Origin of the sequence: Phenylobacterium sp., assembly GCF_030698145.1 — a bacterium.
Taxonomy (GTDB): domain Bacteria; phylum Pseudomonadota; class Alphaproteobacteria; order Caulobacterales; family Caulobacteraceae; genus Phenylobacterium.
This window is the reverse complement of record NZ_JAUYNW010000090.1, coordinates 1-52,732: the sequence shown is the minus strand read 5'-3', so window position 1 is coordinate 52,732 and position 52,732 is coordinate 1. Positions and strand designations below refer to the sequence as shown.

General features: G+C 69.2%; 60 protein-coding genes and 1 pseudogene (1 of these 61 cut by a window edge). 35 read left to right on the top strand and 26 right to left on the bottom strand.

Features of this window, described 5'->3' with window-relative positions; translation table 11 throughout:
* Positions 1-422 carry the 3' portion of an O-methyltransferase gene (locus Q8Q77_RS13745; protein WP_305584175.1) on the top strand. It extends 247 nt beyond the left edge of the window, so only the last 422 of its 669 coding nucleotides appear in the window; its start codon lies beyond the left edge, outside the window; it ends in the stop codon at positions 420-422.
* Here the strand turns inward: Q8Q77_RS13745 and Q8Q77_RS13740 are convergent.
* Entirely contained in the window at positions 419-877 is a 459-nt protein-coding gene (locus Q8Q77_RS13740; protein WP_305584174.1) for a GNAT family N-acetyltransferase, read from the bottom strand. The genes Q8Q77_RS13745 and Q8Q77_RS13740 overlap by 4 nt on opposite strands.
* Positions 877-1,641, bottom strand: a complete 765-nt coding sequence (locus tag Q8Q77_RS13735; protein ID WP_305584173.1) for an SDR family oxidoreductase — start codon at positions 1,639-1,641, stop codon at positions 877-879. Before Q8Q77_RS13735 ends, Q8Q77_RS13740 begins: the two co-directional genes overlap by 1 nt.
* 91 nt (positions 1,642-1,732) lie before the next feature.
* On the opposite strand from Q8Q77_RS13735, the gene Q8Q77_RS13730 reads away from it, so the two are divergent.
* From Q8Q77_RS13730 to Q8Q77_RS13715, 4 genes are all read left to right on the top strand, one after another.
* Positions 1,733-2,698, top strand: coding sequence for an alpha/beta fold hydrolase (locus Q8Q77_RS13730; protein WP_305584172.1), 966 nt, complete (start codon positions 1,733-1,735; stop codon positions 2,696-2,698).
* 90 nt (positions 2,699-2,788) lie between these two features.
* Complete coding sequence (locus Q8Q77_RS13725) at positions 2,789-3,634, top strand: hypothetical protein (RefSeq protein WP_305584171.1); 846 nt, start codon at positions 2,789-2,791, stop codon at positions 3,632-3,634.
* A complete protein-coding gene (locus Q8Q77_RS13720) occupies positions 3,631-4,635 on the top strand; it encodes a hypothetical protein (protein ID WP_305584170.1) in 1,005 nt (334 codons plus the stop codon). Before Q8Q77_RS13725 ends, Q8Q77_RS13720 begins: the two co-directional genes overlap by 4 nt.
* On the top strand, positions 4,632-5,084 hold the full coding sequence (locus Q8Q77_RS13715; protein WP_305584169.1) for a DUF6152 family protein: 453 nt from the start codon (positions 4,632-4,634) through the stop codon (positions 5,082-5,084). Before Q8Q77_RS13720 ends, Q8Q77_RS13715 begins: the two co-directional genes overlap by 4 nt.
* An 8-nt stretch (positions 5,085-5,092) precedes the next feature.
* Here Q8Q77_RS13715 and Q8Q77_RS13710 read toward each other — a convergent pair whose 3' ends face one another.
* The 5 genes from Q8Q77_RS13710 to Q8Q77_RS13690 all read right to left on the bottom strand — a co-directional run bounded on the left by Q8Q77_RS13710 (position 5,093) and on the right by Q8Q77_RS13690 (position 7,806).
* Positions 5,093-5,437 carry a hypothetical protein gene (locus tag Q8Q77_RS13710; protein ID WP_305584168.1) on the bottom strand — a complete coding sequence of 115 codons (345 nt, stop codon included), beginning with the start codon at positions 5,435-5,437 and terminating at the stop codon, positions 5,093-5,095.
* Positions 5,438-5,531: 94 nt separating this feature from the next.
* Complete coding sequence (locus tag Q8Q77_RS13705) at positions 5,532-5,999, bottom strand: DUF6644 family protein (RefSeq protein ID WP_305584167.1); 468 nt, start codon at positions 5,997-5,999, stop codon at positions 5,532-5,534.
* Between the two features lie 3 nt (positions 6,000-6,002).
* Positions 6,003-6,557 (bottom strand): DUF6644 family protein, encoded by a 555-nt coding sequence (locus Q8Q77_RS13700; protein WP_305584166.1) that lies wholly within the window; start codon positions 6,555-6,557, stop codon positions 6,003-6,005.
* A 5-nt stretch (positions 6,558-6,562) separates the two neighbouring features.
* Positions 6,563-7,012, bottom strand: coding sequence for a hypothetical protein (locus Q8Q77_RS13695; protein ID WP_305584165.1), 450 nt, complete (start codon positions 7,010-7,012; stop codon positions 6,563-6,565).
* Between the two features lie 71 nt (positions 7,013-7,083).
* Complete coding sequence (locus Q8Q77_RS13690) at positions 7,084-7,806, bottom strand: extensin family protein (protein ID WP_305584164.1); 723 nt, start codon at positions 7,804-7,806, stop codon at positions 7,084-7,086.
* A 185-nt stretch (positions 7,807-7,991) separates the two neighbouring features.
* Here Q8Q77_RS13690 and Q8Q77_RS13685 point away from each other — a divergent pair, with 185 nt between their 5' ends.
* From Q8Q77_RS13685 to Q8Q77_RS13675, 3 genes are read left to right on the top strand one after another with little or no spacing between them, the layout of a single operon-like run.
* Positions 7,992-8,603, top strand: coding sequence for an ATP-dependent Clp protease proteolytic subunit (locus Q8Q77_RS13685; protein ID WP_305584162.1), 612 nt, complete (start codon positions 7,992-7,994; stop codon positions 8,601-8,603).
* Positions 8,604-8,607: 4 nt separating this feature from the next.
* On the top strand, positions 8,608-10,206 hold the full coding sequence (locus tag Q8Q77_RS13680; RefSeq protein WP_305584161.1) for an alpha-amylase family glycosyl hydrolase: 1,599 nt from the start codon (positions 8,608-8,610) through the stop codon (positions 10,204-10,206).
* 17 nt (positions 10,207-10,223) lie between these two features.
* A complete protein-coding gene (locus tag Q8Q77_RS13675) occupies positions 10,224-11,324 on the top strand; it encodes an aromatic ring-hydroxylating dioxygenase subunit alpha (RefSeq protein ID WP_305584160.1) in 1,101 nt (366 codons plus the stop codon).
* Here Q8Q77_RS13675 and Q8Q77_RS13670 read toward each other — a convergent pair.
* Positions 11,321-12,289, bottom strand: a complete 969-nt coding sequence (locus Q8Q77_RS13670) for a hypothetical protein (protein WP_305584159.1) — start codon at positions 12,287-12,289, stop codon at positions 11,321-11,323. The genes Q8Q77_RS13675 and Q8Q77_RS13670 overlap by 4 nt on opposite strands.
* Positions 12,290-12,404: 115 nt before the next feature.
* Here Q8Q77_RS13670 and Q8Q77_RS13665 point away from each other — a divergent pair, with 115 nt between their 5' ends.
* Complete coding sequence (locus Q8Q77_RS13665; protein ID WP_305584158.1) at positions 12,405-13,187, top strand: alpha/beta fold hydrolase; 783 nt, start codon at positions 12,405-12,407, stop codon at positions 13,185-13,187.
* Positions 13,188-13,226: 39 nt separating this feature from the next.
* On the opposite strand, the gene Q8Q77_RS13660 is transcribed toward Q8Q77_RS13665, so the two are convergent.
* Positions 13,227-13,856 (bottom strand): glutathione S-transferase family protein, encoded by a 630-nt coding sequence (locus Q8Q77_RS13660; RefSeq protein ID WP_305584157.1) that lies wholly within the window; start codon positions 13,854-13,856, stop codon positions 13,227-13,229.
* A 78-nt stretch (positions 13,857-13,934) separates the two neighbouring features.
* On the opposite strand from Q8Q77_RS13660, the gene Q8Q77_RS13655 reads away from it, so the two are divergent.
* The 6 genes from Q8Q77_RS13655 to Q8Q77_RS13630 all read left to right on the top strand — a co-directional run bounded on the left by Q8Q77_RS13655 (position 13,935) and on the right by Q8Q77_RS13630 (position 18,285).
* Positions 13,935-15,575 carry an acyl-CoA dehydrogenase family protein gene (locus Q8Q77_RS13655; RefSeq protein WP_305584156.1) on the top strand — a complete coding sequence of 547 codons (1,641 nt, stop codon included), beginning with the start codon at positions 13,935-13,937 and terminating at the stop codon, positions 15,573-15,575.
* A gap of 256 nt (positions 15,576-15,831) precedes the next feature.
* Positions 15,832-16,047: a hypothetical protein gene (locus Q8Q77_RS13650; protein ID WP_305584155.1), complete on the top strand. Its 216-nt coding sequence runs from the start codon at positions 15,832-15,834 to the stop codon at positions 16,045-16,047.
* Complete coding sequence (locus tag Q8Q77_RS13645) at positions 16,044-16,697, top strand: TetR/AcrR family transcriptional regulator (RefSeq protein WP_305584154.1); 654 nt, start codon at positions 16,044-16,046, stop codon at positions 16,695-16,697. Before Q8Q77_RS13650 ends, Q8Q77_RS13645 begins: the two co-directional genes overlap by 4 nt.
* Positions 16,698-16,824: 127 nt before the next feature.
* Complete coding sequence (locus Q8Q77_RS13640; RefSeq protein WP_305584153.1) at positions 16,825-17,439, top strand: TetR/AcrR family transcriptional regulator; 615 nt, start codon at positions 16,825-16,827, stop codon at positions 17,437-17,439.
* Between the two features lie 49 nt (positions 17,440-17,488).
* Positions 17,489-17,701 carry a twin transmembrane helix small protein gene (locus Q8Q77_RS13635; protein ID WP_305584152.1) on the top strand — a complete coding sequence of 71 codons (213 nt, stop codon included), beginning with the start codon at positions 17,489-17,491 and terminating at the stop codon, positions 17,699-17,701.
* A 14-nt stretch (positions 17,702-17,715) separates the two neighbouring features.
* Positions 17,716-18,285, top strand: coding sequence for a cob(I)yrinic acid a,c-diamide adenosyltransferase (locus Q8Q77_RS13630; RefSeq protein ID WP_305584151.1), 570 nt, complete (start codon positions 17,716-17,718; stop codon positions 18,283-18,285).
* On the opposite strand, the gene Q8Q77_RS13625 is transcribed toward Q8Q77_RS13630, so the two are convergent.
* Positions 18,282-18,578 (bottom strand): hypothetical protein, encoded by a 297-nt coding sequence (locus Q8Q77_RS13625; RefSeq protein ID WP_305584150.1) that lies wholly within the window; start codon positions 18,576-18,578, stop codon positions 18,282-18,284. The two genes, Q8Q77_RS13630 and Q8Q77_RS13625, sit on opposite strands and share 4 nt — an antisense overlap.
* 155 nt (positions 18,579-18,733) lie before the next feature.
* On the opposite strand from Q8Q77_RS13625, the gene Q8Q77_RS13620 reads away from it, so the two are divergent.
* The 11 genes from Q8Q77_RS13620 to Q8Q77_RS13570 all read left to right on the top strand — a co-directional run bounded on the left by Q8Q77_RS13620 (position 18,734) and on the right by Q8Q77_RS13570 (position 29,489).
* Complete coding sequence (locus tag Q8Q77_RS13620) at positions 18,734-19,480, top strand: electron transfer flavoprotein subunit beta/FixA family protein (RefSeq protein WP_305584149.1); 747 nt, start codon at positions 18,734-18,736, stop codon at positions 19,478-19,480.
* Positions 19,480-20,424, top strand: coding sequence for an electron transfer flavoprotein subunit alpha/FixB family protein (locus tag Q8Q77_RS13615; RefSeq protein ID WP_305584148.1), 945 nt, complete (start codon positions 19,480-19,482; stop codon positions 20,422-20,424). The genes Q8Q77_RS13620 and Q8Q77_RS13615 overlap by 1 nt, the downstream gene beginning before the upstream one ends.
* A 247-nt stretch (positions 20,425-20,671) precedes the next feature.
* On the top strand, positions 20,672-21,550 hold the full coding sequence (locus tag Q8Q77_RS13610; RefSeq protein WP_305584147.1) for a 3-hydroxybutyryl-CoA dehydrogenase: 879 nt from the start codon (positions 20,672-20,674) through the stop codon (positions 21,548-21,550).
* Positions 21,551-21,631: 81 nt separating this feature from the next.
* Positions 21,632-22,891: an EAL domain-containing protein gene (locus Q8Q77_RS13605; protein WP_305584146.1), complete on the top strand. Its 1,260-nt coding sequence runs from the start codon at positions 21,632-21,634 to the stop codon at positions 22,889-22,891.
* 51 nt (positions 22,892-22,942) lie between these two features.
* Positions 22,943-23,806, top strand: a complete 864-nt coding sequence (locus Q8Q77_RS13600) for a TIGR01459 family HAD-type hydrolase (protein ID WP_305584145.1) — start codon at positions 22,943-22,945, stop codon at positions 23,804-23,806.
* A gap of 42 nt (positions 23,807-23,848) precedes the next feature.
* A complete protein-coding gene (locus Q8Q77_RS13595) occupies positions 23,849-24,271 on the top strand; it encodes a MaoC family dehydratase (protein ID WP_305584144.1) in 423 nt (140 codons plus the stop codon).
* Between the two features lie 5 nt (positions 24,272-24,276).
* Positions 24,277-25,212 (top strand): bifunctional riboflavin kinase/FAD synthetase, encoded by a 936-nt coding sequence (locus tag Q8Q77_RS13590; RefSeq protein WP_305584143.1) that lies wholly within the window; start codon positions 24,277-24,279, stop codon positions 25,210-25,212.
* A gap of 41 nt (positions 25,213-25,253) precedes the next feature.
* Positions 25,254-25,298 carry a hypothetical protein gene (locus tag Q8Q77_RS13585; RefSeq protein WP_293405785.1) on the top strand — a complete coding sequence of 15 codons (45 nt, stop codon included), beginning with the start codon at positions 25,254-25,256 and terminating at the stop codon, positions 25,296-25,298.
* Between the two features lie 77 nt (positions 25,299-25,375).
* Positions 25,376-28,360, top strand: coding sequence for an isoleucine--tRNA ligase (gene ileS, locus Q8Q77_RS13580; protein WP_305584142.1), 2,985 nt, complete (start codon positions 25,376-25,378; stop codon positions 28,358-28,360).
* 2 nt (positions 28,361-28,362) lie between these two features.
* On the top strand, positions 28,363-28,848 hold the full coding sequence (lspA, locus tag Q8Q77_RS13575; RefSeq protein ID WP_305584141.1) for a signal peptidase II: 486 nt from the start codon (positions 28,363-28,365) through the stop codon (positions 28,846-28,848).
* A 77-nt stretch (positions 28,849-28,925) separates the two neighbouring features.
* Positions 28,926-29,489: a DUF3035 domain-containing protein gene (locus tag Q8Q77_RS13570; protein ID WP_305584140.1), complete on the top strand. Its 564-nt coding sequence runs from the start codon at positions 28,926-28,928 to the stop codon at positions 29,487-29,489.
* Here Q8Q77_RS13570 and Q8Q77_RS13565 read toward each other — a convergent pair.
* Positions 29,486-30,382 carry a LysR family transcriptional regulator gene (locus tag Q8Q77_RS13565; protein ID WP_305584139.1) on the bottom strand — a complete coding sequence of 299 codons (897 nt, stop codon included), beginning with the start codon at positions 30,380-30,382 and terminating at the stop codon, positions 29,486-29,488. The genes Q8Q77_RS13570 and Q8Q77_RS13565 overlap by 4 nt on opposite strands.
* A gap of 97 nt (positions 30,383-30,479) precedes the next feature.
* Between Q8Q77_RS13565 and Q8Q77_RS13560 the strand changes: the two genes are divergently transcribed.
* Positions 30,480-31,340, top strand: coding sequence for an isocitrate lyase/phosphoenolpyruvate mutase family protein (locus Q8Q77_RS13560; protein ID WP_305584138.1), 861 nt, complete (start codon positions 30,480-30,482; stop codon positions 31,338-31,340).
* A 109-nt stretch (positions 31,341-31,449) separates the two neighbouring features.
* On the opposite strand, the gene Q8Q77_RS13555 is transcribed toward Q8Q77_RS13560, so the two are convergent.
* A complete protein-coding gene (locus Q8Q77_RS13555; RefSeq protein ID WP_305584137.1) occupies positions 31,450-32,406 on the bottom strand; it encodes a TraB/GumN family protein in 957 nt (318 codons plus the stop codon).
* An 84-nt stretch (positions 32,407-32,490) separates the two neighbouring features.
* Between Q8Q77_RS13555 and mutL the strand changes: the two genes are divergently transcribed.
* A complete protein-coding gene (mutL, locus tag Q8Q77_RS13550; RefSeq protein ID WP_305584136.1) occupies positions 32,491-34,338 on the top strand; it encodes a DNA mismatch repair endonuclease MutL in 1,848 nt (615 codons plus the stop codon).
* A gap of 3 nt (positions 34,339-34,341) precedes the next feature.
* On the opposite strand, the gene Q8Q77_RS13545 is transcribed toward mutL, so the two are convergent.
* The 3 genes from Q8Q77_RS13545 to Q8Q77_RS13535 are packed head-to-tail and all read right to left on the bottom strand — an operon-like array spanning position 34,342 to position 37,641.
* A complete protein-coding gene (locus Q8Q77_RS13545; RefSeq protein WP_305584135.1) occupies positions 34,342-34,920 on the bottom strand; it encodes a GDYXXLXY domain-containing protein in 579 nt (192 codons plus the stop codon).
* Positions 34,917-35,972, bottom strand: a complete 1,056-nt coding sequence (locus Q8Q77_RS13540; protein ID WP_305584134.1) for a DUF2157 domain-containing protein — start codon at positions 35,970-35,972, stop codon at positions 34,917-34,919. Before Q8Q77_RS13540 ends, Q8Q77_RS13545 begins: the two co-directional genes overlap by 4 nt.
* 55 nt (positions 35,973-36,027) lie before the next feature.
* A complete protein-coding gene (locus Q8Q77_RS13535) occupies positions 36,028-37,641 on the bottom strand; it encodes an ATP-binding protein (RefSeq protein ID WP_305584133.1) in 1,614 nt (537 codons plus the stop codon).
* Positions 37,642-38,022: 381 nt separating this feature from the next.
* Between Q8Q77_RS13535 and Q8Q77_RS13530 the strand changes: the two genes are divergently transcribed.
* A complete protein-coding gene (locus Q8Q77_RS13530) occupies positions 38,023-38,298 on the top strand; it encodes a YjhX family toxin (protein ID WP_305584132.1) in 276 nt (91 codons plus the stop codon).
* Between the two features lie 49 nt (positions 38,299-38,347).
* Here Q8Q77_RS13530 and rsmD read toward each other — a convergent pair whose 3' ends face one another.
* Positions 38,348-38,962: a 16S rRNA (guanine(966)-N(2))-methyltransferase RsmD gene (rsmD, locus tag Q8Q77_RS13525; RefSeq protein WP_305584131.1), complete on the bottom strand. Its 615-nt coding sequence runs from the start codon at positions 38,960-38,962 to the stop codon at positions 38,348-38,350.
* 95 nt (positions 38,963-39,057) lie between these two features.
* Here rsmD and Q8Q77_RS13520 point away from each other — a divergent pair, with 95 nt between their 5' ends.
* Entirely contained in the window at positions 39,058-39,855 is a 798-nt protein-coding gene (locus Q8Q77_RS13520) for an enoyl-CoA hydratase/isomerase family protein (protein ID WP_305584130.1), read from the top strand.
* Positions 39,856-40,993: 1,138 nt separating this feature from the next.
* Here Q8Q77_RS13520 and Q8Q77_RS13515 read toward each other — a convergent pair.
* A pseudogene (locus tag Q8Q77_RS13515) lies at positions 40,994-41,662 on the bottom strand (pseudouridine synthase); the annotation flags it as partial.
* 12 nt (positions 41,663-41,674) lie between these two features.
* On the opposite strand from Q8Q77_RS13515, the gene tadA reads away from it, so the two are divergent.
* Complete coding sequence (gene tadA, locus Q8Q77_RS13510) at positions 41,675-42,124, top strand: tRNA adenosine(34) deaminase TadA (protein WP_305584129.1); 450 nt, start codon at positions 41,675-41,677, stop codon at positions 42,122-42,124.
* A gap of 4 nt (positions 42,125-42,128) precedes the next feature.
* Complete coding sequence (locus Q8Q77_RS13505) at positions 42,129-42,584, top strand: DUF6265 family protein (protein WP_305584128.1); 456 nt, start codon at positions 42,129-42,131, stop codon at positions 42,582-42,584.
* Here Q8Q77_RS13505 and Q8Q77_RS13500 read toward each other — a convergent pair.
* Positions 42,581-44,293: an alkyl sulfatase dimerization domain-containing protein gene (locus Q8Q77_RS13500; RefSeq protein ID WP_305584127.1), complete on the bottom strand. Its 1,713-nt coding sequence runs from the start codon at positions 44,291-44,293 to the stop codon at positions 42,581-42,583. The two genes, Q8Q77_RS13505 and Q8Q77_RS13500, sit on opposite strands and share 4 nt — an antisense overlap.
* Before the next feature lie 116 nt (positions 44,294-44,409).
* Between Q8Q77_RS13500 and Q8Q77_RS13495 the strand changes: the two genes are divergently transcribed.
* Positions 44,410-45,267, top strand: coding sequence for an SDR family NAD(P)-dependent oxidoreductase (locus Q8Q77_RS13495; RefSeq protein ID WP_305584126.1), 858 nt, complete (start codon positions 44,410-44,412; stop codon positions 45,265-45,267).
* On the opposite strand, the gene Q8Q77_RS13490 is transcribed toward Q8Q77_RS13495, so the two are convergent.
* From Q8Q77_RS13490 to Q8Q77_RS13455, 8 genes are all read right to left on the bottom strand, one after another.
* A complete protein-coding gene (locus Q8Q77_RS13490; RefSeq protein WP_305584125.1) occupies positions 45,264-45,800 on the bottom strand; it encodes an NUDIX hydrolase in 537 nt (178 codons plus the stop codon). The genes Q8Q77_RS13495 and Q8Q77_RS13490 overlap by 4 nt on opposite strands.
* Positions 45,801-45,802: 2 nt before the next feature.
* The gene (locus Q8Q77_RS13485; RefSeq protein WP_305584124.1) at positions 45,803-46,393 is read right to left on the bottom strand and encodes a GNAT family N-acetyltransferase; all 591 of its coding nucleotides are present in this window, start codon (positions 46,391-46,393) and stop codon (positions 45,803-45,805) included.
* The gene (locus Q8Q77_RS13480; RefSeq protein WP_305584123.1) at positions 46,390-47,148 is read right to left on the bottom strand and encodes a sulfite exporter TauE/SafE family protein; all 759 of its coding nucleotides are present in this window, start codon (positions 47,146-47,148) and stop codon (positions 46,390-46,392) included. Before Q8Q77_RS13480 ends, Q8Q77_RS13485 begins: the two co-directional genes overlap by 4 nt.
* 247 nt (positions 47,149-47,395) lie before the next feature.
* Complete coding sequence (locus Q8Q77_RS13475; RefSeq protein ID WP_305584122.1) at positions 47,396-47,920, bottom strand: GNAT family N-acetyltransferase; 525 nt, start codon at positions 47,918-47,920, stop codon at positions 47,396-47,398.
* 119 nt (positions 47,921-48,039) lie between these two features.
* Positions 48,040-49,353, bottom strand: coding sequence for an acyl-CoA dehydrogenase family protein (locus Q8Q77_RS13470; RefSeq protein WP_371130458.1), 1,314 nt, complete (start codon positions 49,351-49,353; stop codon positions 48,040-48,042).
* A gap of 193 nt (positions 49,354-49,546) precedes the next feature.
* A complete protein-coding gene (locus tag Q8Q77_RS13465; protein ID WP_305584120.1) occupies positions 49,547-50,086 on the bottom strand; it encodes an AAA family ATPase in 540 nt (179 codons plus the stop codon).
* A gap of 223 nt (positions 50,087-50,309) precedes the next feature.
* The gene (locus Q8Q77_RS13460) at positions 50,310-50,696 is read right to left on the bottom strand and encodes a VOC family protein (RefSeq protein ID WP_305584119.1); all 387 of its coding nucleotides are present in this window, start codon (positions 50,694-50,696) and stop codon (positions 50,310-50,312) included.
* A gap of 68 nt (positions 50,697-50,764) precedes the next feature.
* Positions 50,765-51,187 carry a hypothetical protein gene (locus Q8Q77_RS13455; RefSeq protein WP_305584118.1) on the bottom strand — a complete coding sequence of 141 codons (423 nt, stop codon included), beginning with the start codon at positions 51,185-51,187 and terminating at the stop codon, positions 50,765-50,767.
* A gap of 215 nt (positions 51,188-51,402) precedes the next feature.
* Between Q8Q77_RS13455 and groES the strand changes: the two genes are divergently transcribed.
* The gene (gene groES / locus Q8Q77_RS13450) at positions 51,403-51,693 is read left to right on the top strand and encodes a co-chaperone GroES (RefSeq protein ID WP_305584117.1); all 291 of its coding nucleotides are present in this window, start codon (positions 51,403-51,405) and stop codon (positions 51,691-51,693) included.
* Positions 51,694-51,754: 61 nt separating this feature from the next.
* Positions 51,755-52,732, top strand: a 978-nt coding sequence (groEL, locus tag Q8Q77_RS13445) for a chaperonin GroEL (protein ID WP_305584116.1), incomplete at its 3' end; no start/stop codon positions are given.

Genomic DNA, 52,732 nt, shown 5'->3' with positions numbered 1-52,732 from the left:
TCGGCACCTCGTTCGGGGTCTCGACCCTCTACTTGGCCGACGCTGTCCGGGCCAATGGCGGCGGCGTGGTGATCGGCACCGAATACGAGGCCGCCAAGGCTGCCGCGGCGCGGGCCAGTTTCGCGGCGGCCGGCCTGAGCGGCCTGATCGACCTGCGCGAGGGCGACCTGCGCGAAACGCTGAAGGTGATTGAGGGCCCGGTCGACTTCGTGCTGATGGACATCTGGACCGAGATGGCCCGCCCCGCCCTGGAGCTGGTCGCCCCGCACCTACGTCCGGGCGCGATGGTGGTGGCCGACAACACCAGCCAGTTCCGGCACGCTTACCGACATTTCTTCGAATTCGTCGAGGACCCGAGGAACAGCCTGAGGAGCCTCACCCTGCCCTATTCTGGCGGGCTGGAGCTGGTGGTGAAGGTCTAGGCGGGCGGCCGCTCATAGAAGATGTCCACCTCGTCGCGGCCGGTCTCGGCGAAACCGAACCGGGCGTAGAAGCGGTTGGCCGGGCTTTCCCGAAGAACGGTCAGCTTGACCGCCAGAGCCTGGGCGTCGCTCTCCGCCAGTAGGGCCGCAAGGACATGCGCGCCCAGGCCCGCCCCCTGGTGGTCCGGATGGATGTAGAAGTGCTCAAGCCGGCGCCAACCCGAAGCGTCCGGGCCGAACGCCACGCAGCCCGCGAAGGCCTCCCCGCGCCAGATCAGGCGCGTGTGCTCGGGCCGGAACTGCTCGACCATGCGCCGCCGGGCCCGGACGGGGTCAAACCGGCCGATCCGCTCCAGGCTCTCGCGCATGGTTGCGACCCTGAGCTCGACCAGCCGCTCCACATCGTAGGCTGCGGCGGGCGAGAACCGGAAACCATTCTCCCCGCCCTGCGCCATCAGGCCGTCGAGCCGCCGTCGATGACCACGGTCTGGCCGGTCATCCAGGAGCCGGCCTTGGAGCCCAGGAACACCGCCGCGCCGGCGATGTCGTCCGGCTCGCCCAGGCGGCGCAGCGGCGTGCCGGTGGAGGCGCGGGCCTCGCCGGCCGGGGTGTCCCAGAGCGCCTTGGCGAAGTCGGTCTTCACCAAGCCGGGCGCGATGCAATTGACCCGGATGTTGTGGGGGCTCAGCTCCTGGGCGAGGTTTCGCGCCAGCTGCATGTCGGCCGCCTTGGAGATGGCGTAGGCGCCAATCACCCCGGTGCCGCGCAGGCCGCCGATCGACGAGATGATGATGATCGCGCCGTCCTTGCGCTCCATCATCTCCGGGGCGGTCATGTTGATCAGCCAGTTGTTGGCGATGATGTTGTTCTCGAGGATTTTGCGGAAGGCGTCGTCCGGGATCTCGCTCATCGGGCCGTAGAACGGGTTCGAGGCGGCGTTGCAGACCACGATATCGACCTTGCCGAACGCCTTGCGGGTCTCGTCGACCAGGCGCTGGAGATCATCCTTCGAGGAGATGTTGGCGGGGACCGCGATGGCCGCGCCCGGATGCTTGGCGTTGATCGCCGCAGCGACCTCTTCGCAGGGCCCGGCCTTGCGCGAGGAGATCGTCACCTTGGCGCCATGCTCGGCCATGCGCTCGGCGATGGCCTTGCCGATCCCGCGCGAGGACCCCGTGATGACGGCGACCTTGCCGGTCAGGTCGAACAATTCACCCATGGCGCTTCCTTCCAAACATGTGTTTGATTTTATCGCCGCCATTTGCGGCGCCGGGCGACGCTGGGTCAAGCCCGGGGTGGAGGGGTGATCGATGCCGAATTTCCAAGAGATCGAACTGCCCGACGTCACCCTGCGCGCGGCCGTGGAGGGCGAGGGCCCGCTGGTGGTCATGGTCCATGGCTTTCCCGAGAGCTGGTACAGCTGGCGCCACCAGATGGGGCCGGTCGCGGCGGCGGGCTTCACCGCCTGCGCCATCGACGTGCGCGGCTATGGCGGATCGTCGCGGCCGCAGCCCATCGAAGCCTATGACATGGAGCACCTGGTCGCCGACGTGGCCGGGGTGATCGAGGCGCTCAGCCCCGGCGCACCGGCGGTGCTGATCGGCCATGACTGGGGCGCCCCCATCGTCTGGAACACCGCGCTGGTCCGTCCCGATCGGGTCCGCGCCGTGGCCGGACTGTCGGTGCCCTATTTGGGCGTGCCCAAGCGCTCGTTCATGGACCTGGTCGACACCGTGTTCACCAGCCGCGGCAAGTTCTTCTACCAGGCCTGGTTCCAGAACGTCGGCCCGGCCGAGGCCGAGCTGGAGGCCGACCCCCGCGACGGACTGCGGAAGTTCTACTACGCCATCAGCGGCGACGCCCCGGACGGGACCTGGCCCACCGACAAGGTTCACGGCCAGAGCCTGCTGGAGGGCCTGGTCGATCCCGCCCCGTTCCCGGCCTGGCTGAACGACGCCGACCTCGACTATTACGTGGCGGAGTTCGAGCGCTCGGGCTTCCGCGGCCCCATCAACCGCTACCGCAACCATCAGCGCGACTTCGAATATCTGTCCAAATTCGAGGGCCGCAAGATCGAGCAGCCCTCGCTGTTCGTCGGCGGCGAGCGCGACCTGGTGCTCAGCATGCTGGGGCGCGGCGATCTGGTGGCCATGATGAAGGCCGAGATGACCGACCTGCGCGGCGCCGACGTCCTGCCGGGCTGCGGCCACTGGACCCAGCAGGAACGGCCCGCCGAGGTCAACGCCCGCCTGCTGCCCTGGCTCGCCTCGCTCTGAGGCGGCGATTGTTCTGGCGCCCGGTATGACCTAGCCTTCCCGGTGCGACGCGGCCGCCACGAGCCGCGCGCCCACGCCTGGGGAGGCGACATGGACAAGGCGTTCGCATCGCTGATCCTGGCCGGCGCGATGACGCTCGCCCTGGCGGCGGGCGCATTCGCCCAGAGCCCCTACAAGGCGCCGCGCGGACCTGGCGGCCACCCCGACCTGAACGGCGTCTGGCAGGCGATGAACAGCGCCAACTACGACATCGAACCCCACCCCGCGCGCGCGGCCCTGGCCTTCCGCAAGGGCCCGGTGACGCCGGCGCCGGCCAAGGAAGTGCTGGCCCTGGGCGCCGTGGGCGCCGTGCCGGCCGGCCTGGGCGTCGTCGAGGGCGGCGAGATCCCCTACACCCCCGAGGCCCGGGCCCGGCGCGACGAGAACCGCGCCCGTTGGCTGGATCGCGATCCGGAGATCAAGTGCTACCTGCCGGGCGTGCCGCGGGCCAACTACATGGCCCTGCCGTTCCAGATATTCCATTCCGAGAAGGCGATCCTTTTCGCCTACGAATATGCCGGCGCGGTGCGCAACATCCTGCTGAAGAACCCCGGCCCCGCGCCCATCGACAGCTGGATGGGTCAGTCGGTCGGCAAGTGGCAGGGCGACACCCTGGTGGTCGAGGTCACCGCCCAGAACGACGCCACCTGGTTCGACCGCGCCGGCAACTTCCATTCCGACCGGATGAAGGTGGTGGAGCGCTACACCCCAACCGGCCCCGACACACTGCGCTACGAGGCGCTGATCGACGACCCGGCCACCTTCACGCGACCCTGGAAGATCGCCATGAACCTCTATCGCCGCCAGGGCGAGGACGCCCGGCTGCAGCAGTTCAAGTGCGTCGAGTTCGTCGAGGAGCTGATGTACGGCCATCTGAGGAAGGAGCCTTTGAAATGAGTTTCCGCACCCTCCTGCTCGCCACCGTTCTGGCGTTGACCGCCACGACCGCGAGCGCCCAGACCTACAAGGTTCCGCGAACCGCCCACGGCGACCCCGATCTGCAGGGCATCTGGACCAACGCCTCGATCACCACCCTGGAGCGGGCGCCGGGCCTCAACAAGCTGGTGCTGACGCCGCAGGAGGCCAAGGCCGCCGAGGCCATGACCAAGGCCTGGCTCGCCGAGAACGACAAGCCAACCAGCCCCGAGGCCGGCGCCCCGCCAGTGGCCGACGATCCCGGCGGCTACAACTCGTTCTGGATCGACCTGGGCTCGAAATACGGCGTCGTGAACGGCGAGATTCGCACCTCCTGGGTGGTCGATCCGCCCAACGGCCAGGTGCCCTATTCCGCCGAAGGCCGCCGGGCGATGATGGCCGAGGGTTTCCGCCAGTTCCAGGTGTTCGACGGGCCCGAGACCCGGTCGCTGGGCGAGCGCTGCATCGTCGGCTACGGCTCCACCGGCGGGCCGCCCATGCTGAACGTGCTCTACAACAACAACTACCAGATCGTGCAGTCGCCGGGCTTCGTCACCATCGTGGTGGAGATGAACCACGACGCGCGGGTGATCCGGCTGGGCGGCAAGCATCCGCCCAAGACCATCCGCCCCTGGATGGGCGATTCCATCGGCTGGTGGGAAGGCGACACCCTGGTGGTCGAGACCACCAACCTGCATCCCGGCCAGGCCTTCACCGCCGACATCCGCCACCGCATCTACCTGGCGCCGGAGTCCAAGGTGATCGAGCGATTCAAGCGCGTCTCCGACAAGGAGATCGTCTATGCCTTCAGCGTCGAGGAGCCCCGCGCCTACACCCAAGTCTGGCGCGGCGAGATCCCGATGCGGGCGACCGAGGGGCCGATGTACGAGTACGCCTGCCACGAGGGGAACTACTCCCTGCCCGGCATCCTGGCCGGGGCGCGGGAGGAAGAGAAAAAGAAGAAGGGCGGAGGCGCGCAATGACGACGCGACATCTGGTCATCGGGGTGTTGGCGGCCTGCGCCGTCCTCGCCCTGGGGGCCGGGGCCTACGCCCACCACGCCTTCACCGCCGAATTCGACGCCAAGACGCCGGTCCTGCTGCGCGGCAAGGTGACCAAGATCGAGTGGATCAACCCCCACGCCTGGGTGCACCTGGCGGTCGTCGCCCCAGGCAAGCCGCCCCAGGCCTGGATGGTCGAGGGCGGCACGCCCAACACCCTGCTGCGGGCCGGCATCGACCGCAACACGCTGAAGATCGGCACCGAGATCGTGGTGCGCGGCTACCAGTCCAAGGACAAGCTCTGCAGCCCCGCCTGCAAGGCCAACGGCCGCGACGTGACGCTCGCCAACGGCCAGAAGCTGTTCATGGGCTCCAGCGGCACCGGAGCCCCGCGCGACGGCGCCGATCCCAATGAACGGCCGCGGTCATAGGCCAGAGCCTAGTGAGTCGGCCGCGCCTCGGGCTGGGCGGAGGCCGGCCTGCCGGTCGTGACCTCGGGCCGGCATGAGAAGATCACCTCGCCGGCCGTGATCTGCGGCTCGCCGGTGAATAGATCTGAGAGGTTCTCCTTGACCCAGGTCATGGCCCGATCCTTGACGCGCTCGGCGTCCTCGCGGGTCTCGAACATGGTGACCGACATGCCGACGCCGCCGCCGGCGTCGACGATGTGGTAGCCCTTGAAGCCGACAGCCGACTGCAGAAGCGGCACGAGGCCGGCTTCGGCGCGCTTGGCGGCCTCGGCCGTCGAGCGCAGGTTTTCGATGCGACGCGTGATTATGTACATGGACGCCTCCTAGAGCCGCCCCCTCCCGCGGCGCGAAGATAGCACGACGCCGCGGTGGCCCCATGCGCGTTCGAAACGCTCACGCGAGCGTGAATCAGCTGAAGCCGATCCAACGGCCGGCGGTCGCCACCGTCAGCCACAGCGCCAGCGACAGCGCGCCCACCGCCTTGGCCGACAGGCCCGCCACATCTCGCGCCGCCAGCCGGTTGCGCACCGCGAAGGTGAAGACCAGCGCGCAGGCCAGGGCCGACATCTTCAGCCAGTAGGCCTCCTTGTCGTAGAGCTTGACCGCCTCCGACAGGGCCAGCGGCACGCCAGTCATGACCATCGTGGCGATGGCCGCCAGCAGCCAGGGCCGCGCCGCGCGTTCCACCTGCGAAGGCGGCTGGGCGGTGAGGCCCGCGCCCAGCAGCCGCAGGTCGACGATCAGCACCGCCCCGCCCAGCAGGGCCAGGCCCAGAAGGTGGACGGCCTCCACCGCCGGGAACAGCCAGACGGACTCCCGGATCGCCGCCGCCACAGGGGTCCGTTCCAGGCTCTCGAAGAGGGCGTATAGGTCCACGGGTCAGAACTCCGTGGGGGGGCAGGCGGCGAGCGCCTGGATCAGCGCGCCTTGCGGACGGTCGCAGTCGAACCAGTTGTAGGCGATCATCCGCCCGGTCACGACCACCCCGGCCCAGACCGCCAGCGAGAGTACGGCGCAGACCTTGGCGCCGCGCGGCGCGGGTCCTTCGTCCCACCGCCCCTGGTCGCGCTGAACCCGCAGGTGGAAAATCGCGATATTGACCGCGGCGACCAGCAGCAAGACAAGCTTGGCGCGGAACCAGACGCTGTGGAACGTCCGCTCCGGGATGGCGTAGAACAGCAGCAGCCCCGTCACCGCCATCAGGATGAAGCCGGCCACGGTCCAGGGCAGGATCCTGCCCGTCATCTGCGAGACCGGCGTGGCGGCGAATCCCACGCCCAGGAGCCGCAGGTCGACCATGGCGATAGATCCGACGAACAGGGCGATCGCCAGCACATGGGCCGTCTCGACGAACGAATAGGCGTAGAGGGACTCGTGGAGGGCGATGCTGCCCGGCGTGGCGGCCAACGCCGCGACCGTGCCCTCCAGGTCCATCGCCCCTACTCCGGCTTGGGCATGTAGCGCTGGTGGCAGGCGACGCAGACCTCGTAGATCTTGCCGCCGGTGTCGAAGACCGCCTGCTTGTCCTTGGCCTGCGCCGCCTTCATGGCCGCCAGCCCCGCCTCGCTCAGCTTCCTGGAATAGGCCGCCCACTGCGGCTCGTCGGGACCGCGCCCTGGCAGCATCAGCAGGTTGCCCGCCTCGGCCACCACCGCCGCGCCGTTCTCCACCGCCTGCCAGCCCTCGGGGGTGGTGGGCGACAGGTCCTGCTCGCCGGCCGCGGTGATCACGTAGCCTGACCCGCCCCAGACCGCGTCGGCGGCGGGATCGAGGACGTGCTCCATGATCTCGTGGACGCCGTTCTGCGTGTTGAAGGCCGGCCCCGTCGGCTCGGCCTCGCTGCAGGCGGCCAGCAGGACGGCGCAGAGCGCCAGCGCAAGGCGTGCCATGTCCCTCCCCGACCCGGCCGTTCGTCGTCGCGCCATTGTTGGGCCGCGCGCCGCCTCGGGTCCAGCCCGGATCAGCGACATACCCGGTAGCGGCCCGAATCGAGGTGCAAGTGGTCCCGGTGCGCGGCGTTGTAGTCGGGACTAAGGGTCACATGGAACCAGCGGCAGGCGCCGGTCCGCACCCGGCGCAAGAACACGCCGTTCGCCCCATCGGACTTGAAGTCCTTCAGCACCGACACCCGCCGGCCGTCGGCCAGCCGCACCTCGGCGACGTCCAGGGCGTTGGCGAAGGCGTGCTCGCTCAGGCCGTCGCGGCCACCCACCCTTCGGCAGGCATAGGTTCCGTAGTGGCCCACCTCGACGACCCGGGCCCCAAGTGTCTCCCGCGCCGCCGGCCGCAGGGCGTGGCGGTCCCAGAAGGCGTAGGCCAGGGCCTGGGGACAGGTCATGACTGGGCCGGCGGGCCGCAATGGCGTGACGCCGCCTTGCAGCCGCCCGGCGTTCAGCACCGCGCAGACGCCGTCGACGCGGATCGGAACTTCCCAAAATCCGACCCCGCCTTCGCGCAGCACCGCGCGACAGGCCCGTCGGTCCTGGGCGGCGCGCTCGAACTTCATGTGGGTGGCCAGGCCCGGCGGATCGGCCAGGCGCAGCGGCTTCCAGGGCAGGTCCTGCGGCGGGGCGTAGGCGTCGGCGATCCAGGCCACGGCGATCAGAACGAGCGCCAGGTCGAGCAAGGCGGCCCAGACCGCGGCGAGGGCGAGGCTTTCCGGCGAGGAGCGGGGCGGGCGCACTTGGATTGGAACGAGCTCACTCCGGCGCCGGTTCAGCGCGCTTTTCCTCGCCGAAGGTTACAGCCTGGTTTGGCGACATTCGTTCAGCTTTATGCGCGATTGATCGCCACCGCCGCCGGCTAGCCCCTTGCGGATGGGCGCGGAGCGACGCACGTTCCGTGCAACGAAATTTGGAGACCTGACTGATGCGTAACTGGCGCCTGGACGAAGACGAAGACGGCGACGAAAACGCCCGCAAGCCCGACATGCCGATGACCTCCGGGCCCGTCCAGAACGCGCTGTTCCACGCGCGCACGGTTCTGGTGTTCGGCGAGATCGACATGCGCCTGGCCGAGCGGGTGACCGCCCAGCTCCTGGCCCTGGCCAGCGAGAACAGCAAGCCGATCAAGGTGGTGATCAACTCCCCCGGCGGCCACGTGGAAAGCGGCGACACCATCCACGACATCATCCGCTACTGCGGTCCCCAGGTGAAGGTGATCGGCACCGGGTGGGTGGCCTCGGCCGGCGCCTCGATCTTCCTGGGCGCACAGAAGGAAAACCGCTTCTGCCTGCCCAACACCCGCTTCCTGCTGCACCAGCCCATGGGCGGCGTGCGCGGCCAGGCCAGCGACATCCAGATCGAGGCCGAGGAGATCGTGAAGATGCGCGAGCGCGTCAACCGCATGATCGCCAAGGAAACCGGCCAGACCTACGAGCGGATCGTCAAGGACACCCAGCGCAACTTCTGGATGGGGGCCGAGGCCGCCGTCGAGTACGGCCTGGTCTCCAAGATCATCAACAACGCCACCGAGGCGTAAGAAGGTGGCCGCGCCCTGGTGGAAGGGCGCGGTCGTCTATCACATCTATGTCCGCAGCTTCTTCGACGCCGACGGCGACGGCCATGGCGACCTCAAGGGCGTGCTGGCCAAGCTGGACTACATCGAGAGCCTGGGGGTCGACGCGATCTGGCTCTCCCCGGTCCACCCCTCGCCCAACCGCGACTGGGGCTACGATATCTCCGACTACGAAGGCGTCCATCCGGACTACGGAACGATGGCTGACCTCGAGGCCCTGGTGGACGCGGCCCACGGGCGCGGCCTGAAGTTGATGCTGGACGAGGTGCTGTCCCACACCTCCGACGAACATCCCTGGTTCGCGGAGAGCCGCGACGGCCGGGCCGAGGGCGACAAGGCCTCCTGGTATGTCTGGGCCGATCCGGCCGAGGACGGGACCGCGCCCAACAACTGGCTGTCGGTGTTCGGCGGCCCGGCCTGGGCCTACCAGCCGGCGCGCCGCCAGCACTATCACCACAAGTTCCTGCGCCAGCAGCCGAAGCTCAACTGGCGCAACCCCGACGCCCAGGCCGCGGCGCTGGATGTGCTGGACTTCTGGCTGGCCAAGGGGATCGACGGCTTCCGCCTGGACGTGGCCGGGACCTTCCTCCACGACGACGCCCTGGCCGACAATCCGGCGGTGCGGGCGGCCGAGCGGACCCGCTATCACTGGTCCCACGCCAGCGAGATGCAGCGCCACCTGCACGACTCCAACTTGCCCGAGAACATCCCGCTCCTGGACGTCATCCGCCGACGGGTCGATGCGCACGGCGACAGGTTCGTGTTCGGCGAGTTCTCCGAGGAGGAGGAGCGCTGCGGCGCCTATTGCAGCCCGGAGGAGGGCCTGCACTCAGCCTACACCTTCGTCCTGCTGCACGCCCGCAAACTATCGCCGCAGATCTTCCGCGAACACTACGAGACGCTCAGCCGGTATCCCGACCACTGGCCCTGCATCTCCTTCTGCAACCACGACATCCCACGCACCGCCACCCGGTTCGGCGGCGGAGAAGCCATCGCGCGGCTGATGCTGGCCCTGCTGCTCAGCCTGAAGGGCGCCATCCTGCTCTACCAGGGCGAGGAACTGGGCCTGCCGGAGGCCCAGAGCCTGACCCGCGAGGAGATCCGCGATCCGGTGGGCGACCTCTACTGGCCCATCGCCAAGGGCCGCGACGGCTCGCGCACCCCCATGCCCTGGACCGAGGGGCCGAACTTGGGTTTCTCGCCGGCCAAGCCCTGGCTGCCTCTCGCGGTGGAGCACGCCGGCCTGTCGGCGGCGACCCAGGCCGCGAACGCCACGTCCGTCCTGGCCTTTTCCAAGGCTATGATCGCCCTGCGCAAGGCCACCCCCGCGCTCACCACAGGCGAGATCGAGATGGTCGCCGCGCCTGAACCGGTCCTGGCCTTCATTCGCCAGGAGGGCGCCGAGCGCATCGCCTGCCTGTTCAACATGGGCGCGACTGAGGCTGTGTTCGGCGACGAGCGGCTGGCCGGGGCGACCACCCTGACCCCCACCGTCGGCGCGGCGCGGTTGGATGGAGCGGCGCTGCATCTCGGCCCGCACGCGGTGCGGTTCCTGCGGCTCGCATGACGCGGTAGAAGGGGCTCATGGCCGACGACGCTTCCAAGCCCGCTCCCGCCGCCGACGCAAAGTTCGGCCGCGGGTTCCTGCACGACATCTGGTATTTCGCCGCCCTGGCGAGCGACCTGAAGCTTGGCAAGCTGCAGCGTTACGAACTGCTGGGCGAGCCCGTGCTGCTGGGCCGCGACCGCGCGGGCAAGGTCTATGCGCTGAAGGACATCTGCCCGCACCGGGCTGCGCCGCTCTCGGCCGGCAAGCTGCGGGACGAGGCCGACGGGACGCCCAGCGTGGAATGTCCCTATCACGGCTGGCGGTTCCGCACCGACGGCGCCTGCGCCGCCATCCCCTCGCTGGTCGCCGACCAGGCGATGGACGTCAGCCGCATCCGCGTGCGGCGCTATCCCACCGCCGAGAGCCAGGGCTTGGTCTTCATCTGGATCAGCGCCGATCCGCGCTTCGACGGCGAGCCGCCTGAGCCGCCCCCGGTCTTCCCAGGGGTGGTCGGCGGCGGGCCCAAGCTGGTCGACCGCATGGTGTTCGACGCCCACATCGACCACGCGGTCGTGGGCCTGATGGACCCGGCCCACGGCCCCTATGTGCATCAGCAATGGTGGTGGCGCTCGGCCAAGAGCCAGCACGAGAAGGCCAAGAAGTTCGAGCCCCGCGAGCAGGGCTTCGCCATGGTCCGTCACGAGCCCTCGAAGAACAGCCGCGCCTACGCGATCCTGGGCGGCGAGCCCCTGACCGAGATCGTCTTCCGCATCCCCGGCCTGCGCTGGGAGCACGTTACGGTGGGCGCACGCCAGGTGCTGTCGCTCACCTGCCTGACCCCGGTGTCGGAGACCCAGACGAAAATCACCCAGGTGATCTGGTCCGACCACCCGGCGTTCCTGTTCCTGAAACCGCTCATCGCCGCCGGCGCACGGGCCTTCCTGCGCCAGGACGGGGACATGGTGAACCTGCAGAACGAGGGGCTGCGTTACGACCCGTCGCTGCTGTGGATCGACGACGCCGACCGACAGGCCAAGTGGTACCAGCAGCTCAAGCGGGAATGGTCGCTGAGCCGCAAGCAGGGCCGTGGTTTCGAGAATCCCGTGGAAGCCGCCACCCTGAGGTGGCGTAGCTAGGCCGCCGCCGTCTGCGAGGCTTCGGGCGGCTTGGGCGCGGTGAGCTTCAGGTCGTCGATGCGGATTTCCGCGAAGCCCCGCTCAACCTCCCAGTCGATGCGGCCGCCCAGGGCGGTGATGGAGGACACCGGCTCCAGCCGGCGCAGGTCCATGGCTTTCAGCGCTTGGTGGGTCACCTTGACGTGGACCACCGGCGATTGCTCGGCCTCGCCGCGGCCCTTGACCAGAAAGCAACGCGCGACCACGTCGATCATGTCGAGCGGAACCACGGCCAGCACCTCGACGGCCACCCGCAGGGTGGTGGCGCAGACATTGGCCAGGTGCATCTCCTGGCGGACCTCGGGGGGCAGGGCGACAAAGACCGCCCGGCCGGTGTCGCCGATCTCCACGGCTTCGTCGGGAATGGCGTCGTATTCCAGGCAGTCCACATAGACCACGAGCTTGCCGGGCGCGGGCATGTGGACGCCCAGGCCTTCCAGGATCGGGGTAAATTCGGCGGCCGGAATGTGGGCCTTCAACGCCTGCTCGATCGCCCCGATGTCCAGCGCAAGCACGGCGGCGGCCAGGCCGACGTCGAGATTGTGGACGTCGGCGGCGCGCTTGGCCCTGGCGTAGTTTTCGGCGTCCTTCTTGGCGGCCTCCAGGACCCGCTCGGCCAGGGCGCGGCGGCGGTCCTGGCCCAGGCCGAACAGGCCGTCGATGATTCCCGGCTGATAGTTGGCGAGCGCGCGGCGCGCCTTCTGCTCCAGGGCGTTGGCCCGGACGGCGGGCTCGACCATCCCGGCTCCGGCGATCTCGTGCCAGTCCATCCGCTCGTAAGGGACGCAGTGAGCGCGGGTCAAGGTCTCGAACAGGGCGTCGTATCTGGCGGCCAGTTCAGGGGCGGTGGAACGGCGTCCGTTCGCCCGCTCCTTGCATTCACGATCGCGCAGCGCTTTCTTGGTCGCCCGGTCGATACGATTCATCGTTGCGATGATCGTCTTGGCCGAACCCTGCGCGTCCATTTTTGCCCCGCGTGTCTTTTCGCCGCACTCCTTTCTGAGATACCTGCGTTTTCATCACTGATCTCTTAAGAAAATCATGGACTTCAGCACAACCGACGGTTTCCGACTCGCCTTTGACGATAGAGCGCCCGCCGATTATGACCGGGCGATTCTGCTGATCCACGGCTTCGCTTCGAACCGAAACGAGGGTTGGAAGCGCACCGGCTGGTACGCCGCGCTGGAGCGGCGGCGCTTCCGGGTGATCGCCCTGGACCAGCGCGGCCATGGGGAAAGCGGCAAGTCGCACGACCCGGACGCCTATCTGCGCGCCAACCTGGCCCGGGATATCGTCGAGCTGATCGACCATGTGGGGATCAACCGCGTGGACCTGTTCGGCTATTCGATGGGCGCGCGCACGGCCGCGGCCGCGGCGCTGGCCGCGCCGGAGCGGTTTTCCAACCTGATCCTGGGCGGGGTGGGCCACAAGCTGCTGGAGGAGCGGAGCCCGATGGCGACGAACCTCATGGTCGACGCCATGCTGGCCGAGGACCCCGACACCATCACCGAGCCGTTCCTGAAGAGCTTTCGCCAGTTCGCCGACGAACAGGGCGAGGACCGCCAGGCCCTGGCGGCCTTCACCCAGGCGGCGAACCCACCGCTGGATGTCGCCGGCTTCGCCGCCCTGCCCATGCCGGTCCTGGCGGTGGCCGGCGAGCGGGAGACCAACGGCGATCCCGTGGAGCTAGCCCAGGCGTTCGCCCATGGGCACGGGGTGGTGGTCCCCGGTTGCGACCACTTCTCGGCCATTCCCCACGCCCTGACCAAGGCCGCCGTGTTCGACTTCATCGACGGCGTGCTGGACGACCCCTGGACGCGGTGACGACCTTTTCCCTCCCCACGAGGAGGAGGGAAAAGAGGTCTAGGCCTTCGGACCCATGTTGTAAGGGCCGCCCTTTTCCAGCGCCTTGCGATAGGCCGAACGGTCCTGGAACCGTTTCACCCAGGCGGCGATATTGGGATAGGCGCCGAACCGGCCGAAGGCGCCGGTGACCTCGCCCACGAAGCTCATCTGGATATCGGCGGCGGAGAAGTCGTCCATCAGCCAGTCGCGGCCGGCCAGGGCGCCTTCGACATAGCCCAGGTGATTGGCGATCTCGCTCTCGATCCGCGGATGCAACGGCGCGCCCGCGTCGCCCAGGCGGCCCACATACATGAACAGCATCAGGGGCAGCATGGCCGAGCCCTCGGCGTAGTGCAGCCACTGCTGGTAGGTGTCGTAGCCCTTGGCGCCCGGCGCCGGGCCGAGCTTGCCGCCGCCATGGTGGCGGACGATGTAGTCGATGATCGCGCCGGACTCGATGACGGTCGCATCGCCCTCGGTGAGCACCGGCGACTTGCCGAGCGGATGGATGGCCTTCAGCTCCGGCGGCGCCAGGCGGGTGGTGGCGTCGCGCTTGTATTCCTTGATCTCGTAGGGCGCGCCCAGCTCTTCCAGCAGCCAGAGGATGCGCTGCGAGCGCGAGTCATTGAGGTGATGGACGACGAGCATTGGGTTGCCTCCCGTGGCGTTATGCTGGGAGTACCGGCGCACGTGACCCACGACAAGCTTCGCCTATAGTCGCTCCCGATGATCCTGCCCGACCTCAATTCCCTTTTGTCCGACGCCGCCCGCGCGGCCGACCTGTTCGTCGCCGAAACCAAGGCCGCGGTGAGCGCGCGGGTGAGCCCGGACGGGCGGCTGGATCGCGGCGCCCTCGACGCTGAGCAGCACGCGGCCCACGGTCTGGCCTGGGCGGCCGCCTATGCCGAGACGCTGCGCCAGACCGCCGCCTGGGCCGATCATCTGGCGGGCGAGGGCCGGTTCGGGGAGGCCGAGGCGCTGCCGGCGCAGCTGCTGGCCTTCGAATATCTGAGCCAGCTCGCCGGCGGCGTGCCGATGAACCAGGGCGAGACCTTCCGGCCGCGCGATGTGGGCCTCTCGGGCCAGGCGCTGGAGCCACTGATCGAACGTCTGCGGCCCGGCGCCTCCCAGGTGGTGCGCCACCGGATCGTGGCCCTGCTGGACGAGGCGCGAGGCCGGCCCTCGCTGGAGGCCAGCGGCCTGGACGAGACCCTGGAGCAGGTGCGCGACCAGTTCCACGCCTTCGCCGAGGAGAAGATCGTTCCTTTCGCCCACGGCTGGCACCTACGCGACGAGTTGATCCCGCTCGGCCTGATCGAGGAGCTGGCCGCGCTCGGCGTCTTCGGCCTGACAGCGCCCGAGGTCCATGGCGGCTCGGGGATGGGCAAGGTCGCCATGTGCGTGGTCTCCGAGGCCCTGTCGCGGGGCTGGATCGGGACCGGCTCGCTGGGCACCCGCTCGGAGATCGCCGCCGAGCTGATCCTGGCCCATGGGACCGACGACCAGAAGGCGCGGTTCCTGCCGGCGATCTGCTCGGGCGAGATCATTCCCACCGCTGTCTTCACCGAGCCGGAGGCCGGGTCGGACCTGGGCTCCCTGCGTACCCGGGCCGTCCGCGAGGGCGATGACTGGAAGGTGACGGGCGCCAAGACCTGGATCACCCACGCCGCCCGCGCCGACCTGATGACCCTGCTGGTCCGCACCGATCCCGCGTCGAAGGACCATCGGGGCCTGTCGATGTTCCTGGCGCAGAAGCCGCGCGGCACGGTCGAGGCCCCCTTCCCCGCCCCCGGCATGGACGGCGGCGAGATCGGGGTGATCGGCTATCGTGGCATGAAGGAGTACGAGATCGCCTTCGACGGCTTTTCCGTGCCCCACGCCAACCTGCTGGGCGGCCAGGAGGGGCAGGGCTTCGTCCAGCTCATGGCCACCTTCGAGAGCGCCCGCATCCAGACGGCGGCGCGCGCTATCGGCGTGGCGCAGTCGGCCCTGGACCTGGCGCTGGACTACGCCCTGGCGCGGAGGCAGTTCGGCCAAGCCATCGCCGGGTTCCCGCGCGTGGCCAACAAGCTGGCCATGATGGCCGCCGAGATCCTAGGCGCCCGGCGGCTGGCGTGGTTCGCGGCCCGGGCCAAGGACGAGGGCCGACGCTGCGACCTGGTGGCCGGCATGGCCAAGCTGGTCGCCGCCCGCGTCGCCTGGGCGGCCGCCGACAACGCCGTCCAGATCCACGGCGGCGCCGGGTTCGCCGTCGAGCAGCCCGTCAGCCGCATCCTGGCCGATGCGCGTATCCTCAACATCTTCGAGGGGGCCGGCGAGATCCAGGCCCAGGTCATCGCCCGGCGTCTGCTGGAAGGCGCCAACTAGCGGAACGACGCCAAAACACCCGGGTTTTACGAGCACGCTCAGCGATCCGTGGAGTCCGGAGGTGTCGGCCGGACGACATTGCGCCCCCGCAATGTTCGCAAAACACTGCTCTGCGACGCTGCGCCACACAGCCACGCTGAGCGTTTACCGCTAAATGCCTCTGAAACTCGTATCGCGGAACGAGTTCGATGAACACGCTCGACTGAAGCCACCGCTTGGACGCGCCGCGGCGAGAGGCTAAGAGGACCGAACGGTCATGACGACCAATGACACCGCTGTCCGGATTGATCCGGACTGCACTGACCCAACCGAGGAAGTCCGCCAGTTGATCGTCGATCTGCGCGACGCCTCCCGCGACGGGCGGAAGCTCGCGCAGCGCTACGCCGAGTTGCTGGAGAAGGTAGTGGAAGAGTATTGCGTAGAGTTCGAGATGCGCGCGGAAGCGGCCCTGTCGAGGCTGCAAGCCCGATGAAACACGTTTCCAACACCCTCGAGGCCGCCGGCGAAGCCGAGGTCCGCGTTCCCACCCGTCGCGCCCTCGCCAAGCAGCAGACCCGCGCCAAGGTCCTGGCCGCCGCGCGCCGCCTGTTCTCGGAGGCAGGCTATGAGGGCGCCACAATCCGCGACATCGCCGCCGAGGCAGGCATGTCGACAGGCGCGGTGTTCGCCAACTTCACCGACAAGTCGGACCTGTTCCGCGAGATCATGGTCAGCGACATGCAGGCCCTGACCGAGGCCATGGCCGAGGCCGCCGCCCGCGGTCGCACGGTCGAGGACGCCCTGCTCAAGCTCTTCGTGGCCGGCTACGCCTTCTACAAGAGCCAGCTTCCGCTGGCCCGAGCGGCCTTCAGCATCTCCTGGCTCCCCGACCAGGGACCGGAACTGCGCACCCTGCCGCCGGTCCAGTCGATGCACGACCTGATCTCCGACCAACTCGAGCTGGGGGTCCAGCGCGGGGAGCTGTCGCAGGAGGTCGAGTCCAAGCTGCGCACCCAGATGCTGTTCGACGCCTATCTGGCCAACTACCCGGAGGCCATCTTCCAGGGCTGGAGCCTCGAGGCTCTGCAAGCCAAGTCGAAGGACCAGATCCGCGTGATCCTGGCCGGGGCGCGTCGAGGCTAGAACCGTTCCGGGCGAGCCGCGGGGCCGGTTCGCCCGCGACGAACTGTCGCAGGCAAGTGCCCAGGTTGCGGCTTTCCGTAACCAGGGATCGGGAAGACCGCGCATCGCGTCGCGAGCCGGGGGCAAAATGGCGGGGGCACGCAGATCCCGGAAGGAGGCGACGCGGCAACGTGTCCTCGACGCGGCGCGCGAGCTCTTCGAGACGCGCGGCTACGACGAGACCACGGTCCGCGAAATCGCCCGCCAGGCCGAGGTTTCGGTGGGCAGCGTGTTCACCACATTCTCGTCGAAGGGCGACATCCTCAGCCAGGTGATGGCCGACCGCCTGGATGCGCTCTACGCCGAGCTCGACCGGGTGGCGCCGCACCTGCGCGGCTCGACGCCCGATCGCCTGGGCTCGATCTTCGCCATCCACTACGCCTTCGAGACCCGTCGCACGCGCCTGTTCCTGGCGCATATCGCCGCAGCCTATAACTGGACCCTCAGCCCAGCCTCGCGCCCCTACGGCCGCAACCCGCGCCTGCGCCAGGTGGTGAAGGACTGCCTGGCCGAGGGCGTGGCCCGCGGCGACGTCGATCCGGCCTGCGACCTGGACGTGGTGATCGACGCCCTGATGGCCTCGTACGCCTGGACCTATCGGCTGGCGGCCTGGGACGAGGCCGACGCCGAGGCGATGAGCAGTGTCATGGACCGCCATATCGGCCTGATCTCGGACGGCTTCCGGACCCGGACAGCGCCATAGAGGCTGCAAGCCCGCTCCCAATTGCGCGCCGGCGCGCTACATTGGCGCCATGGACACCTTCTTCCAGTATCTCATCCCCATCAGCCTGATCGCGGTGACGGTGACCCTGTTCATCGGCCTCTTCGCCCTGTTCCGGGGCGGCGACTTCGGGCGGTCCTATTCCAACAAGCTGATGCGGCTGCGCGTGGTGCTTCAGGCGATCGCCGTCGCCGTGCTGGTGGCCGCCGTCTGGTGGCGACACAACGCCGGGCCAGGCGGCTAGGACGGGAGTCTCCGATGGTCGTCCTCAACAAGATCTACACCCGCACCGGCGATGGCGGCGCCACGCGGCTGGCCACCGGCGAGCAAGTGTCCAAGGCCTCCCTGCGGGTCGAGGCCTATGGCGGCGTCGACGAGGCCAACGCCTGCCTGGGGATGGCGCGCCTGCACACTGCCGCCGAGCCCGCCTTCGACGCCATGCTGGCGCGGGTGCAGAACGAGCTGTTCGATCTGGGCGCGGACCTCGCCACCCCGCCTCGCGAGGGCGAGACCAACACCTTGCGGATGATCGACAGCCAGACCGAGCGCCTGGAGCGCGAGATCGACGCCCTGAACGCCGAACTGCCGCCGCTGGCCTCCTTCATCCTGCCGGGCGGCACGGCGGCGGCGGCGGCCCTGCACCTGGCGCGCACGGTGGCGCGCCGCGCCGAGCGGACCGCGGTCTCCCTGGTCGAGGCGGGCGAACCCGTCAGTCCGGCGGCCATGAAGTATCTGAACCGGCTTTCGGACTTCCTCTTCGTCGCCGCCCGCCACGCCAACGACCAGGGCGCGCGGGAGGTGTTCTGGAAGTCCGGCGCGACGCGTTAGTCCTTTGACGCGGGGGCCGTCGCCGACGGGCGGGTCAGCTCGGAGGTCTTTCCGGTGATTCCGTCAGCCTTGGCCGCGTCGTAGGCGGCGCGATCCTTGATCACCCGCCCGGTGATGTCGGAGATCGGGATCGGGTGGGCGCAGGTGCGGCTGCGCCAGTCCCACCAGTCGCCCGCGGCCTCGCATTTCTGCTCGGGCCAGCCCCAGCCGAGATGGTAGACGAAAGAACCTGCGCTCAGGACGAAGAACACGACCAGGAAGATCAGTTTCAGGCGGTCGATCGTGCGGTTCATCGGTTCTTTCTTCTACGTGAGCGGGTGCTGCTAGGGCTTCCGTCGGCCGAAATTGCGGCGGGCTGTGTCCCGGCGCCGACTTGCAATGCGCGGGAGAAGCGTTATGCCGCATCCGACCGATTTTTCCGCAATGCAATTTGAGGCGCTAGCGACCCATGAAGGTGTTGGTCCCGGTTAAACGGGTGATCGATTATAACGTGAAGGCCAGGGTGAAGTCCGACCAGTCGGGCGTCGACCTCGCCAACGTCAAGATGTCCATGAACCCCTTCTGCGAGATCGCGGTCGAAGAGGCCGTTCGCCAGAAGGAAAAGGGCGCCGTCACCGAGGTGGTGGCCGTATCCATCGGCCCGATCCAGGCGCAGGAGACCCTGCGCACGGCCCTGGCCATGGGCGCTGACCGCGCGATCCTGATCCAGACCGACCAGGATCTCGAGCCGCTGGCCGTCGCCAAGCTGCTCAAGGCGGTGATCGCCGAGGAGAGCCCCGACGCGGTGATCATGGGCAAGCAGGCCATCGACGGCGACAACAACGCCACCGGGCAGATGCTGGCGGCAATTCTCGACTGGCCCCAGGCGACCTTCGCCTCGGCGATCGAGCTGTCGGCCGACAAGGCCAAGGTGACCCGCGAGGTCGACGGCGGCCTGCAGACCATCGAGGTCTCCCTGCCTGCGATCATCACCGCCGACCTGCGCCTCAACGAGCCGCGCTACGCCTCGCTGCCGAACATCATGAAGGCCAAGAAGAAGCAGCTCGACATCAAGGACGTCGCCACGCTCGGCGTCGACATCGCGCCGCGCCTGAAGGTCCTCAAGGTCACCGAACCCGCCAAGCGGGCCGGCGGCATCAAGGTCGAGACCGCCGCCGATCTCGTCTCCAACCTGAAGACCGCGGGGGTGCTCTAATGGCCGTTCTCGTCATCGCCGATCACGACAACGCGTCGCTGAAGGACAACACCCACAAGACCGTCACCGCCGCCCTCGCCCTCTCGGGCGACGTGGACGTGCTGGTCGCGGGCGCGGGCGCCAAGGCCGTGGCTGACGCCGCCGCCAAGATCGCCGGCGTGCGCAAGGTGCTGCTGGCCGAAAGCGACGAGTTGGGCCACGGCTTGGCCGAGGCCGTCGAGGCCCTGGTCGTGCCGCTCATGGCCAATTACGACGCGGTCCTGACCCCAGCCACCTCGCAGGGCAAGAACTTCTCGCCCCGCGTGGCGGCCAAGCTGGATGTGGCGCAGATCTCCGAGATCGTCGAAGTCGTCGACGCCTCGACCTTCGTGCACCCGATCTACGCCGGCAACGCGCTCGAGACCGTCCAGTCCTCGGACGCCAAGAAGGTGATCACCGTGCGGGCCACCTCCTTCAAGGCCGCCGGCGAAGGCGGTTCGGCCTCGGTCGAGACGATCTCGGCCGGCTCCGGCGCCGCCAAGACCAAGTTCGTCGATCAGCAACTGGTGAAGTCGGCCCGTCCCGAACTCGCCGGCGCCAAGATCGTCGTCTCCGGCGGCCGCGCCATGGGCTCGGCCGAGGAATTCCAGCGGGTCATCGAGCCGCTGGCCGACAAGCTGGGGGCCGCTGTCGGCGCCTCCCGCGCCGCGGTCGATGCGGGCTACGCCCCCAACGACTACCAGGTCGGCCAGACCGGCAAGGTCGTGGCTCCGGAACTCTATGTCGCCATCGGCATCTCCGGCGCCATCCAGCACCTGGCCGGGATGAAGGACTCCAAGGTCATCGTGGCGATCAACAAGGACGGCGACGCGCCGATCTTCCAGGTCGCCGACTTCGGCCTGGTCGCCGACTACAAGAGCGCCGTGCCGGAACTGATGGAAGCCCTGACCGCCGCCGGGAAATAGCGTCGAGGCTCATCGGAAATGATTGGGGGCGGCTCGGGGACGAGCCGCCCCTTTTTCTTTGCATAGGCGCCGAATGATCTCCAAGGTAGCGCACGACGAATACTCAACCGTCTGACACGACGAGTTCGGCACTACTGTCACGCTGCGGCGCAGCAAAAGCTTGTCGACCGCAGCCTCGACCATGTTAGAAACCCGTCACAAGCGGTCGGACGGGTCGTCGTCCGGGTCATTTCGAGGCTCTTTCTGCATGGTTCAGATCAAGTCCGTCGGCGTCATCGGCGCCGGTCAAATGGGGACGGGCATCGCTCATGTTTGCGCCCTGGCGGGCTATGACGTGTTGCTGCATGACGTCAGCGGCGACAAGATCGCCGCCGGCATCGCCCTGATCGAGAAGAACCTGACCCGACAGGTCTCGCGCAACATCATCGAGCACGACGCCGCCGAGGCCGCGATCGCGCGCATCAAACCCGCCGTCGAGCTGCAGACCATCGCCACCACGGACCTCGCCATCGAGGCGGCCACCGAGAACGAAGAGGTCAAGAAGAACATCTTCAAGGCCCTGGCGCCGCATCTGGGCGAGCACACGCTCCTGGCCTCCAACACCTCGTCGATCTCGATCACGCGGCTGGCCTCTGTCACCGACCGGCCCGAGCGGTTCATTGGCCTGCACTTCATGAACCCCGTGCCGCTGATGAAGCTGGTCGAGGTCATCCGCGGCATCGCCACCGACGCCCCGACCTACGAGACCGCCGTCAACTTCGCCCGTTCGCTGGGCAAGACCACCACCAACGCCGAAGACTTCCCGGCCTTCATCGTCAACCGCATCCTGGTGCCGATGATCAACGAGGCGATCTACACCCTGTATGAGGGCGTCGGCACGGTCGAGGCCATCGACAACGCCCTGAAGCTCGGCGCCAACCACCCGATGGGCCCGCTGGAGCTGGGCGATTTCATCGGCCTCGACACCGTGCTGTCGATCATGAACGTGCTCTATGAGGGCCTGGCGGACTCCAAGTACCGGCCCTGTCCGCTGCTGGTGAAATATGTCGAGGCGGGCTGGCTGGGCCGCAAGGCGGGCCGCGGCTTCTACGACTATCGCGGCGAAACCCCGGTCCCGACCCGCTAGGGCGGGCCTGCGACGGTTAATCCATTCGACTTGCAAGGCTTCGCCGTCCGATAATCCGAATCGATTCGGACCGGCGGGCTTATGCGACAGTTCACGTCGGTGGCGCTTGCGGCCACCTATCTCTGCCTTGCGCTGATCGTCGCCCTCCTCCTGTGGCGGAACGGCGGCGGCTGGGCGGCCGGCGTCGCGGCCCTTGTGGGCGGGCTGGCGCTGTGCGCCGCTATCCACGCCATGGTCTCCCAGAGCCTGAAGATGCGCACCCTGCAGCGGGGCCTCGACATGGTGCGCGAGGCCAACACCATTCTGCTGCTCCAGATGGAGAGGATCGACACCCGCCTGTCGGAGGTGGTCGAGACCATGACCGACGAGGCCGTCCGCCGCTCCGAGGAGTTGCACGACGAGGTCCATATCCTGGAGGACCTGGTCCAGCGCATGGGGCAGCGGCTGGAGGAGCGGGTCGCCAGCACCCCCGTCCCCGACCGCCAGGACGGCCGCCGCAGCCACCAGTCCGCCGCCCTGCTGGAGACCGTCCGCGACGCCCTGGCCGACAACCGAGTCGACCTCTACCTGCAGCCCATCGTCGGCCTGCCCCAGCGCCGCACGGTCTTCTACGAGAGCTATTCGCGTCTGCGCGACGAGACCGGCCGGGTGCTGATGCCCGCCGAGTACCTGACCGTGGCCGAGCCCGAAGGGCTGATGACCTCGATCGACAACCTGCTGCTGTTCCGCTGCGTGCAGATCGTGCGCCGGCTGGCCAAGCAGGACCGCAAGGTCGGGATCTTCTGCAACGTCTCCACCTCCAGCCTCGCCGACGAGACCTTCTTCCCGCAGTTCCTGGAGCTGCTGGCCGCCAACCGCGACCTGGCCGGCGCCCTGATCTTCGAGCTGGGCCAGGCCGCCTTCGACGCCCGCGGTTCGGTGGAGGCCCGCAACATGGGCAAGCTGGCTGAACTCGGCTTCCGCTTCAGCCTGGACAAGGTCGTCGACCTCGACATCGACTTCCAGGATCTGGCCCGCTCGGACGTGAAGTTCCTGAAGATCAGCGCCCAGGTGCTGCTGGACGAGCTGACCGAGACCGACGAGGGCCTGGTGCTGCGCTCGATGCCCGATCTCGCCGCCCAGGATTTCGCCCAGCTGACCCGCCGCTACGGGGTCGACCTGATCGCCGAGAAGGTGGAGAGCGAGCGCCAGATCGTCGACATCCTCGAGCTCGACATCCATTTCGGCCAGGGCCACCTGTTCGGCGAGCCGCGCCCGATCCGCGACGCGGTGCTGGCCGAGACCGATCCCCCGGCCGACCTGCGCCCCAAGCTGCGCGGATCCAGCCGCCGCCGCGCCTGATCGACCAAGCACCGCATTGACCCGCAAGGCCGCGCCCGGTACCGCCCCGGCATGACCGCGCCCAAGCTGATCTCCGGCCTCGCCGAACTCTCCGACCGCTACGACGTCCTGCTCTCCGACGTCTGGGGGGTGATCCACAATGGGCGCGAGAGCTTCCCCGACGCCTGCGCCGCCCTGGTGAAGTGGCGCGCCGAGCGCGGACCGGTGATCCTGATCTCCAACGCCCCACGCCCCTCCAGCGCCGTCCACGACCAGCTCGACCAGCTCGGCGTGCCGCGCGCGGCCTGGTCGGCCTTTGTCTCCTCCGGCGACGCCACCCGGCTGATGCTGGGCGCCCGCGCGCCCGGTCCGGCCTGGGCCATCGGCCCCGACCGCGACGCCCCGCTCTATGAGGGCCTCGACCTCGCCTTCGCGGGCCCCGACGAGGCGACCTTCATCTCCTGCACCGGCCCCTATGACGACGAGATCGAGGGACCGGACGACTATGAGGCGCGCTTCGAGGCGACCATCGCGCGCGGCCTGCCGATGATCTGCGCCAATCCCGACATTGTGGTGCAGCGTGGCGACCGGCTGATCTATTGCGGCGGGGCGCTAGCCCAACGCTACGCCGAGCTGGGCGGCGAGGTGATCATGGCCGGCAAGCCCTTCGCCCCGATCTACGGCCTGTGCCTGGCCGAGGCCGAGGTGATCCTGGGCCGGACCGTCGACCATTCCCGCGTGCTCTGCATCGGCGACGCGGTGGCCACCGACGCCAAGGGCGCCAACGACCAGGGCCTGGACGTGCTGTTCATCGCCAGCGGCATCCATGGCGCGGAGACCATCGGCCCAGACGGCCTGGACGCCCAAGCGGTCGAATCCCTGCTGGCCAAGGACGGCGCGCGAGCCAGTTACGCCATCGCCGATCTGGCGTGGTGAGCAAAAGCCGCTAACTAGAGCATCTAACCGGGAGCGGGCGGCGTGCAGGGACTGTTCTTCGAAGACCTGGCCGAGGGCCAGACCGCCGAGATCACCAAGATCGTCGGCGCCGCCGACGTGGAGGCCTTCGCCGCCGTGTCAGGCGACATCAATCCCGTCCATCTGGACGAGGCCTATGCCCGGACCACCCCGTTCCAGGGCCGCATCGCCCACGGCATGCTGTCGGCGGCCTATATCTCGGCGGTGATCGGCACGCGCCTGCCCGGGCCGGGCGCGATCTATCTCTCCCAGTCCCTGCGCTTCCGCCGACCGGTGAAGCTGGGCGATCCCGTGGTGACCCGGGTCACCATCCAGAGCCTGGACGAACGCCGCGGCCACGTCACCCTCACCACCGTCTGCCAGGTGGACGGCAAGACCGTGGTCGACGGCGAGGCGGTGATCATGGTCCCCCGGAAACCCGCGTGAGGCCTATGCGCATTGTTCACGGCTGGAAGGGACTAGCGCAGGCCGACAGGGGCGCGGCGGTCGCCTATGGCAATTTCGACGGTGTCCATCGCGGCCATCAGAAGGTCATCGCCCAGGCGGCCAAGGCGGCCGGGATGTTGAAGGCGCCGCTGGGCGTCATCAGCTTCGACCCCCATCCGCGTCAGATTTTCCAGCCTGACGCGCCCAGCTTCCGAATCATGAAGCCCGACCAGCAGGCGCGCGCCTTGGCCGCGCTGGGAGTCGAGATCTTCCATGTCCTGCCCTTCGACGGCGAGATGGCCAATCTGACCGACCGGGAATTCGCCGCCGAGGTTCTGGCCAGGGGGCTGGGCGTGCGCCACGTGGCGGTCGGGTTCGACGTGTCGTTCGGCAAGGGCCGCACCGGCAGCCCCGAGCTGATGTCGCGCTACGGAGAGGAGCTGGGCTTCACCGTCTCGATCGCCGAGGCCCTGGGGGTCGGCGAGACCAAGTACTCCTCCACCGGCGTGCGCGAGGCCCTGCGCGACGGACGGCCAGAGGACGCCGCGGCGATCCTCGGCCGGCCCTTCGCCATCGAAGGCGTCGTGGAGCGCGGCCGCCAGCTCGGCCGCACCCTGGGCTTCCCCACCGCCAATGTGGCCCTCACCGACTATGTGATCCCCAGGCTCGGCGCCTATGCCACCCGCACCCGCCTGCCCGATGGCCGCGAGATCGCCGGTGTGGCCAATGTCGGCGTCAATCCCACCATCGAAGGTGAGATCGCCCCACGCCTGGAGGTCTGGCTGTTCGACTTCGACGAAGACATCTACGACCAGGTCATCGAAACCGACCTGATCGCCTTCCTGCATCCGGAGCTGAAGTTCGACGGGCTTGAGGCGCTCACCGCCCAGGTAATGGCCGACGCCGCCGAGGCGCGCGCCCTCCTGTTGCCGGACTTCTAGGACTCTTGGGTTTCGGCCCGGCCTCTGCTACGACCCCGACGATGACTTCGGTTCGGAAAACCTCGCGAATTATCCGCCCGGCGTGACGCCGCCGGACGTTCGATCCAGCGCGCGCCGGGCTCCACCCGCACCCCATTCGTTCCGGACCAAGCTGGAAAGTCCCATGGCCGACGACGCCGACACGCCTTCGCGCGATTACCGCGAAACCGTCTTCCTCCCCGACACCCCGTTCCCGATGCGCGGCGGCCTGCCGCAGAAGGAACCTGAGATCCTCGCCCGGTGGGCGGAGGCCGATCTCTACAACGCCATCCGCGCGGCCCGCCAGGAGGCCGGCGCGCCGCTGTTCGTGCTGCATGACGGCCCGCCCTACGCCAACGGCGCCATCCATATCGGCCACGCCCTGCAGAAGACCCTGAAGGACTTCGTGGTCCGCTCGCGCTTCGCCCTAGGCTACGACGTCGACTACGTGCCCGGCTGGGACTGCCACGGCCTGCCGATCGAATGGAAGATCGAGGAAGAGCTGCGCGGCCAGGGCCGGCGCAAGGACGAGGTCTCCAAGGCCGAGTTCCGCGAGCGCTGCCGCGAGTACGCCGACCATTGGATCGGCGTCCAGATGGAAGGGTTCAAGCGCCTGGGCGTCCTGGGCGACTGGGAAAACCGCTACGCCACCATGGACTATTCCAGCGAGGCGGCCATCGTGGCCGAGTTCCACAAGTTCGTGGCCTCGGGCCAGCTCTATCGCGGTTCCAAGCCGGTGATGTGGAGCCCGGTGGAGCGCACCGCGCTCGCCGACGCCGAGGTCGAGTACCACGACCACGTCTCGCCGACCGTCTGGGTGAAGTTCCCGGTTGTCGACTACACGCCCTATCAGGGCCTGACCGACGGCGACGACGAAGCCCCTTCGCCGGCTGGCTCGGCCGAGGCCCAGGCCCGGGTCGACTCATCTCTGAACGGCGACCAGGCCTGCATCGTCATCTGGACCACCACCCCCTGGACGATCCCCGCCAACCGCGCGATCTCGTACAATCGCGCGATCGCGTATGGGGTCTACGAGGTCGAGGCGATGGAGACGGGGCTGGAGTTCGAGCCCTGGGCCAAGCCGGGTGACCGGCTGATCCTGGCCGACAAGCTGACGGCTGACGTGTTCAGCGCCGCCAAGATCGCCTCGGCGCGGCGGCTGGAGACCTTCGATCCGGCCGGCATGGTCTGCGAGCACCCGCTGGCGGCGCTCGACACCCACTACAGCTTCCCCGTACCGCTGCTGGACGGCGACCATGTGACCGAGGACGCTGGCACCGGCTTCGTCCACACCGCCCCCGGCCACGGCGCCGACGACTACCTGGTCTGGCTGGCCCATGGCCATCGCGAGATCCCCGAAACCGTGGATGCGGACGGCGCCTACTATCCTAACGTGCCGCTGTTCGGCGGCCTGAAGGTGTTGGAGACCGAGGGCAAGAAGGCCGGCAAGTTCGGTCCCGCCAACGGCGCGGTGATGGACAGGCTGATCGAGGCCCATCGCCTGCTGGCGCGCGGCCGGCTGGCCCACTCCTATCCGCACTCCTGGCGCTCCAAGGCGCCGGTGATCTTCCGCAACACCCCGCAGTGGTTCGTCCGCATGGACGAGCCCCTGAAAGACGGCCGCACCCTGCGTGAGACCGCGATCGAGGCGATCGAGGCCACCACCTTCCATCCGGAGGCCGGGCGCAACCGCATCCGCGCCATGGTCGAGAGCCGCCCCGACTGGCTGCTCAGCCGCCAGCGCGCCTGGGGCTCGCCGCTGGCCATGTTCGTCGACAAGGAGACGGGCCACCCGCTGCACGACGAGACGGTCAACGCCAAGATCGTCGACCTGATCGCCAAGGAAGGCGCCGACGCCTGGTTCACCCGGCCGGTCAGCGACTTCCTGGGGATCCACGATCCCGAGCGCTTTGAGAAGGTCGAGGACATCCTCGACGTCTGGTTCGATTCCGGCTCGACCCACGCCTTTACGCTGGAAGGCCGGCGGAACACCCGCTGGCCCGCCGACCTCTATCTCGAAGGCTCCGACCAGCATCGGGGCTGGTTCCAGTCTTCGCTGCTGGAGAGCTCCGGCACGCGGGGCCGGGCGCCCTACGACGCTGTCCTGACCCACGGCTTCACCGTCGACGAGAACGGCGAGAAGATGTCGAAGTCCAAGGGCAACACCATCGAGCCCCAGACCGTGATCAAGGACTCGGGCGCCGAGATCCTACGCCTGTGGGCGGCCATGGCCGACTACACCGACGACCAGCGAATCGGCAAGACGGTGCTGGCCACGACCACCGACGCCTATCGCAAGCTGCGCAACACGGTGCGCTACCTGCTAGGCGCCCTGGCGGGCTTCACCGAGGCCGAGCGCGTCGAGCCGGCCGACATGCCGCCGCTGGAGCGCTTCATCCTGCACCGGCTGTGGGAGCTGGACGGCCAGGTCCGCACCGCCTATCGCGACTACATCTTCCAGGACGCCGCCCGACCGGTGCTGGAGTTCTGCCAGAACGAGCTCTCGTCACTGTTCTTCGACATCCGCCGCGACGCCCTCTATTGCGACCAGCCCGACAGCATGCGCCGCCGCGCCGCGCGCACGGTCATGGACCTGGTCTTCGAGCGGCTGACCATCTGGATGAGCCCGCTGATCCCGTTCACCACCGAGGAAGCCTGGACCACGCGGTTCCCGGACCTGGGCTCCAACTGCCTGCGGACCTTCCCGGAGACCCCCGCCGACTGGGCCAATCCAGCCGAGGCCGATCGCTGGGCCAAGGTGCAAGCGGTGACCTCGGTGGTCACCGGCGCCCTTGAGGTCGAGCGGCGCGAGAAGCGCATGGGCGCGGCCCTCGAGGCGGCTCCCAAGGTCCACGTGACCGACGCCGCCCTGATCGCGGCCTTCGACGGCCTGGACGTCGCCGAGGTGCTGCGGACCAGCCAGGCGACCCTGATCGAGGGCGACGGTCCGGCCGGGGCCTTCCGCCTGGCCGAGACGCCCGGCGTGGCGGTCGAACCCGTTCGCGCAGAGGGCGTGAAGTGCGCCCGCTCCTGGCGGATCCTGCCTGAGGTAGGCTCCGATTCCCGCTATCCCGACCTCAGCCTGCGCGACGCGCAGGCCGTGGCGGCCTGGGACGCGGCCCGGGCGTGAGCATGAGAGCTGTCTCCAAGCTCGGCTGGGCGGCCTACGCCCTGGCCGCCTTCGTGATCGCCGCCGACCAGGCGTCCAAATACTGGATCCTGGCCGTCTACGACCTGCCGTCGCGGTTCTCGGTCCCCATCGCGGGACCCTTCTCGCTGACCATGGTCTGGAACCGGGGGGTGAGCTTCGGCCTGTTCCGCGCCGACCAGGAACTGACGCGCTGGCTGCTGGCCGCCTTCGCGGTGATCGTCTCCTGCGTCCTGGCCTGGTGGGCGCGGCAGGCGCCGCGGGCCACCCTGGCGCTCGGCTTCGGCCTGGTCATCGGCGGGGCTCTGGGCAATGTCATCGACCGCATCCGCTTCGGCGCGGTGGCCGACTTCCTGGATTTCCAGCGGCTGGGCTTCTTTCCCTGGGTGTTCAACGTGGCCGACAGCGCCATCACCGTTGGGGTGGTCTTCTTGTTGCTCGATTCCTTGCGTAAAGAGCCTGCGACCTAATCCACGTTGGCGTGGTTTACGCTTTGCGTTATTCAGACATCCCTTGCGGCCGGGGCGGCCTTCGGAGCTTCAAGTTCATGAGTTTGAACCGTGTGATCGTGGCGACGGCCCTGATGGCGGCGACGGGTCTTTCGGCCTGCGGCTCCACCCGTGCGGCGCTCGGCATGAACAAGGTCACCCCTGACGAGTTCCGCGTGGTTTCCAAGGCCCCGCTGGTGGTGCCGCCCGACTACGCCCTGCGTCCGCCCGCCCCCGGTGAGCCGCGTCCGCAGGAGCTGCAGCCCGAAAGCGCCGCGCGCAACGCCCTGCTGGGCGCCCGCGAAGGTCAGGCCCGCTCCGACGGCGAGAAGCTGCTGGTGGCCAAGGCCGGCGCCGACAAGGCCGACCCGCTGATCCGCTACGTGGTCGACGATGAGACCGGCGATCTGGCCCACAAGGAAAAGAGCTTCGCCGACCGGGTGATGTTCTGGAAGAGCGACAAGGCGCCCGAGACGCCGGCCACCACCGCCGCGGCGGGCGACAACGTCCCGGCCCCGGTCGATGCGGCCGCCGAAGAGGCTCGCGTCAAGGCCCTGACCGGCGGCGGCGCCGTAGTCATCGCCCGCGAGAAGTCGACCCGCATCAAGCTGCCGGGCCTCTAGGCTCCGGTCCGGCATAGGTCGGCCAGCAAGGTAACCGCCGCGCGGCTGAGGAAGCCGTTGCGCCGCACGACGGCCACCACGGGCTGGGCCGCGTCGAAGTCGGCCACCGCGATGGCGCCGAGCGCGCCCGAGGCCAGATCCTCCCCCACTGCGTCATGCGGCATCAGAGCCAGGCCGAAGCCCGCGCCGGCCAGCCGCTTCTGGGCGGTGAGGCTGTCGACGGCCGTCCAGGCGATCTCGCCCATGCCCCGCGTCAGGAAGATCGCGAAGATATGCGAGGCGGCGATCTCCTTGCGCCCACCAGAGTCCGGGAAGGCCAGCCATCGCTCCGCCCGCAGATCGGCCAGGCTCGCCGCCCCGCGTCCCGCCAGCGGGTGATCGGGCGCGCAGACCACCACCAGCGGCTCCATGGCCACCAGCCGCGCGTCCAGGTCGGGCGAGGGATCGTGATGGTAGCGCAGGCCCAGATGCGCCTGCCCGCCCCGGACCAGGTCGCTGACTTCCGCGCTGGTCGCGGTGCTGAGGGTCAGGTCGACGCGGGTGTGATCGCGTCGGAACCGCGCCAGGGCCGCGGCGAGATCGGCGCCGGCCAGGGTCCCCACCACCACCAGCGACACAGGCCCGATGTCATCGGTCGCCAGGGCGCGGACGGCGCCGCGCGCATCCTCGATGGCGGCCAGGGCGCGTTCGGCGAAGGGCAGCAGCAGGCGCCCGGCCTGGCTCAGCACCGCGCCGCCCGCCACCCGGTCGAAAAGCGGCGCGCCCAGGTCCTGCTCCAGCAGGGCGATCCGCCGGCTGATGGCCGGCTGCGACCGCAGCAGGCTATCCGCGGCCTGGGAGAATCCCCCAGCCCGGTGGACCGCCAGGAACGTCCGCAGGCCTTCCCCGTCCATTCGCCCCTCCATGCACCAAGCTGATGGATACCAGCTATCGTATGCATTCGACGGATAGTCCTCGAACAGGCAGGGTCGCCCGCGAACGGAGCCCCTCATGACCGACGAACGTCAACGCAACGCCGCCGCCGCCTTCAGGGCCCTCCACTCAGCACCCCGCGGCTTCGTCATGCCCAACGCCTGGGACGCCGGCAGCGCCATCGTCCTGGCGCAGGCGGGCTTCGCGGCCATCGCCACGACCAGCGCCGGGGTCGCCTTCTCCCTGGGCAAGCCGGACTACAGCGTGTCCGATGACCGGTTGGCGGTCAGCCGAAGCGAGATGCTGGACCGTATCGCCCAGATCACTCAGGTCGCGGCGGGGCCGGTGAACGGCGATCTGGAGGCCGGCTACGGCGACACCCCCGAGCGGGTCGCCGAAACCGTCAGGCTCGGTATCGGGGCCGGCCTGGCGGGCGGCAATATCGAGGACGCGGACCCCGTGTCGGGCGGGCTCTATGACGAGGCCCGGGCGGTCGAGCGTATCACCGCGGCGCGCGAGGCGATCGACGCCCTGGACAACCCCTTCGTCCTGACGGCGCGGACCGACGTGTTCCAGACCCCCGGCGGCGACCTGGCGGCCTGTGTCCGGCGCGCCAACCGCTTCCTGGAGGCCGGGGCCGACTGCGTCTTCACCCCCGGGGCGCCCGACATGGCGACCGTCGCGGCCCTGGTGCGCGAGATCGACGGCCCGCTGAACCTGGTCATGGGCCTGGGCGCCGTGCCGAGCGACGCCACCGCCTTGCTCGACGCCGGGGTCCAGCGGATCAGCCTGGGCGGGACCTTCGCGCGGGCGGCGCTGGCCTTCCTGCGCCGGGGCGCCGAGGAGCTGCGCGACCATGGGACCATCGGCTTCGCCGCCGGCCAGACGCCGCAGGGCGAGCTGAACGCCCTGTTCGCCGGGGTTCGCCTCGGCCTCTAGAGCGTGACAGCCTGAAGTGGATGCCGGTTCAGGCGGCCGTCACGCTCTAAACTTTTGAAGATAGACCCTTTTCATCCGGTCAGATGATTCCATCTGACCCGGAAAGGGTCTAGGCGTCGCCCGGCGTCTTCACGGTGAAGCCCTTGGCGCGCAGGCGGTCCAGTACGCCGCCCTGGCTCAGCAGGGGGCGTAGCTGCACCACCGCCACGGCGTGGCCGGGCTTGGCCAGGGCGCGCTCGATGGCGGCGGTCTGCTCGGCCTTGAAGCGGGCGTCGAGGTTGAGCGCGCCGGGCACGCTGGCGAGGCACCGCTCATAGCCCCGCTCCTGGTTCAGGGCCCCGCGGACGTCACCCTCGGCCCAGGCCGCTCCCGCGCGCCGCGCGCCGGCCGGACCGGCCTCGATCTCATCCAGGGCGTCCTCCAGGCAGGCCCGCTGCACCGCCGAGCCCATCCGTGTGGCCTGGCCCAGCACGGGGCCCAGGGACAGCGTCCGGCTCTCGGTCTTGATCTTTCGGGCCTTGGCCATGCGCGCCACGGTCTTGCCGGGGTCGGCGGCGGTCAGCTTCACGCTGTCTCGGTAGTCACCCACCAGGATCAGCCCCACCAGCAGCTCGTTCTTGTAGCTGTAGCGCTTGGCCGGCTGGCCGGCTGCCTCGCGGGCGGCGATGAAGCGGCGCCTGATGTCGCCGGTCATCCGGTTTTCCGCCGGGCCGCCCTTCAGCCGCGCCCACTGGATCGCCAGGCCCGGAACACTGAGCAGGCTCACCCTGATGCTGTTGAAGGGCAGGATCACGGTGTGGGCTCCGGTCAGCCGTCGCTCCAGGGTGATGTGGTCCCAGGCCTGGCCCTTGGGCAGGACGCCGGGGGCGCCCAGCACATAGACCGTGGTGTCGGCGTCCGACACCCGCCACCAGGCCGGGCCGCGCTCGATGGCGGTGACCACCAGCTCCTCCAGCAGCACCGCGTCGGGATCGAGGGGGTCTGGGGCGGGGGCGACCTGGGCCGAGGCGGGGATGGCCAGGAGGAGGCTCATGGCGCCGATCGCGGCCAGTTTGGCGAAACTCATGTGGCTCCTTCCGGACGGCCCCCCGGAATCGACATATATGGAATGCATAGCGATCTAGTCTGGGGTCGTGTCCAAAGCTTGACCATGCCCATCCGCCGCCTCCCGCCCGAAACCGTGAACCGCATCGCCGCCGGCGAGGTGGTGGAACGGCCTGCGAGCGCGGTCAAGGAACTGGTGGAGAACGCGCTCGACGCCGGCGCCCGTTCCGTCGAGGTCCAGGCCGACGGCGGCGGCCTGACCCGCATCCTGGTGGCCGACGACGGCTCAGGCCTCTCGCCCGACGAACTGCCCCTGGCGGTGGAGCGCCACGCCACCTCCAAGCTCGGCCCCGACGCGGCCGGCGACTATGACCTACTGCGCATCTCCACCCTCGGGTTCCGGGGCGAGGCCTTGCCGTCGATCGGCTCGGTGGCGCGGCTGTCGATCGCCTCGCGGGCCAAGGGAAGCGCCGAGGCCTACGCCATCCTGGTGGAGGGCGGCGCCATGGGCGCGGTGGCCCCCTCCGGCTTCCCCGGCCCGCATGGGGCCCGGGTCGAGGTGCGCGACCTGTTCTACGCCACGCCCGCCCGGCTGAAGTTCATGAAGTCCGAGCGTTCGGAAGCCATGGCCATCGCCGAGGAGATCAAGCGCCAAGCCATGGCCCACGAGGCGGTCAGCTTCGCCCTCGACATCGACGGGCGCCGGGTGCTGCGCCTGCCCGCCGAGAGCAAGGGACCCGACGGACGCCTGGCCCGCCTGTCGTCGATCATGGGCCGGGAGTTCTCCGAGAACGCCATCGCCATCGACCAGGAGCGCGACGGGGTGCGGCTCTCGGGGTTCGCGGGCCTGCCCACCTACAACCGCGGCAACAGCGCCCACCAGTATCTGTTCGTGAACGGACGACCGGTGCGCGACCGGCTGCTGCAGGGCGCCCTGCGCGGCGCCTATGCCGATTTCCTGGCCCGCGACCGCCATCCGCTGGTGGCGCTCTATCTGGAGCTGGACGGGACCCTGGTGGACGTCAATGTCCATCCCGCCAAGGCCGAGGTGCGGTTCCGCGATCCGTCCCTGGTGCGCGGCCTGATCGTCGGCGGCCTGCGACACGCCCTGGCCGGCGCCGGACACCGCGCCTCCACCACCGTGGCCAGCGAGACGCTGAGCCACATCCGCCCCGGCTGGTCGCCCCAGCCGCAACCCTCCGCCCAGGGATTCTCGGCCTGGCAGATGGGCGGTTGGACCTCGGCCATCCAGGCGGCCCAGGCGATCCCCGGCCTCACCGAGGTCTCGGCCCGCGCCGAGCCGGAGACCTGGAACCCGCCCTATTCGGGCCTCCAGGAAGCCCCCGCCCCCTCGGTGGTGTTTGACCCCGTCGATTTCCCCTTGGGCGCGGCCCGGGCCCAGGTGCACGAGACCTATATCGTCGCCCAGACCCGCGACGGGGTGGTGATCGTCGACCAGCACGCGGCGCATGAGCGGCTGGTCTATGAGCGGATGAAGGTGGAGATGGCCGACGGCGGGGTCGCTCGCCAAGTCCTGCTGCTGCCCGAGGTGGTCGAGCTCGACCCCGCCGAGGCCGAGCGCGTCACCGCCCGCGCCGAGGAGCTGCAGGCCCTGGGCCTGGTGGTCGAGGCCTTCGGTCACGGCGCGGTGGTGGTGCGCGAGACCCCGGCCCTGCTGGGAGAGACCGATGTCGCCGGCCTGATCCGCGACATCGCCGACGACCTGGCCGAGAACGGCCAGGCGCTCGCCCTACGGGAACGCCTGGAGGAGGTCTGCTCGACCATGGCCTGCCACGGCTCGGTCCGGGCCGGCCGCCGGCTGACGGCGCCGGAGATGAACGCCCTGCTGCGCCAGATGGAGGCCACGCCCCACTCGGGCCAGTGCAACCACGGCCGCCCCACCTATGTGGAGCTCAAGCTCGCCGACATCGAGCGGCTGTTCGGACGGCGCTAAATCTCACCACCAGGTGAGGTCGGTGCGCTTGCCGTCGAGGATGACGCCCTTGAGGCGGGCGCGGCCGTCCTCGCCCACCGAGATCACCGCGAAGGCCGGGACCGTGCGTCCGCCGCGGCGGACGCGCAGGACCTTCTCCACGGCCTCGGCCTCCTCCTGGTCGGCATGGAAGCGGTCGACGCCGACGTCCAGGGTGACGGCGTTGGCCTCGACGTTGTCGACCATCACCCGCGAGCAGTAGACGCCGCCCTGGACGGCCAGGTCGCCGCCGGCGGCGAGCGCGGCCTGGCGGGTCGCGCCGGATCCGATGAACCTACCGTCGGCGGCGCGCAGCGACAGCCAGCCGCGCTCCCCGAAGGGCTGGGTCCGGGTGGGGCAGGCCTGGCCGGGATCGAGCCTCTGGGTCAGTTGCAGAGCCACATAGTGGCCGGTCAGCAGTTCGCGCGGATCGAACGCCTCCATCGGCAGGGCGACCTCGCGGCCGGCCGCCCGCGCGCGGTCCTCGGAGACCACCAGCACGACCAGCACCGCGACCAGGAACAGGCCCGCGGCGGCGATGCGGAGGGGGAGAGACCTGATCACGCCTTGGCCCTCCCGCGCATCATGAAGCCGGCCGCCAGCGCGATCAGGGCGCAGGCGCCGAACAGGCCGGCCGCCGTCATCAAGCCCAGACCCAGGTCGAACAGGATGGCGCAGACGCCGGCGATCATGGCGACCACGCCGGCTGCGGTGATCATCGGCTGACGGTCGTGCATGCCCAGCGCCACCGCGCCGCCGGCCAGCACCAGCCACGCCGCGCGATGGGCGATCAGCAAGCCGCCCTTCACCTCGTCGAAGCCCGAGACCGCAAACAGCAACAGGGCGCCCCAGACGAACCACAGCATGAAGATCACCGCCGTGCGGCGATCGGAGAGCTGCCGCGTCGCGCCCGCGAGACCCGCCAACGCGGCGGCCCCGGCCAGGAAGCCCGCCGGGCCCCAGCTCCGTTCATAGAGCGAGATCAGGGCCACCAAGCCGACGATTAGGGCGAGGCTGGCCACGTGGGCCAGGGGCTTGCTGTTCCACAGCCAGGCCAGGCCCAGCCCAACGGGGGCGGCGAAGATCAGCCAACGGGTGTTTCCGCCGTCGAACCGCCCGGCGAACTCGCCGATCCCGATCAGCACCAGGGCCGCGATGGCCGCCCCGCTGGAACGTCCGGCGACGGCCAGCAGTCCGGCGGCGAGCCCCGCGCTGCGCAGGGCCCGTTGAGGGTCCCCGGCGATGTCGAAGATCTGGCCGGTCAGGCCGATGGCGGCCGCATAGACCAGGGCCGCCACCATCAGCAGGGTGTTGGTCAGGATCGGTCGAGCGTCGCTCCGCGCGGCCCAGGCCGCCGCGCCGGTCACGCCCAGGAACACCGCCAGGATCAGGACGAAGCGCGCCAGCCGGGGGATCTCGCCCCAGTTGGCGGCGACGAAGGCGATAGTGGCGATACCCAGCAACAGCGCGCCGACCACGCCCAGCGCCACCGAGGCGTCGATCCGCCGCCCGTCGGCGACGCTATCGAGGATCGCCGCGCGATTGTCGGCGGGGACTAGCCCGCCTTCGATCCACGCGTCCAGATCCCGTTGCAGCCGAGCCTTATAGCCCGCCATTCGCGCCTCCCGCCGTCGGCGACGACCCTCGCCCAGACCAGCGGCGGGCGCAACCTCAGGCGGCGACGGCGTCGCGTCCGACCTCGGCGCCGAACAAGGCGTTGATGGCCTCGAGCAGCCGCTCGGCCTTGATCGGCTTCTCCACAACCCCGTCCATCCCCTGGGCGAGATAGTTGGCGGCGTCCCAGGGATCGGCGTTGGCGGTGAGCGCCAGTATGGGGATGTCGGCCAGGGCGCCGGACATGCCCCGGATCTTCCGCGTGGCGGCCACCCCGTCCAGATGGGGCATCTTGATGTCCATCAGGATCAGGTCGAAGCGGCCGCCGGCGGCCGCGGCGACCGCCTGCCGGCCGTCCTCGACGCTCTCGGTGGTGCAGCCGAACATGTCGCAGAGGGTCTCGGCCACCAGCCGGTTGGTGGCGTTGTCGTCGGCGATCAGCACGTGCAGGCCACCGGGACCCTGGCCCAGGTCCGGCTCGGCGGCGATCTCCGCCTCCGTAGGCGCCGGGACGTCGAACAGCGGGAAGTCGAACCGGAAGGTGCTGCCGCCGCCGGCGTTGCACCGCGCCTCGATGGCGCCGCCCATCCTCTCGACGAGCTGGCGGCAGATGGAGAGGCCCAGGCCCGCGCCGCCCTCGCGCACGCCGGCCTCGGTCTGGCTGAAGGGCTGGAAGATGTTCGCCAGGCGATGCTCGGGCACGCCCACGCCGGTGTCCCGGACCCGTCCCTCCAGATAGACGTGGATGTCGTCGCGCCGGACCTTCAGGGTCACCTCGACCCCACCGCGCTGGGTGAACTTCAGCGCATTGCCGATCAGGTTGTTGAACACCTGCTTGATCCGCACCGCGTCGCCCAGCGCCCACTGATCGGGCGCGCCGTCATAGGCGAAGGTCAGGCTGAGGTTCTTCTGTTCGGCCCGAGCGGTCCACAGGGCGGCGAGGTCGGCCAGCAAGGCCGGCGCGCAGAAGCCGTCCTCGGCGAGTTCGAGCTGGCCGGCGTCGGCGCGGGTGAGATCGAGGGCGTCGGTGAGCAGGCGCAGCAGGGTCTGGCCGGAGTCCTGGATGGTCGCGACGTAGGGCTTCAACTCGGGATTGGCGAGCTTGCGCTGCAGGATGTCGGCGATGGCCAGGACCCCGTTCAGCGGCGTGCGGATCTCGTGGCTCATCACCGCCAGGAACTGCGACTTGGCGGTAAGCGCTGTCTGGGCCTCGAGCTTGGCCTGGTTGAGGGTTTCGGCCAGGTGGGTCATCTCCTGGGCGTGCGCGCGGTTGGCGGCGCTGGTCGCCTTCAGCAGCGACAGGGTGGAGCCTACCCCGGCGTAGCGCCCGCCGTTCAGGACGATGAAGCCCTTCATCACCTCGTCCGAGCGGTCGATCAGCACCTCGCCGCAGAACGCGGCGACCTCGGTGTCCCCGTCGGCGACCAGGGGCGCGGCGTTCATCAGCAGCGAGATCGGGCGCAGGGCGTAGAGCGCCCGCCCGTAGTGGGCGGCCATGGCCACGAAGAAGGCGTTGCGCTCCACCAACCCGACGGGGCGGCCCCCCTCGTCGACCACGGCGATGGCCAGGGTCTCCGGTTCGGCCTGGAATCGGTCGTAGACGTCTTGGCCCTGGGTCTGTGGAGAGATGGGCGCGATCGGCTGAATCAGGTCGAGGAGGGTGGCGGTCATGGGGGAGCTTTCCGCTGTTCAAGCGTGGCTGTAGACAACCTCGACTAATGATCGGTGAATCTTACTTCGCCTCGTGCGTTTTATACCTGATCTATGTTGTTATGAAAACGTCACATAAGCGTCATGATTTGCGATATCTTAGATGTTTCGAGAATATTTCCAGTAACCGTAGTGCTACCAGCTTCTGACTGGACGATCTGGCGGAGCTTCGCCATGATCTCCAGGTCCAGACCCGTGAGGAGTTCATGTCTGAGATTGCGTTCGAGGCCCGGGCCTAACCGCCGAACCGGCGTCCTCGTCTGAAATCGGCTGTCAGGTCCGCCGTCCGCGCCCCTCTCCAGGAGCGGGCGCGTGTTTTCACGCCTGACCTCGGACAACCTAGTGAACATATCGAAAGCGCAGCAACGGACGCTGCACGCCCTCGCCCAGGGCGGAACTATCGTGCTGGAACGCGACGAGCGCGGCCGGATCATCTCGGCCCACTGCCAGACCCGCGACGGCTGGGCGCTGGCCGACTGCGACCTCGGGACCTTCAAGGCCTTGAGGAAGAACGGCCTGATCGTCAGCCGGGGCGGCAGCCCCTATCGCATCAATCGCGATGGGCTCGCTAACCTGCGCAGCCAGCTCGACAACCGGACCTCAAGCCGCTTGTGGTGAGCGGGCGCGTTCAGGAAAAGTGGGAACCGGTTTTCCGTTCGAACGCGCCCTACTTTTGAGTGGAGCGGTTTCCGGGCGGCGGACCGGCCTCCACTCCGCCTGAAACCGCTCTAAGGAAATGGACGCGCGCAGCGCCGTAGTCGCGCGCGTCCAACTTCTCGAAGCCGTCCACGCTGAAGTCCGCCTCGTCCGATCCCCGCTCGAAAACGATCAGGGCGCTGGGCGCCAACCAGCCGCCGGCGGCCAGCTTGGCCAGTGCGACCTCCCCCAGGCCCTTGGCGTAGGGCGGGTCGAGGAAGGCCAGATCGAAGGCCGGGCCGTCGCCGCCGGGCCGAACGCCGAGATCGGTGGCGTCGCGGCGATGCACGCGGGTTCGGCCGAACAGGGAGAGCGCGTCGACATTCTCGCGGATGGCGCCGCGTGCGGCCTCGTCGGTCTCCACGAACAGGCAGAAGGCGGCGCCCCGCGACAGGGCCTCGAAACCCAGGGCGCCTGATCCCGCGAACAGGTCGATGACCCGGGCGTCGCGCAATCCCGGCGACCAGGCGGCGTGCTCCAGGATGTTGAACACCGCCTGGCGGGCGCGGTCGGAGGTCGGCCGCGTGGCGTCGCCCGCCGGGGCGACCAGGGCCTTGCCGCGAAATTCTCCCGAGACGATGCGCAAAAGGGGCTCCTTGCCGATTCGCCGCGACCTTGCGGCGCCGCCCCGCGCGATCCAAGCTCGCGCCCAAGCAAAAATAACGATGACGGGAGGATGCGATGGCTCTGGTGAGCGTGGAACGCAAGGCCGGAACGGCCGTGATCACCTACGCCAACCCGCCGCTCGGGACCATGACCGCCCAGGGCTCGGTGGATATCCTGGCGGCCTTCGAAACCTGCGTGGCCGACGACGCGGTGCGGGTGGTGGTGCTGACCGGCGGCCTGCCGGGCATCTTCATCCGCCACTACGACGTGGGCGAGCTCTCGGGCCTGAGCGACACCATCAACCAGCCGCCTCAGCAGCCGTCAGGCGGCCCGCCGCCCCGGGCGGGCGGCGCCTTCGGGGCCTTTGTCGACCTGCTGGCCAGCGCCCCCAAGCCGGTGATCGCGGCCATCAACGGCCTATGCATGGGCGGCGGGTTCGAGATTTCCCTGGCCTGCGACCTGCGGATCGCAGCCCTGGACGCCGCGGCCATCGGCCTGCCCGAGACCCGCGCGGGCATCTTCCCGGGCGGGGGCGGCACCCAGCGCCTGCCCCGTGTCATCGGCGAGGCCAGGGCGCTGGAGATGATCCTGCTGGGCAAGGTGGTCAACGGCGCGAAGGCGGCCGAACTGGGCCTGGTGCACGAGGCGGTCGCCGATCCCCTGGCGCGCGCCCTGGAGATCGCCGCCGAGCTGGAGACCCGCGGCGCCGACGGCCTGGCCTACGCCAAGCGCCTTACACGCGCCGCTTTGGACCGCCCCCTGTCCGAGGGCCTGGCGGACGAGCGCCGGAGCTTCGTGGAGATCCTGAAGACGGCTTCGGCCCGCGAGGGCCTGAGGGCCGCGCGTCCGCCCTCGGCGATCCAGGACCTTTAGGACCCAGACCCTTCGGCCCGAGACCCTTGGGCCCGAGACCTTTGGGCGGGGGCCGGTCGCCGTCGAACGACTTGCCGCGATAGGGCGAGCTCTTGCTCTCGGGGCGCGGCGCGTCGGACCGGGGCGCGCGCGGGCGCTCGAACGACTTGCCGCCGTCCTCGCGCTTGGGCCCGGCCTTGTAGTCGGGGCGAGCGCCGCGCGGCGGTCCGTCGGATCGCGGTGCGCGCGGACGGTCGGACGACGGGGCGCCCTCACGTTTCGGCCCGGCCTTGTAGTCGGGGTGAGGACCGCGCGGCGGTCCGTCGGATCGCGGTGCGCGCGGACGGTCGGACGACGGGGCGCCCTCGCGCTTCGGGCCGGGCTTGTAGTCGCTGCGCGGGGCGTCGGAACGCGGCGGGCGCGGGGCGTCGGAGGCGTAGGCGCGTTTGGGACCTTCGCCGCGAGGCGGACGGTCGGGACCGCGCGGTCCGCCTTCGCGCTTGGGGCCGGCGGGGCGCGGCTTGTCCGACGCATAGGAGCGCGGCCGGTCGGCGGAGGCGCCCTCGCGCTTCGGCCCCGACTTGAAATCGCGGGCCGGACGCGGGCCGTCAGCCGAATAGGGCCGGCGGTCGATCAGGGTGGAGCTCTTCGACTTCGGACGGCCGGCGGGCCGGGACCCGCTCGATCGCTGGGGCGCCGGCGCCGAGGCGACCAGCGGCGCGCCGGGGCTGAAGGTGCGGATTCCGCCGGGCTTGTCGGCGACCAGGCGCGAGGAGCGCGCGCGCGGCGCGAGGGGCACCTCGCCATGGGGCTTGGCGGGCGACGTCGGCGACGTCGGCGAGGCTTCCACACCCGGGCGCGGCGCGCGCTTGCGCTGGCCGGCATGGACCTTGGCTTCGATCTTCGGCGTCGCCCAACCGGACTTGTAGACCGCCTTCTTCTTGGGCTCGGGCGCGCCGGTGCCGCCGGTTCCGCCGGTCGGGGCGCGGCGTCCGCCGCCGGAACGGCCGGCCTTGTCGACGAACAGCGGACGATCGCCTTCGGGCAGGTTGGCCGGGGCGATGTGCTCGGCGAGCTGCTCGCGGATCACGCGGGGGCCGACCTCCTCCACCTGACCCAGTTCGAGGGTCCCAAGGGCGAACGGGCCATAGGACAGGCGGATCAGCCGTCCGACCGTCAGGCCGATGGACTGCATCACCCGGCGGACCTCGCGGTTCTTGCCCTCGGCGAGGGTCACCGTGATCCAGATGTTGGCGCCCTGGGGGCCTTCCTTGGCCTTGTCGATCTTCGCTTCGATCGGGCCGTACTTCACACCCTCGACGGTGACGCCCTCGGCCAGCTTGTCGAGCTCGGCCTGGGTGATCCGGCCCCGGGCGCGGACCCGGTAGCGGCGGACGATACCGTTGGCCGGGCTCTCCAGGGCGCGGGCCAGCTCGCCGTCATTGGTGAGCAGCAGCAGGCCCTCGGAGTTGATGTCCAGCCGCCCGATGGAGATCAGGCGCGGCAGGCCCGGCGGCAGGTGGTCGAACACGGTCGGCCTTCCTTGCGGGTCCTTGTGGGTGGTCAGCAGGTCGATCGGCTTGTGGTAGCGGAACAGGCGCGTTGGCTCGGCCTCGTTCACCACCTTGCCGTCGACGGTGAGCACATCGCCGGGCTCCACCTTGATCGCCGGCGTGGTCAGCACCTCGCCGTTGAGGGCGACGCGGCCGGCCTCGATCAGCTTTTCGACGTCTCGGCGGGAGGCGACTCCGGCGCGGGCCAGGGCCTTTGCGACGCGCTCTCCTTGACCGGGAGCCGTCTCATCGTTGTCTTGGGGGTCGTGGATCATGATCAACGCACCATGCGCATCGCGCTTCAAGCCGCGCAAGACGCCGCCGCACGTGGCGAAACGCCCGTGGGCGCCGTCGTCGTCGATCCGGCGACCGGCGAAGTGGTCTCGATCGGGGCCAACGGACCCATCGGCGCGCACGATCCCACGGCCCACGCCGAGATCGTCGCCCTGCGCGCGGCGGCCGCAAAGCTGGGCAATTACCGCCTCACCGACCTGACCCTGGTGGTGACGCTGGAGCCCTGCGCCATGTGCGCCGGGGCCATCAGCCACGCCCGGATCGGGCGGTTGGTGTTCGGGGCGGAGGACGCCAAGGGCGGCGCCGTGGTCCATGGTCCGAAATTCTTCGACCAGCCGACCTGCCACTGGCGGCCGGCGGTGGTTGGCGGCGTACTGGCGGAAGAAAGCTCGGCCCTGCTGAAGGGGTTCTTCCAGGCGCGGCGCGGGAAAGCGAAGGGATAGCCACATGCGAAACATCGTCTTGGCGGGTCTGCTGCTGGCCGCCGGGTCCGCCCAGGCCGCGCCGGCGGACGACGTCCAGGCGCTGGCCTGGATGGCTGGAACCTGGGCCCACGAGGCCGGCGGCGTGACCGTGCGGGAAACCTGGCTAGCGCCCATCGGCGGCGCCATGGCCGGGGCGGCCCAGACCAACCGGCCCGGCAAGCGCCCCAGCCTGGAGTTCACCAGCATCACCACCGAGCCGGGGGGCGCGACCTTCACCGCCCGTGTCGGGACCCAGCCGCCGACGCCCTTCGTGCTCAAGCCGGGCCCGGCCGGCGAGGCGGTGTTCGAGAACTTGGCCCACGACTTCCCGCAGCGGGTGATCTACCGCCGGTGCGGCGAAGACCTGTGCGCCCGGGTCGAGGGGACCATGGACGGCAAGCTCGAGGGCGAGGACTGGCGCTACACGCGCGTCCGCTAGCCCCGGAAGAGGTCGAGGAAGGCGGCGAGGTCGCCTGGCGAGCCTTTCTCGATCCTGACCTTGCCGGAGGCGAGGGCCGCCTGCATGGCCGCCGGCGAGGCAAGCGCGCCGATCCAGTCGGCCTTGGCCGCGGCCACCACCAGGGGGACCTCGGCCGCCACGCCCGAGGAGGTCTCCGCCACCCCGCGCCGCACGCCGATGGTCCAGTCGCCCTCGCCCGCCAGCTTCAGCCCCATGGCCCGCTCGACCTGCGCGGCCTTCTCGGCGTTGAGCCGCACCGGGAAGGTGGCGACGAGGGCGGCGGCGGGCAGGCCCGCGGCCTGGGAGCCCTGGCGCGCGCCGGTCACCTGGGCCCAGCCGGGCGCCTTCTTCTCCAGCTCGGCGGCGCGCTGCAGGTAGTAGTTGCGGCCGTTGGGCGAGACGCTGTCATAGCCGAGCTGGCGCAGGGCTCTGGCCTGCAGGGCGTCGGCCTGGGGCTTGAGCGCCGGGTCGGCGCGGCCGACATAGCCGGTCAGTTCGGCGGTCCACTTCCAGCGGCCCTGGTCGTAGGCGGCCTGGGCCTGGGCCAGCGCGGGCGCCGCACCGCCGGCCAGGGCGACGATCTGCGCGGCGCGAACGTCAGGTGCGTCGAAGGACAGGCTCGCCGGATCACCGCCGAACCAGCCCATGTATCCGGTGACCACCGAGCGCACCGACCACTCCACCGTGCCGTAGTGCTCGAAGAGGTAGGGATCGGCGGCTAGGTGGGCCGGCAGCCTCACCTTCTCGACGATCTCGTCGGGGCTGAGGCCCGCGTTCATCCAGCGCACCGCCTGGTCGTGGGTGAAGCGGATGGCGTCACGATAGTTGGTCAGCGTGCCCATGATCGCGGGCGCGCCGACGATGGGCCGGGTGTGCGAGGGGACCAGGACGTCCGGCTTCAGCGCCCTCATCCGGTCGACGGATGCCGCCCACTGGACGGGGTCGCGGTAGCTGGTGCCGCGGATCGTATAGAGGTTGGGGAAGGCCTTGTAGACGTTGTCGCCTGGGAACAGAATCTTGCGCGCCGGCATCCAGACCAGGATCTGGTCCTCGGTCTCGCCGGGGGCATGCTCCAGCACGAAGCGCTCGCCGCCGAGTGTCAGCTCCAGGCGGTCCTTGAACACCGTGTTCGGCGCGATGAATCCGCCCGCTCCGCCGCCGCCGAAGGCCGAGAGGTAGGGGCCGATCCCCACATTGACGAAGCCGTCGGGCGTCCCCTTGGGCAGGAAGACGCCGTACATCCGGGCGGCCCGGGCCGCGACGGCCGGGGCGGCGACCCCGTTCCACTTGGCGGCCTCGCGCAGGAGGGTCTCGTGGGCGATCACCCTTCCGCCCTTGGCGAGCGGGAAGCCTGCCGCACCGTTGATATGGTCGTTGTGGTTGTGGGTGTAGATGATCGCCACCACGGGCTTGCCGCCGGCGCGCGGGGCGAACTCGGCCCAGACCTTCTTGGCCTCTTCCAGGCTGTCGGTGGTGTCGATGATCACCACGCCGGTCTTGCCCACCACCATGATCGAGTTGGCGATGCCGTAGCCGACGGCGGAGAACACGCCCGGCGCGGGTTCGTAGGTCTTGGGCGGGGCGAACTCGGCGGTGTGGGCTGCGAGCGACGGTGCGATGCGCGGACCCGGCTCCTGGGCGTGAGCGGCGCCGGCCAGGCCGGCCGCAAGAACGATGGCGCGGATCATGTCGTTTTCCCCCAGGGCGCTGTTCCTGGACGCTTGCCAGCATCCATACCGGGTCCAATGATAGGGCCATAATTAGATCATTCGGGAGCGACGTCATGGGTCTGTTGGATGGGAAGGTGGCGATTGTCACGGGCGCCGGCGGCGGTTTGGGCGAGGCCTACGCCAAGCTGTTCGCCAAGGAGGGCGCCTCGGTCGTCGTGAACGACCTGGGCGGATCGCGGGACGGCTCCGGGTCGGGCACGAGCGCGGCGGCCCAGAAGGTGGTCGACGATATCGTGGCGGCGGGCGGCAAGGCGGTGGCCAACGGCGATGACGTCTCGACCATGGAAGGCGGCGAGAACATCGCCAAGACGGCGCTGGATAACTTCGGCCAGATCGACATCTTGGTCTGCAACGCTGGCATCCTGCGCGACAAGACCTTCGCCAACACCTCTGAACAGGACTGGGACCTGGTGGTGAAGGTCCACCTGAAGGGCACCTACTGCTGCACCATGCCGGTCTGGAAGTGGATGAAGGACAACGGCAAGCCCGGCGCCATCGTCATGACCAGCTCGACCTCGGGCCTCTACGGCAATTTCGGCCAGTCCAATTATGGGGCGGCCAAGGCCGGCATCTACGGCTTCATGCGCGTGCTCTCCATCGAGGGGCGCAAGTACGGCATCCGGGTCATGGGCCTGGCGCCGGGCGCCTTCACCCGCATGACCTCCGACCTCCCCGGCCGCCAGGGCAAGGAGCCCGACGCCATGAGCCTGCCGGAGAACATCGCGCCCGGCGTGCTCTACATGGTTTCCGACCTGGCCGCCGACCATGGCGGCAAGGTGCTGGGCGTCTCTTCGCGCGGGGTGCGGGAGATCAAGATGCTGCAGACCGACGGCTTCCAGCCCGGCCGGCCCTATACCGCCCAGGAGGTGGCCGAGCACGCGAACGAGGTGTTCTTCCCCACCGCGCCCGAACGCACGGCGGCCAGCGCTTAGACGCGCGCCGCCGTCGCCCTGGCCAGGATCGTCCGCTGTTCAAGCGTCAGGGTAGCGAGCGCACGGGAGATCGGAACCAAGCGCGAGCCGGTCTCGATCTCGCCTTCCCGCTTGAGCGACGCGCGCCGGTAGGCGCCCGCTTCGCCGGCGAACAGTAGGTGAAGGAAATCGGGATAGGGGTACCGGTAGCCGTCCGGCCTGGCGCTGAGGTGGCGGAAGTGGATCATGCCGAACAGCCGCGGCTCCGGCATGGTCCAGCCGCACTCCTCGAGCAGTTCGCGCCGAAGGGTCTGAGCGATGGTCTCTCCGGGCTCCATGCGGCCACCTGGCATGATGTGGGTTTCTATGGCGTCATCGACCACCATGACCTTGGCGCCCTTGAACACCACGCCGCGCACCGAGGTGACCAGCTCGGCGGGGGGCGGCTCGTCGCAGGCATAGACCTTGACAGCCAGCCGCACGGCCCCGCCCCACTGAGTGGTCCCCTCATAGATGGAGGAACGCCCGGTGATGAAGGCGTCGAGGTCGCTCACCGCTAGGCCTCGAACGCCGCCAGCCGGGCGTCCAGGCGATCGCGGACGCCCGGCCATTCGTCGTCGAGGATCGAGAAGACCACCGTGTCTCGGATGCGGCCGGTCCAGGTGGCGCGGTCGCGCCGCAGAATCCCCTCCTGCACCGCGCCCATCTTCAGCACCGCGGCGCGCGAGCGGGCGTTGATGGCGTCGACGCGGTAGACCACCCGCCGCGCGCCGGCCTCGAAGGCGTGGGTCATCATCAGCCGCTTGGCCGCCGGATTGGTCGCCCCGCCCCGGAAGTCGGGGTGATAATAGGTGCCGCCGACCTCCACCGAGGCGTTGACCGCGTCCGCGCCGAGGAAGCAGGTCATGCCCACGCAGCGCCCCTCGACCACCACGGCGTAGTGCATCCAGACGCCGGTCGCGCGGTCCTTGGGCATCTGCTCGTCGAAGCGTTTGTCGAAGGCCTCGCCCAGCATTGAATAGGGATAGAGGTCGTGGAACAGGGCGGGATCGGCGGCGCAGGCCGCGCGCAGGTCTTCCTTGTGGACCTGCGCCATGGGCTCCAGCCGCACGAAGCGGTTCTCCAGGACCTGCGGTTCGATCTTCATCCGGCGCCTCTCATGAACAGTTGAGCGGCCTGGATCAGATAGACGACGCCGACCCCCGTCACGATCCACTTCGTCCAGGACTTGAAGTCCACATCGGTCATCCGGTCGAGGATCTTGCCGCCCAGGAAGGTGCCGCACATCGACAGCGGGATGGCGACGGCGAAGAGTTGCCACGGCGGCATGTCCTGGCTGGGGGTGGTCAGCAGCGGCGCGCCATAGACCACGATCTTGGCCAGGTGGGCGAAGACCTGGGTGGCGGCCTTGGTGGCGACGATGGCGTGGCGGGTCAGCACCGTGCGAACGAAGAAGACGTCGAGCAGCGGCCCCGCCACGCCGGCCAGCAGGTTAAGGCCGGTCACCACGAAGCCCGAGGCGAAGGCGTGGACCGGCTTGGCGGCGTCCAGCCGCAGCCAGCTCTTCGGCAGCCAGACCAGGCCCGGCACCAGGCCAAGCGCCAGGTAGAGCAGGCCCTTGGAGGGCACGACGGAGATCAGCGCCACCAGCAGCCCGGCCAGCAGGGAGGCGGCCGCGTACCAGCCGACGATGTCCCAGCGCACATGCCGGGCGTGAAGCACCGCGCGCCAACCGTTGGCGAAGAGCTGCAGGATCCCATGGGTGACGAAGGCCGCCGAGACCGGCAGGACCACGGCCAGGGCCCCCATCAGGACGAGGCCCCCGGCCATGCCGAAGACCCCGGACAGGGTGGCGGTGACAAACGCCATCACCACGATGAAAATGGCCGCGAGACTGTTCACTGGTCGTCCTCCGGGTTGCGACCCGCGCCCAGTGGGGTGGGCACAGGCCACCCCCGTTCGCGGATCTGCTGCGCTTCGCGCGCGAAAATGTGCGGGTCCGCCCGCGCACCTTCCGGAGGAAGGCGATGCGCCCAAGGGCCGCCGGTCGCGGCGGGAGCCGGGGATCACGCCACCGCCGATCCGACCCGGCCCCTCTCGGAGCACGGCCCGTTTCTAGCCCGAACAAGCGGAGCCGTCGAGCGCGGGGCTAGATGTCCTTGTAGAAGACGACCGTGCCGCAGAGCGTCCCGTCGGGCAGCAGGGCATAGCCCGGTATAACGCCCACCCGCCGCCAGCCCAGGCGCGTATAGAGGCGTTCGGCGGCCTCGCCCTCGACCGTGTCGAGGGTCAGCAAGCTCTTGCCCAGGTCGCGGCCCGCCTGCTCGGCGGCGCGCATCAGCGCCTCTCCGACGCCGCGGCGGCGGCCTCGGCGATGGACCAGCATCTTGGCCACATCAGCGCGGTGCGGCTGGTTGGGAGCCCCGGCGGGGATCACTTCGACGACGCCGAACGGGCCGGCCTCGTCCTCGGCCATGATCACCGCGCGGCCGTCGACGGCCTGGGCCAGCGCCACCCCGTCCCAGAAGGCGACCGCTTCGGCCAGTGTCATGTCGGCCATGAAGGAGACCGAGGCGCCTCCCTCTACGCAGTCCTTGAGGATGGCTCCCAGCACGGGCGCCGCGGCGCGGGTCTCGGCGGGGGCGAGGCGGCGGATGCGGACGGGGTCGGTCATGGACCGATCGCTACACCGGGAGAGGTGGCGGCGTCACGCCCCCGGAACGGAACAGGCCCCCGCGTGTGTTCCAACGCGGAGGCCTGACCAGGATTGGAGCAGGCGCGCCTGCCGGAAGCCTAGCTGCGGAAGACCGCGGCCATCGAGTTGTCGACCGGCATCTCGCGATACTGGCGCAGCTCGTTGCGGCCCACGACCATGTGGTGGACCTCGTCGGGGCCGTCGGCGATCCGCAGGGTGCGGGTGTTGGCGTACATCTTGGCCAGCGGGGTGTGCTGCGACACGCCGAGCGCGCCGTGCATCTGAATGGCCTGGTCGATGATCTGGCAGACCTTCTCCGGCACCATGGCCTTGACCATGTGGATCCAGATGCGGGCTTCCTGATTGCCCAGGACGTCCATGGCCTTGGCCGCCTTCAGCACCATCAGGCGCATGGCCTCGATGTCGATGCGCGCGCGGCTGATGATCTCGATATTGCCGCCCAGTTGCACGAGGGGCTTGCCAAAGGCCTCGCGGGTCAGGCCGCGGGTGACCATCAGGTCGAGCGCCTTTTCGGCCGAACCGATGGCGCGCATGCAGTGGTGGATCCGGCCGGGGCCGAGGCGCAACTGGCTGATCTCGAAGCCGCGGCCCTCGCCCAGCAGCATGTTCGACGCGGGCACGCGGACGTTGTCGAAGATGATGTGCATGTGGCCGTGCGGCGCGTCGGGATCGCCGAACACGTGCTGCGGGCCGACGATCCTCACGCCGGGCGCGTCGGTGGGGACCAGGATCTGCGACTGGCGCAGGTTGGGCGGGCCGTCAGGGCTAGTCTGGACCATGGTGATCATGATCTTGCAGCGCGGGTCGCCGGCGCCCGAGATGTAGTGCTTCTCGCCGTTGATCACATACTCGTCGCCCACCAGGGTGGCGCGGGTGTTGACGTTCTTGGCGTCCGAGGAAGCCGAGTTCAGCTCGGTCATGGCGAAGGCCGAGCGGATCTTGCCTTCCAGCAGGGGCTCCAGCCACTGCTTCTTCTGGGCCGGGGTGCCGACGCGCTCCAGCACTTCCATGTTGCCGGTGTCCGGGGCGGCGCAGTTCATGGTTTCCGACGCCAGCCGGTTCTTGCCCAGCTCCACGGCGATATAGGCGTAGTCTAGGTTCGACAGGCCCTCGCCGGTCTCGGCGTTGGGCAGGAAGAAGTTCCACAGGCCCGCGGCCTTGGCCTTGTCCTTGGCCGCTTCCAGCGCTTCCAGCTGGCCGGGCGCATAGGACCAGATGTTCGGGTTGCCTTCGCCCAGCCGGTGGAACTCCTCGCTCATCGGCTCGACGACGTCCTTGATGAACGCCTTCACCTTGTTGAGCAGCGGCAGCGCCTTTTCCGACATCCGCAGGTCGTTGAGTTCGTCCATCGGGTTCAGCTTGAAGCTGGAATCCGCCCGGTCCGCGGTCATGGTCATTTTGTCTCTCCCATAGCGGTTGTTGCGATCGGACCCCACGTCGCGGCGCCCTGGTCGTCGGGCAGCCGCCTCGCGCCCGAAAGGATAGGCCAACAGCTTTGCCCTGATATTGAACGAAAATCAAACAAGCGTTTTAATTTTTCGCTGTAAATATCCAGGGGAACCGGGCGCGCCGCGCGGTCGCCCCTCAGCTCACACGCAGCTGCCCCGAACCGAGCGCCTCGCACGCCAGCGCCACGCTGGCCGCGAGGTCCAGGCCGGTGGTGTCCAGCACGTGGCGCTCGAAGGCGGCGAGGTCGGCGAACTGGTCCCACATCGCGCCGATGACCTGCTCGTCGCGCATGGGGTGGCCTTCGCGGCCGGTCCCGCGGGCGAGCGCGGTGGCGCGGTCGGGGCGCAGGACCATGTAGTCGAAGGGCACGCCCGCGCCGCGCGCGGCGTCGGCGAAGACCGGCACGAACCAGGGGCCGACGACGCCGTCCAGGAACACCGGATAGCCCTGCGCCAGGCTCACGGCGCCGGCGGCCATGGCGCGCATGACGATCATGTTCTGGTCGCGGGACTCCGGCTTCCAAGGCGGGATATGGCCCTTGGCGAACCAGGCCCATATGTCGTCGGAATGCATGTGCAGCGCCGCCTCGCCGGGCCAGTCCATGGCCAGCCGGCGGGCGAGCGTGCTCTTGCCCACCCCCGGCGATCCGGTGACGATCACCAGCCGTCCATGCATGAGAATCCCCCGATCGCGCCTGCGTATCGGTCGATCATAGCCCAAGCCGCGGGAAGCCCCCGAACGGCGGGGTTCAGGCGTAGAGGGGCGCGGGTAGGGTCAGGACGATCGCCATGGCCGCCGTCAGCAGGACGGCGAGCGCGAGCGTCAATTTCATTAGCAGCATCATGACCGGCGAGATAGGGACGCCGCAGCCCCCGCGCCAGTTAAGCTTTCGACAGATTTATTGAGGCGCGTGACAGACCGCCTCAATGTTGTGCCCGTCGGGATCGAGCACGAAGGCGCCGTAATAGTTCGGATGGTAGTGCGCCCGCACGCCGGGCGGACCATTGTCGGTCCCGCCGGCGGCGATGGCCGCGGCGTAGAAGGCGTCCACCTTGGCGCGCTCGCCGGTGGCGAAGGCGACATGCAGCCGGCCCGTGGCGGCCCCGCCGGTCCCGATCCAGAAATAGGGCTTGCCCTCGGAGCCGTAGCCCATGTGGTTCTCGCCGCCCGCCAGCTCAGGCGGCACCTCCATGACCTTGGCGATGCCCAGGGGCTCTAGGGCGGAGTCGAAAAAGGCGCGCGCCCTGGCGAAGTCGCTGACGGTCAGGCCGATATGGTCGAGCATGGAATCCTCACGGTTGCGGTGAAGCCAAGCCTAGCGCCCTCCGCACCGGAATCTGTCAGCAGGCCGGCCTATTTCGACGCCAGTTGGTCGGCGCCCGCACAGGCGGCGGCCAGCAGGGCGCGGTCCTCGGCGCTCTTGGGCGGATTGGCGTTGCCCGTGCGCCAGTTGGCTGACAGCTCGAGCGGCTTGGTCGGGGCGTAGGAGCCGATCATGATCACGGTCTTGCCCTTGCAATCCAGGCCCACGACGTTACCGACGCCGTCCGGCTTGCCGGGACCCGAGGGACCCAGTCGCGGCTCGGCGCCCGGCTTGCTGATCGCCTGCATCACCACCACCCGGCCGCTCTGGACGTCGCGGTAGCTGTAGTCGGTGTCGATGGCCCATTGCAGGCCCTTGCCGTTGGGGGTCCCGTAGGGCTTCCAGGTCTCAGCCTGGGCGGCGGACGCGGCGGCCATGACGGATAGGGCGGCGATCGCAATGACGCGGCGCATGGAAATACTCCTGGTTCAAATTCCCTCGACACGACCCTATCCGGCCACATCGGCGAGCGCCAATCGGAATCCATTCCCCTAGCTCAGCTTGACTCCGCGCCCCCTCGAGCCTACCTCCCGCCCAGCGTTAGCACTCAAGGGCGCCGGCTGCTAACGGCCGGCCCACGGCGCTCTCGCCACAGCATTTCAACCGTTCCGAACGGAGACTAAAAGATATGGCGTTTCGTCCTCTGGGAGACCGCGTCCTCGTGAAGCGTGTCGAGGAAGAAGAAAAGACCAAGGGCGGGATCATCATTCCCGACACCGCCAAGGAGAAGCCGCAGGAGGGCAAGGTGATCGCCGTGGGCCCCGGCAAGGTCACCGACGACGGCAAGACGCTTCCCCTCGCGGTGAAGGCAGGCGACCGAATCCTCTTCGGCAAGTATTCCGGCAGCGAGGTCAAGCTGGACGGCGAGGAATACCTCATCATGAAGGAGGAGGACGTCCTCGGCATCCTCGGCTCGTGAACGAGCGGCTCAAGCTCGGCCGCTGTCAAACCATTCGTGCGCACTCGGGAGGAACGTAGCCATGCCCAAGCAGATCCTGTTCAACGAGGAAGCTCGCGCCGCGCTCTTGCGCGGGGTCAACATCATGTCGCACGCCGTCAAGGCCACGCTGGGGCCGAAGGGGCGGAACGTCGTCATCGACAAGAAGTTCGGGAGCCCCACCATCACCAAGGACGGTGTGACCGTCGCGAAGGAAATCGCGCTGAAAGACCCCAACCAGGATCTGGGGGCCCAGATGATCAAGGAGGTCGCCGCCAAGACCTCGGACGTGGCTGGCGATGGGACGACCACCGCGACCGTGCTCGCCCAGGCGATCTTCCGCGAGGGGATCAAGAACGTGACGGCGGGCGCGAACCCGATGGGCCTGAAGCGGGGGATCGAGCAGGCGGTCGACACGGTGGTCGAGGAGCTGAAGCACATGTCCAAGGCCACCAAGGATAAGAAGGAGATCGCCCAGGTCGCCACGATCGCCGCCAACAACGACAAGACGATCGGCAACTTGATCGCTGAGGCCATGGAGAAGGTCGGCAAGGACGGCGTCATCACCGTCGAAGAAGCCAAGGCGATGGAGACCACCCTCGAGGTGGTCGAGGGGATGCAGTTCGACCGCGGCTACCTCTCGCCCTACTTCGTGACGAATGCGGAGCGGATGGAAGTGGTGCTGGAGGACGCCCTCGTCCTCATCCACGAGAAGAAGCTCAGCGTGATGAAGGACATGCTGCCGCTGCTCGAGCAGGTCGCCCGGGCGGGCAAGCCGTTCCTCATCATCGCCGAGGAGCTGGAGGGCGAGGCCTTGGCGACCCTGGTGGTCAACAAGCTCCGCGGGACGCTCGCCTGCTGCGCCGTCAAGGCGCCGGGCTTCGGCGATCGCCGCAAGGCCATGCTCGAGGACATCGCGGTGCTCACGGGCGGCAAGGCCCTGACGGAAGACCTGGGCGTCAAGCTCGAGAACATCAAGATCGAAGACCTCGGCAAGGCCAAGAAGATCACGATCGACAAG

What these genes read in the sequence shown, in the direction of transcription:
- Q8Q77_RS13555 (WP_305584137.1), bottom strand. Translation starts at nt 32,406, where the DNA reads ATGAGTTTCGCCAAACTGGCCGCGATCGGCGCCATGAGCCTCCTCCTG.
- Q8Q77_RS13675 (WP_305584160.1), top strand. Translation starts at nt 10,224, where the DNA reads ATGGCCGACGACGCTTCCAAGCCCGCTCCCGCCGCCGACGCAAAGTTC.
- Q8Q77_RS13475 (WP_305584122.1), bottom strand. Translation starts at nt 47,920, where the DNA reads ATGACCGACCCCGTCCGCATCCGCCGCCTCGCCCCCGCCGAGACCCGC.
- Q8Q77_RS13695 (WP_305584165.1), bottom strand. Translation starts at nt 7,012, where the DNA reads ATGGCACGCCTTGCGCTGGCGCTCTGCGCCGTCCTGCTGGCCGCCTGC.
- Q8Q77_RS13590 (WP_305584143.1), top strand. Translation starts at nt 24,277, where the DNA reads ATGCGCATTGTTCACGGCTGGAAGGGACTAGCGCAGGCCGACAGGGGC.
- Q8Q77_RS13485 (WP_305584124.1), bottom strand. Translation starts at nt 46,393, where the DNA reads ATGAAGATCGAACCGCAGGTCCTGGAGAACCGCTTCGTGCGGCTGGAG.
- Q8Q77_RS13640 (WP_305584153.1), top strand. Translation starts at nt 16,825, where the DNA reads ATGGCGGGGGCACGCAGATCCCGGAAGGAGGCGACGCGGCAACGTGTC.
- Q8Q77_RS13620 (WP_305584149.1), top strand. Translation starts at nt 18,734, where the DNA reads ATGAAGGTGTTGGTCCCGGTTAAACGGGTGATCGATTATAACGTGAAG.
- Q8Q77_RS13660 (WP_305584157.1), bottom strand. Translation starts at nt 13,856, where the DNA reads ATGCTCGTCGTCCATCACCTCAATGACTCGCGCTCGCAGCGCATCCTC.
- Q8Q77_RS13610 (WP_305584147.1), top strand. Translation starts at nt 20,672, where the DNA reads ATGGTTCAGATCAAGTCCGTCGGCGTCATCGGCGCCGGTCAAATGGGG.
- Q8Q77_RS13535 (WP_305584133.1), bottom strand. Translation starts at nt 37,641, where the DNA reads ATGACCGCCACCCTCCTCGACCTGATTCAGCCGATCGCGCCCATCTCT.
- Q8Q77_RS13645 (WP_305584154.1), top strand. Translation starts at nt 16,044, where the DNA reads ATGAAACACGTTTCCAACACCCTCGAGGCCGCCGGCGAAGCCGAGGTC.
- Q8Q77_RS13615 (WP_305584148.1), top strand. Translation starts at nt 19,480, where the DNA reads ATGGCCGTTCTCGTCATCGCCGATCACGACAACGCGTCGCTGAAGGAC.
- Q8Q77_RS13625 (WP_305584150.1), bottom strand. Translation starts at nt 18,578, where the DNA reads ATGAACCGCACGATCGACCGCCTGAAACTGATCTTCCTGGTCGTGTTC.
- Q8Q77_RS13540 (WP_305584134.1), bottom strand. Translation starts at nt 35,972, where the DNA reads ATGGCGGGCTATAAGGCTCGGCTGCAACGGGATCTGGACGCGTGGATC.
- Q8Q77_RS13655 (WP_305584156.1), top strand. Translation starts at nt 13,935, where the DNA reads ATGATCCTGCCCGACCTCAATTCCCTTTTGTCCGACGCCGCCCGCGCG.
- Q8Q77_RS13670 (WP_305584159.1), bottom strand. Translation starts at nt 12,289, where the DNA reads ATGAATCGTATCGACCGGGCGACCAAGAAAGCGCTGCGCGATCGTGAA.
- Q8Q77_RS13665 (WP_305584158.1), top strand. Translation starts at nt 12,405, where the DNA reads ATGGACTTCAGCACAACCGACGGTTTCCGACTCGCCTTTGACGATAGA.
- Q8Q77_RS13470 (WP_371130458.1), bottom strand. Translation starts at nt 49,353, where the DNA reads ATGACCGCGGACCGGGCGGATTCCAGCTTCAAGCTGAACCCGATGGAC.
- Q8Q77_RS13600 (WP_305584145.1), top strand. Translation starts at nt 22,943, where the DNA reads ATGACCGCGCCCAAGCTGATCTCCGGCCTCGCCGAACTCTCCGACCGC.
- Q8Q77_RS13725 (WP_305584171.1), top strand. Translation starts at nt 2,789, where the DNA reads ATGGACAAGGCGTTCGCATCGCTGATCCTGGCCGGCGCGATGACGCTC.
- Q8Q77_RS13700 (WP_305584166.1), bottom strand. Translation starts at nt 6,557, where the DNA reads ATGGACCTGGAGGGCACGGTCGCGGCGTTGGCCGCCACGCCGGGCAGC.
- Q8Q77_RS13465 (WP_305584120.1), bottom strand. Translation starts at nt 50,086, where the DNA reads ATGCATGGACGGCTGGTGATCGTCACCGGATCGCCGGGGGTGGGCAAG.
- Q8Q77_RS13560 (WP_305584138.1), top strand. Translation starts at nt 30,480, where the DNA reads ATGACCGACGAACGTCAACGCAACGCCGCCGCCGCCTTCAGGGCCCTC.
- lspA (WP_305584141.1), top strand. Translation starts at nt 28,363, where the DNA reads ATGAGAGCTGTCTCCAAGCTCGGCTGGGCGGCCTACGCCCTGGCCGCC.
- mutL (WP_305584136.1), top strand. Translation starts at nt 32,491, where the DNA reads ATGCCCATCCGCCGCCTCCCGCCCGAAACCGTGAACCGCATCGCCGCC.
- Q8Q77_RS13505 (WP_305584128.1), top strand. Translation starts at nt 42,129, where the DNA reads ATGCGAAACATCGTCTTGGCGGGTCTGCTGCTGGCCGCCGGGTCCGCC.
- Q8Q77_RS13520 (WP_305584130.1), top strand. Translation starts at nt 39,058, where the DNA reads ATGGCTCTGGTGAGCGTGGAACGCAAGGCCGGAACGGCCGTGATCACC.
- groES (WP_305584117.1), top strand. Translation starts at nt 51,403, where the DNA reads ATGGCGTTTCGTCCTCTGGGAGACCGCGTCCTCGTGAAGCGTGTCGAG.
- Q8Q77_RS13740 (WP_305584174.1), bottom strand. Translation starts at nt 877, where the DNA reads ATGGCGCAGGGCGGGGAGAATGGTTTCCGGTTCTCGCCCGCCGCAGCC.
- Q8Q77_RS13730 (WP_305584172.1), top strand. Translation starts at nt 1,733, where the DNA reads ATGCCGAATTTCCAAGAGATCGAACTGCCCGACGTCACCCTGCGCGCG.
- Q8Q77_RS13460 (WP_305584119.1), bottom strand. Translation starts at nt 50,696, where the DNA reads ATGCTCGACCATATCGGCCTGACCGTCAGCGACTTCGCCAGGGCGCGC.
- Q8Q77_RS13500 (WP_305584127.1), bottom strand. Translation starts at nt 44,293, where the DNA reads ATGATCCGCGCCATCGTTCTTGCGGCCGGCCTGGCCGGCGCCGCTCAC.
- Q8Q77_RS13635 (WP_305584152.1), top strand. Translation starts at nt 17,489, where the DNA reads ATGGACACCTTCTTCCAGTATCTCATCCCCATCAGCCTGATCGCGGTG.
- tadA (WP_305584129.1), top strand. Translation starts at nt 41,675, where the DNA reads ATGCGCATCGCGCTTCAAGCCGCGCAAGACGCCGCCGCACGTGGCGAA.
- Q8Q77_RS13720 (WP_305584170.1), top strand. Translation starts at nt 3,631, where the DNA reads ATGAGTTTCCGCACCCTCCTGCTCGCCACCGTTCTGGCGTTGACCGCC.
- Q8Q77_RS13735 (WP_305584173.1), bottom strand. Translation starts at nt 1,641, where the DNA reads ATGGGTGAATTGTTCGACCTGACCGGCAAGGTCGCCGTCATCACGGGG.
- Q8Q77_RS13715 (WP_305584169.1), top strand. Translation starts at nt 4,632, where the DNA reads ATGACGACGCGACATCTGGTCATCGGGGTGTTGGCGGCCTGCGCCGTC.
- ileS (WP_305584142.1), top strand. Translation starts at nt 25,376, where the DNA reads ATGGCCGACGACGCCGACACGCCTTCGCGCGATTACCGCGAAACCGTC.
- Q8Q77_RS13570 (WP_305584140.1), top strand. Translation starts at nt 28,926, where the DNA reads ATGAGTTTGAACCGTGTGATCGTGGCGACGGCCCTGATGGCGGCGACG.
- Q8Q77_RS13710 (WP_305584168.1), bottom strand. Translation starts at nt 5,437, where the DNA reads ATGTACATAATCACGCGTCGCATCGAAAACCTGCGCTCGACGGCCGAG.
- Q8Q77_RS13605 (WP_305584146.1), top strand. Translation starts at nt 21,632, where the DNA reads ATGCGACAGTTCACGTCGGTGGCGCTTGCGGCCACCTATCTCTGCCTT.
- Q8Q77_RS13455 (WP_305584118.1), bottom strand. Translation starts at nt 51,187, where the DNA reads ATGCGCCGCGTCATTGCGATCGCCGCCCTATCCGTCATGGCCGCCGCG.
- Q8Q77_RS13630 (WP_305584151.1), top strand. Translation starts at nt 17,716, where the DNA reads ATGGTCGTCCTCAACAAGATCTACACCCGCACCGGCGATGGCGGCGCC.
- Q8Q77_RS13565 (WP_305584139.1), bottom strand. Translation starts at nt 30,382, where the DNA reads ATGGACGGGGAAGGCCTGCGGACGTTCCTGGCGGTCCACCGGGCTGGG.
- Q8Q77_RS13650 (WP_305584155.1), top strand. Translation starts at nt 15,832, where the DNA reads ATGACGACCAATGACACCGCTGTCCGGATTGATCCGGACTGCACTGAC.
- Q8Q77_RS13685 (WP_305584162.1), top strand. Translation starts at nt 7,992, where the DNA reads ATGCGTAACTGGCGCCTGGACGAAGACGAAGACGGCGACGAAAACGCC.